The organism is Vicinamibacterales bacterium, assembly GCA_035699745.1.
GTDB lineage: Bacteria > Acidobacteriota > Vicinamibacteria > Vicinamibacterales > 2-12-FULL-66-21 > JAICSD01.
Map to the genome: position 1 here is coordinate 1 of DASSPH010000030.1, position 57671 is coordinate 57671.

Here is a 57671-nt window from a genome sequence, read left to right on the forward strand (position 1 = left end):
GGACGGTCGCTACAGAACGTTCCAGGCCACCACAGCGGCGATGGCGCTGAGCGCAGTAATCACCGTCCAGAAGAGTCGCCGGTCGGATGCGTGCGTTTGCAGCATGCGTTCCCCTCCGCTGGGCTTGGACACCGGTCGCCGGCCACCGGACGAGGCTCGTCGCGCGAACGTCTTGTCCGACCCAGCCGCAGAACTTCGCGTCCATCTGACCGGACTGTGGGGCAAATGGCCGAGCCGACTGGAACGGCCGGTGCTTACGAAACTGTTGTGCCGACGACGCCCGTGCGTTTCAGAATCCCGGCGCGGTGCAAGCTCTGCGATGCGCTCGGATCCATCAGCGCCGAGACCACCATCACGCGTGGTTCGGTCCGTCTGATGTGGTGCTGCCGCACCTGCGGACAGGAGTGGCCGATCACGCGCGGGGAGCAGCAGTTGCCCGAACGGCACACCCCAACGGCGCGAGACAGGCGACACCCGACACACAGCAACCGCCGTCGTGCGCCGCGGAATTGAGCGCACTCGTCCAGGCGGCTTGAAGTGCGGCGCTACGCCGGGCGAGCCAGCCCGATACATGAAGGTCATCGGCCGCGGGCCGGCCATGTAGCCCGTGTGCAGCCGCTCGATCCGAAATCCTGCCCGCTCGACGAGCTGATCGCGATTCAAATGGCAGCCGCCAGCCAGCCGCTTCCATACCGGTGTGAGCCGGTCCTGCCGCGCGGCGACACGCAGTTCCGGCGCGCGACCGTGCTCGACGAACAGCAACTGGCCGTCCGCAGCCAGGACCCGTCGAATCTCTCGGAGCGCTCGCGTGACGTCGGGAATCGAACAGAGCGTCGGGCAAGGACAGCATTCTCGCCGAAGTGGGTCGCGTTCATCCTGTTCTCCTCGATCGGTCTTCAGCGGGCGGATCCGCCGATCGTCTGGCCGTTCGAGGCGGGCGGTTGACTGGCACACGCCCGCAGTCGCGGGCGACAGCATTTACGTCGGCTCCTGCAACGGCACGTTCCGTCGACTGGACGCGTCGGGATCACCCATCGCCAGCGGCGGGGAACTGCTCGTCCTGCTCGCGGATCACAAGGCGGACTACCGGGCGCGGGTCGCAGTGGATCGAGCGTTGGCGCGTGTCGTCTGGCGGCAGGCCGCGGCCGTGCGGTCCATCGGAGGATCGGCCGATCTGTTGTACGTCGGAACGCCGCAGGGAACGCTCTCCGCAGTTCGAGCGGAAGTGCCGTGTCCATAGCGGATTGAACTCAACGTTCCCTGCGCAATAAAGGAAGGCGGCCGCATCTCTGCGGAATTTTCCGCCTTCCTGCGAACTATCCCGCACCGGATCCCCGCGCCCGCCGGACGATTTGGCAGGGAATTGCCGGCCTGCACCAGAAAAGTTACCCAGCCTGGCCCGGTATCCGTATTGCTGTTCCCGAAGCACTCTCGCTTTCAGTCAGGAGCAGCTCATGAAACGCACCGTGGTCATCGTCTGCGCTCTCGCGGTTCTGGTGTTTCCGCTTCGCGTGTTCGCGCAAGACGCGCATACCGACAGCCCGAAGCGAACGCTGACGGTCACCAACACCCTGATGGTCGGCACGACGATTCTGCAGCCCGGAGACTACAAGTTCCAGTGCCGCACGTTCGGAGGACGGACGTTCCTGATCGTCACCCTGGTCAGTTCCGGCAAGGAGATCGCGCGCGTGCCGTGCGTACGCGAGACGCTGGATGCCCCGGTGACCGACTCCGCTTACCGGAGCGTCGTTCTGGAGAACGGGACGCGGAGGCTGACGCTCGTCCGGATCAAGGGTGAGTCGGTTGCTCACCGCGTCGACTAGCGTGGACCTGCCTGTGGCGGGGCGCGATCGGGAGAGGTGTATGTCGAATCGTCGTACGACGACCGTGGACGGCAACGAAGCGGCCGCATCTGTCGCGCACCGCCTGAGCGACGTGATCGCGATCTATCCCATCACCCCGTCGTCGGCGATGGGCGAGCTCGCGGACGAATGGTCGAACGCGGGGCGGCGGAATGTCTGGGGCAACATCCCGGACGTCGTCGAGATGCAGTCCGAGGCCGGCGCCGCCGGTGCGGCGCACGGCGCGCTGCAGGCGGGCGCGCTGGCGACGACGTTCACGGCGTCGCAGGGGCTGCTGCTCATGATCCCCAACATGTTCAAGATCGCGGGGGAGCTGACGCCATTCACGATGCACGTCGCCGCCCGCACCATCGCCACCCACGCGCTGTCCATCTTCGGGGATCACTCCGATGTCATGGCCTGCCGGACCACCGGATTCGCGATGCTGAGCAGCGCCTCGGTGCAGGAGGCGCACGACTTCGCCGCCATCGCGCACGCGGCGACCCTCGAGGCGCGGGTGCCCTTCCTGCACTTCTTCGACGGCTTTCGAACGTCGCACGAAGTATCCAAGATCGAGGAGCTGACCGACGACGACCTGCGGGCGCTGATGTCGGCGGAGCACGTCGCGGCGCATCGCCGGCGGGCGCTGACGCCGGATCGCCCCGTGCTCCGCGGGACGGCGCAGAACCCGGACACGTTCTTCCAGGCCCGCGAAGCGGCCAACGTGTTCTACCGCGCCTGTCCCGGAATCGTCGAGCAATTGATGGCCCGGTTCGGCGCGCTGACGGGCCGCCGTTACGGCCTGTTCGAGTACGCCGGCCATCCAGAGGCCGAGCGGGTCGTCGTGATCATGGGCTCGGGCGCCGAGACCGCATACGAAACTGTCGCGCATCTGGTGGCGCGCGGCGACCGGGTCGGCGTGGTGACGGTGCATCTGTTCCGGCCGTTCTCGAACACGGCATTCCTGCGGGCGCTGCCGCGATCGGTCAGGGCGATCGCCGTGCTGGATCGCACCAAGGAGCCAGGCGCGATCGGCGAGCCGCTGTACCAGGACGTCGTCACCGCGCTGGCGGAGGGGCGCGCCGATGGAACGGCCGCATTCGACACCGAACCGCTCGTCGTCGGCGGGCGTTACGGCCTGTCGTCGAAGGAGTTCACGCCCGGGATGGTGAAGGCGGTTTTCGACGCGCTCAGGGAGCCGCGGCCGAAGAATCATTTCACCGTCGGCATCCGCGACGATGTCACGCATACCTCGCTCGCCTGCGACAACACCTTCGACATCGAGCCGTCCGATGTCACCACTGCCGTGTTCTACGGCCTCGGCGCCGACGGCACGGTCGGCGCCAACAAGAACTCGATCAAGATCATCGGCGAAGAAACCGCCCTCCACGTGCAGGGCTATTTCGTCTACGACTCGAAGAAGTCCGGAGCGACGACGGTTTCACACCTCAGGATGAGCCCTCGTCCGATCCGTTCTCCCTACCTGATCTCCAAGGCGCGGTTCGTCGCCTGTCATCAATTCGAGTTCCTGGAGCGGGTCGACGTCCTGGAGCACGCCGGCGACGGAGCGGTGTTCCTGCTGAATGCGCCCTTCGCGGCGGACGAGGTCTGGGATCGCCTGCCGGTCGAAGTGCAGGAGCAGTTGATCGGCAAGCGCATCCGCCTGTACACCATCGATGCCTCGCAGGTGGCGCGGCAGACCGGGATGGGCGGCAGGATCAACACGGTGATGCAGACCTGCTTCTTCGCGATCTCCGGCTTCATGCCGCGCGAGCAGGCCATCGCCCACATCAAGCACGCGATCGAGAAGACCTACAGCAAGCGCGGCGCGGACGTCGTCAGGCGCAACTTCGCGGCCGTCGACGCGACGCTCGCGCACCTGCACGAGGTGCCGATCCCATCTGCCGTCACCGCCGCGCACGCCCGTCCGCGGCTGGTGCCGGAGGTCGCGCCGGACTTCGTGCAGCGCATGACGTCGATGCTCATGGCGGGGAAGGGGGACCTGCTGCCGGTGAGCGCATTTCCGGTGGACGGCACGTGGCCGGTCGGCACCGCGAAATGGGAGAAGCGGAATCTCGCAGGGGAGATTCCGGTGTGGGACCAGGCGATCTGCATTCAGTGCAATCACTGCGTGCTGGTCTGTCCGCACGCCGCCATCCGGGCCAAAGTGTACGACGACGGGGCACGGGCGGGCGCGCCGCCGACGTTCAAGTCGGTCCCGTACAAGGGCCTCGAGTTCAAGGGGCGCGCCTACACGATTCAAGTCGCGCCCGAGGACTGCACCGGCTGCCAGTTGTGCGTCAACGTCTGCCCGGCCAAGGACCGCGGCAACCCGCAGCACAAAGCGATCGACATGCGCGCGCAGGCGCCGCTTCGTGACGCGGAGCGCGACAACTATGCGTTCTTCCTCGACCTGCCCGACACCGAGCGCGCCGACCTGCCGAAAGTGGATCACAAACTGTCGCAGTTCCTGGAGCCGCTGTTCGAGTACTCAGGCGCGTGCGCCGGCTGCGGGGAAACGCCGTACATCAAGCTGCTCACACAGTTGTTCGGCGACAGGGTCCTGCTGGCGAACGCGACCGGCTGCTCCTCAATCTACGGCGGAAACCTGCCGACCACCCCCTTCACCACCAACCGTGAGGGGCGCGGACCGGCATGGGCCAACTCGCTGTTCGAGGACAATGCGGAGTTCGGACTGGGCCTGCGGCTCGGCGTGGACAGTCACGCCCGCGCCGCGAGGGCGCTGGTCGAGCAGATGGCGGGAGCGATCGGCGAGCGCCTGGCGCACGAACTGCTTGGCGCCGACCAGTCCACGGAAGCCGGTATCCGGTCGCAGCGGGATCGGGTGCGCGCGCTGCGACAGGTGCTCGCGCCGCTCGCCACGGCGGAGGCGCGGCGGCTCGAGGCAATGGCCGATTACCTGGTGAAGAAGAGCATCTGGCTGGTGGGCGGCGACGGGTGGGCGTACGACATCGGATACGGCGGCCTCGACCACATCCTGGCCAGCCAGCGCGACATGAACGTGCTCGTGCTCGACACGGAGGTGTACTCGAACACCGGCGGCCAGCAGTCGAAGTCGACGCCGCTCGGCGCCGTCGCCAAGTTCGCGGCCGGCGGGAAATCGATGCAAAAGAAGGACCTCGGCCTGCTCGCCAACATGTACGGCCACGTCTACGTGGCGCGGGTGGCGCTGGGCGCGAAAATGAGCCAGACCGTGCAGGCGTTCCTCGAAGCGGAAGCGTACCCCGGCCCGTCGCTCATCATCGCCTACAGCCACTGCATCGCCCACGGCTACGACATGGCCAACGGCGCGATCCAGCAGAAGCTCGCGGTCGACTCGGGAGTGTGGCCGCTGTACCGCTTCGACCCGCGGCGCGCCGCCAAGGGGGAGCCGCCGATGCACCTCGATTACGGACCGCCGAAACCGCTCGTCGCCGAGTACATGCGCAACGAATCGCGGTTCCGCGTGGTGGAGCGCACCGATCCCGGACGCTTCAACGCGTTCCTCGACGACGCGCAGGAGGCCGCGCGCCGGCGCTACGCGCTGTATCAGCAACTGGCGGCCATCACCGTGCCGATTCCCGCCGCGCCGATGTCGCAGCGTCCGGTGTCGGAGCGCGCTGAATGACGCCATCGACCGCGGCGCACCGCAGTTCTCCAACTGCGCCAATCCGCAGGCGCACGAGACGAGCACGGGCCGGGAAATCGTCGAACAGCTTGCGTTGTCGGGCCGGGCCGCCGGCGCCTTCGTCGCGGGCGTCGGAACCGGCGGCACCGTCATGGGCATCGGGCGGTGCCTGCGCGCGCAGAACGCCGCCGTGCGCAGTCAACTGCCACGCGGCGACGCCGGGTTCCGGCGCGCGGCCATGCTCGACGAACAGCAACGGCCGCCAGCAGCCAGGACACGCCGAATCTCTCGCAGGGCTCGAGCGACGTCGGGGATCGAACAGAGCGTCCATCTCGTCACGACCGTCTGCACGCTTCCGGCGTCCAGCGGGATCGTCTCCGCGGAGCCTGCCGCCGTGGCAAGGACAGCATTCTCGCCGAAGTGGGTCGCGTTCCTCCTGTTCTCCTCGATCGGTCTTCAGCGGGCGGATCCGCCGATCGTCTGGCAGTTCGAAGCGGGTGGTTGACTGCTCAGCCAAGCTGTCGACGACGGCGGTGCGTTCTCTCGGCGGGTCCGCTGATCTGCTGTACGTCGGAACGCCACAGGGAACGCTCTCCGGAGTGCGAGCGGAGGTGTCCTCTCCTCAGTGGTTGGTCACACTCGGCAGTGACGGGGGCAGCGGTGGCCGCCGTGGGCCGTGTTGGCCGCGTCCCCCGTCATCGGCCTCACGCCAGGAAGCCGAGCAGCTTGTCCGACACGCCCTCGGACGGCGGCCTCATTCATGCCGTCCGCTCCCGCACGGCGTCCGATACACCGCCCCGCTGCCGATCGTGATGTCGCACGCCGGCGGGCAATCGCTGTCGCACGGCGGCAATCTCGGCAGGCAGCGTTCCGCCGGCCCCGCCTCGTACGAGCAGATCAGGTAGGCGCGATGCACCACGCCGACGCAGTCCGGGAACAGGAAGTCCCCGATGGTGGTCTGGCGCTCGTCGTACAGATACGGGAACGGGTACTCGATGACGCCGTGGAAGAGACACGGCCAGTCTTCGCTGGCGACGCACGTCAGGAAGTAGCGCTCGCAGCACGCTTCGGTTCCGTCCTCGCACGCGCAGTCGCGATCGGGGACGAACTCGATCTCGTGGTTGCGCACGCCCGGGCAGCTCTGGACCTCGAACCACAGCTCGACACGGCGCATCCGCACCGGCCGCTGTCCCGGCAGGTACGGGAACCTGCCCCGGTTCATGCGCAGCGTGAGCGCCCGCGTGCAGTCGCGCCGCTCCGCCGACCGGGACCGCCGCCCTGAAGCGCTGCCACGCGTCGGAGAAGTCCTGCCGCCAGTCGAAGAACCGCAGTCCCGCGCCGGGAAGCAGGCACGACGCGACGTTCCAGCTCGCCTGGCGCAGCATGGCGCCGCCGTTCGGCGCCGAGGACCTGCCGCTCGATCTGCTCGATCTCGATGTCGAGGACCGTCACCTGGAAGATCCAGTCCGCCTCGCGGCGATCCCAGCCGCCCTCGGTGAGCGACAGCCCGGCCTGCGTGCCGTTGATGTCGGCGACGGTGTAGAGGATCCGTGCCGCCGCGGCAAAGGCGTGCGCCAGCTTGGTGCCGATCGGCATCTGGGAGACCGACACGGGTGTCGACGCGATGCCGGCGACGCCGGTCGTGTTGTCGGGGATCAGGTTCATCACCTGGCCGACCGCTTCGACCACGTTGCCGGCGGCGCGGGTGGTCATCGAGACGCCGGTCAGGTTCTGGTACGCCTGCTCCTTGGCGATCAGGCCGTTGGCGATGAGATCCGCGTAGTACTGGCGGCGGGCACCGGATCGCTCTCGTTCCGCTGCCGCTCAGCAGGAGCCGCAACGAGTTCAAGCCCGCGCTCACGCTCGACTACCGCGAGCAGCGGGAAGACTGAACCCAACCGTGGGCGCAGGCCCTCCGCACGTCCCGCGCCGGTGACGCCGCGCCCGGAGCGAAAGGCTGGGACGATGAAGCTGACCGAGATCAAGCCGGGTCTCTTCCTCAACGAAGACCAGATTGTCAGCGTTCGCGTGCTGCCGCAGGAGGATGGCGATGCCTACGCGGTACTGCAGATGCCGAGCGGCGACAAGCTGAACCTTTCCCGCGACGAGTTCAAGTCGATCACGGGCGAGGCGCCGCGGCCCACGGCGCGGCAGCCCCACGTGCCTGAAGTGCGGTAGGCGGCGCGGGATGTGCCGGGCCGGCTGGCGAAGCCTCAGTAGATCTGCTGGGTCCTGGCGACAATCACCTTCGGCGGCGTCACGCCGGCCGCGATCATCACCTCGCGAATCGCCGCTTCGGTCTCCGGCGACGGCTTGAAGTTGCCGAACCGGTAGCCCACCGCAATCGCGAGCGGCGTCCAGCCGAACTTGTCATCCTTGTTCCAGACGGCAATCCTGGCCCCCTTCGCGGCCAGGAGCTTGACGACCTTCGGCAGGTTCTTGTAGGCCGCGGCGTGCATCGCGGTCTCGCCGTTCTTGTCCACGGCGTTGATGTCGGCGCCGAGATCGAGGAGCAGCTGCACGGCCTGGAGCACCTCCGGCTCGGTGCCGGCGTCCTCGCCGGGAGACCGCGTGCCGAGCCCGGCACAGGCCATCAGCGCCGTGCTGTTCTCCACGTTGGTCAGCGTCGTGTCGGCGCCGAGCGCGGCGAGCGTCTGCATCAACTCGACATCGGCGGTGAGCGACGCGAGCCAGAACGGCGTCGCGCCGATCTCGTTGGACCGCGTGTTGTTCAGATTCGCCTTCTTCGTCATTCGCGCGTTCACGTTGGCGCCGCGCGCGATCAGCGTCTTCACGAATTCGATGCTGCTCATCGCGCCCGAGCCGTCCGGCGGCGGATCGTTGTCGCCGACGCCGGGCTTGCGCACGGCGGTGATCGCGTGCAGGACGGTGTACCCGGGCAGATCCGCATTGGGATTGGCGCCCGAGTCGAGCAGGAACGACGCGAGCTCGTAGTGCGCGTTGGTCACGGCAATCAGCAGCGGCGTCGCTCCCGCCGGCGGCAGGCGGCCGCCGTACCCGCGCCGGCGCCCTGCGGGGATCGCGTCGTTCACGTCGGCGCCGGCGGCGAGGAGCGCGCGCGCGGCCTCGAGGCGCCCTTCGCGGGCGGCGAAGAACAGCGGCGTGAACCCGGACGGGACGCGCCGCTTCACGTCGGCGCCCGCTTCAATCAAGTCCTCGACGATCGCGGCATGCCCTTCGGCGGCCGCCCACATCAGTGCCGTCTGGCCGCGGCGTTCGTCTGCCGCGTCGACGCGCGCGCCGTTGGCGAGCAGCGCCTTCACGGCGCCGGCGGACCCGGTCCTCGCCGCCGTCATCAGCGGCGTCTCGCCGCCAGGCAGCGCGGCATTCGGGTCGGCGCCGGCCTTGATCAGCGCGTCCACGATCGCGCCGCTGCCGTTCGTGCAGGCGAGCGAGAGCGGCGTCACGCCGTACCGGCTCGCCGCGTTCACCCTGGCGCCGGCGCGAAGCAGCCGGTCCACCGTGCGGCGATCGTCGTGATAGACGGCCCAGTGCAGCGCCGTCATGCCGTCGGGCTGGGGTGCCGCGACGCTGACGCGCTGTTCGAGCAGCGCCGCAACCCGCGCCCAGTCCTTTGCCTCGGCGGCATCGGCCAGGGCCGTTTCCGCGCTGCGCGTGTCGGCGGCCGGGACGCGCGCCCCCACCGCAGCCGGGCTCGCACACGCCAACAGGACGGCGGCGGCGACTCGACTACAACGCCAGCAGTTCATCGAGCTTTCCCTTGCTGTCGGCAAAGGCGTCCATCCGCACGCCGACGCGGTCGAGGAGCGTCAGGTGCAGGTTGGCGAGGGGCGTCGGCTCCGCATACTTGATGTGGCGCCCGCCCTTGAACCGGCCGCCCGCGCCGCCGGCGACGATCGTCGGCAGGTTGATGTGGTCGTGGATGTTGGGATCGCCCATCCCGCTGCCGTAGAGAATCAGCGAATGATCGAGCAGCGTGCCGTCGCCGTCGCGCGTCGATTTCAGCTTGTCGAGATAGTAGGCGAACAGCGAGACGTGGAAGGCGTTGATCTTCGCCATCCGCGCGACCTTGTCCGGATCGTTGCCGTGGTGGGTCAGCGGATGGTGCGGATCGGGCACGCCGATCTCCGGATAGGTGCGGTTGCTCGTTTCCCGCGCGAGCTGGAACGTGATCACGCGCGTCACGTCGGCCTGCATCGCCAGCACCTGCAGGTCGAACATCAGCCTGGCGTGATCCGCATATGACGCCGGGACGCCGACGGGACGATCGAGATCCGGCAGCTGGTCGTCGGGCGTGGCTGCCTCCGCCTTCTGGATGCGGCGCTCCACTTCGCGAACGGTCTGCAGGTACTCGCCGACGCGCGCGCGATCCTCCGCGCCGAGCGTGGTCTGCAGCCGCGAGATGTCGTCGCGGACCCAGTCGAGCAGGCTGGCGCGCCGGCGCAGCGCGGCGCGCCGATCGGCGGGCGATCCGCCGTCGCCGAACAGCCGTTCGAAGACCACGCGCGGATGCGCCTCCGCCGGCAGCGGCGTCGTCGGCGACGACCAGGACAGATTGTTCTGATACACGCAGGCGTAGCCGTTGTCGCACTGGCCGACCATCTGGATCAGATCCATCGACAGCTCCAGCGACGGCAGCAGCGTCTGCTCGCCGAGCTGTTTCGCCGCGATCTGGTCGACGGTCGTCCCCAGGTAGTAGTCGGTGCTCTCGGTCCACTTCGCCTTCGCGGCGCTGAGGAACGCCGCGTTCGAGGTGGCGTGCGTGCCGGGGTAGGCGTTCTTCAGCTCCATGTTCGACAGGACGGTGAGCTGATCGACGAACGGCCGCAGCGACTGCAGCGTGGGCGACAGGTCGGCGAGCGTCGCGCCCGGCGGCGTCCAGCGCGGCAGATCGCAGCCCATCGGCATGTAGACGAAGCCGAGGCGGCGGACCGGACCGGCGGCGCTCTTCGCCAGCGCCGTCGTCGTCCACCGGGACGGCACCATAGCGTCGAGCAGCGGCAGGGCAAGGGCGGCCCCCATGCCGCGAAGGAACGTGCGGCGGGGCAGCGCTGGCTTCGGGATGATCATCTGGACTTCCTCATCTGGAAAGACGGGCTCTTCACGACGCCGAGGACGATCGACGACATCCGGTAATTCTGCGCGCGCGCGGCGCGGACGATCGACCGAATCGCCGGGGCGTCGTAGTATTCGACGCCCCGCCCGAGCGCGTAAGTGTGGAGCTTCTCGGCGAGCGTGCCGACGAAGAGCTCCGGCCGGCGGACGAGCGCCGCCTCGAGGCCGTCCACGTCAGTGAACCTGGTGCCGTCGGGAAGGCTGCCGGCGACGTCGATCGGCGATCCTGCTTCCGCGGCGCGGCGCCGTCCGACCGCATCGAAGCGCTCGAGCGCGAGGCCGATCGGATCCATCAGGTTGTGGCAGGGGGCGCACTGCGCGTTGCGCCGGTGTTCGGCGATCCGCTCGCGGACCGACAGGCGCCCGTCGACGGTGTTGTCCTTCAGCGCCGGCACGTCGGGCAGCGGCGGTGGAGGCGGCACGCCGAGCAGCGTGTCGAGCACGAACTTGCCGCGCAGCACCGGCGACGTGCGCGTCGCGTAGGAGGTCACCGTCAGCAGGCTGCCGTGGCGCAGCAGGCCGCCGCGCCAGGTGTCGGCCGGCAGCGCGACCCGGCGGAAGCGGCTGCCATACACGTGCGGGATGCCATAGTGCCTGGCCAGCCGCTGGTTCAGGAACGTGTACCTGGCAGTCAGGAGATCCAGAGCGCTGCGATCTTCGCGCAGGACGCTCTCGAAGAACAGCTCCGTCTCGCGCCGGAACGCCTGCTTCAGGTTGTTGTCGAAATCCGGGAAGAGCCGCATGTCCGGCGTGACCGACTCGAGGTTCACCAGGTGCAGCCACTGCGCCGCGAAGTTGGTCACCAGGGCGCGCGATCGCGGGTCCGCGAGCATACGCCGGACCTGCGTCTCCAGCACCGCGGGCTGGTGCAGCGTGCCGCGGGCGGCCGCACGCAGCAGCGCCTCGTCGGGAATGCTGCTCCACAAGAAGAACGACAGCCGCGATGCCAGCTCGAGATCCGGAATCCGGTACGGCGTATTGGCCGGGATGCCGGCGGGATCGCGCTCGACGCGGAACAGGAACTCCGGGCTGACCAGGATGGCGGCGAGACCCGCTTCGATGCCCGCCTCGAAGTCGCCGTCGCCGTCGCCGTCGCCGCGCGCGCTCCGATACAGCGTCATCGGGCCGCGCAGGTCCGCGCTGGTCACCGGCCGGCGATACGCTCGGCGCATCAGCGCGCCGAAGATCTGCTCCGGCGACCGGGAAACGAAGATGCGGCGGCGGCTGGGGGTCTCACCCGGGCCCTTCGCGGTGAACGGCCCGAGAATCGAGACCGAGTAGATCGCCGGCTGCACGCGCGGATGCCGATAGAAATTGAAATGCGTCTGGTACGGCTGCCGCGGTGTTTCCAGCAGGACCGACGGCTTCTTCGGGAACGCGACGCCAACCGCATGCGGACCGGCGGTCACCGCAAGGCGAACCGTGAGGTGGCGGTCGACGCTCTCATGCGACGGCTGCTCGGTCTCGGGCAGGCCGGGCTGCCGCTGCGGCGGGCTGACCGTGAAGAGCTGCACGCGCTGGCGATCGACCAGCACTTCGAGGTCGTGTGCTTCGCTGAGCCCCTCGACGTGTTCGTCGCGATCCCGCATCAACCGGACCTGGATCTCGTACTCACCGTCGAGCGGAAAGGTGTAGTTGATCAGCGCGCCGCCGCGGGTGCCGATCGGCAGCCCCTCGATGTGTTCTTCCTGCGTCAGCTCCGCCGGGATCCGTATCGTCTCGCCGCCAGGGGAGCGTCCGGCGCGCCCCACGGCGAGCCGGCCGATCTTCTCCGCCGCCGACAGGTAGCGATCGAGCAGGGTCGGCGTGAGCGTGCCGACGGTGACGTTGTCGAATCCATAGCTGGATTCGTCGGCCGGCAGCAACGCCGCCGCGTCGATGTCGACGGCGAGCAGGTCGCGGATCGCGTTCTGGTACTCCGTCCGCGTCAGCCGGCGGATCGTCGCCGGCCGGCCGGGATCCGGCCGCGCCTTCGCGGCGGCGTCGAGGGCGGTCTCGAGCGACGCGACGACCGCGTCATACGCCGCTTCGGTCGGGCGATCCTTCCCGATCGGCGGCATCTGCCTCGCGCGCAGCTTGCGCACGACCTTCTCCCACACCTCCGGATGGTCGGCAATCGTGCCGGTCATCACCGCGTCGAGGGCGAGATCTCCCTTTTTCTTGTCGGTGTCGTGGCAGGAAAGACAGTAGGTTTCGACGAGGTCGACGTGGGGCGGACGTCTCGCATGCAGCCCGGGGCGCAGGTTCACCGCGGCCGTGAGAACGACGACGCCGGCAAGGACGGCGAGGCGCGCGCGGCCCCGTGGAGCCATGCGGCCCATGATACGCCCATCAGCCGTCCTCGATCGCGCCGACCTCGATCATCACCCCCCGCGCGAGCGCCCGCTCGACCGCCAGTTCCGTCTGATCGCATTCGAAGACAATGAGCGGAAACGTCTGCAGCACGCGGACCCGCGCGCCGGGGGTCACGCCCAGCGCCGCCAGCCGGTCCGCCCGGGCGGTGAGATCGCGCCTCAGGCGGGCGACCCGGCCGTGCGCCCCCGGCCGCAGCGAGGCAAGCGGAACGTGCGTCATGGTGCTTCCCGGCTCATCGTCAGAAGCGGATGCGCAACGCCGAGAGCGCCGCGTTCATGGCAGCGCCGGTGGACAGGGCGATGACGGTGACGGTGACGAGAATCGCCAGTCCGACGCGTATCCCGCGCTCTCGAATGATCATCAGCAGGTTGGCCAGGCAGGGCACGAACAGCGTCATCACCGTCAGCGCGACGAGCGACTGGCTGCCGGTGAGCGTCCCCTCCCGCGCCATGTGGAAGAGTCCAGCCGCGCCGTAATCGCGGCGCAGGAATCCCATCACGAACACCGGAGCGGCGTCGCTCGGCAGCCCGAGCGCACCGCTGACGAGCGGCCGGGCCGCGGCGGAAATCGCGGCGAGCGCACCCACGCGGTCCATCACGAACAGGATCGCGGTTCCGGCGAGGAACAGCGGTACCGCTTCTCCCAGATACCAGCGGACACGCAGCAGCGTCTTGGTGATGAGGTTCCTGATACGCGGGATGCGCAGCGGGGGCAGCTCGAGGATGAACTCCGACCGATCTCCCGGCAGGGCCCGCGCCGCGAGCAGACCAACCAGCAGCATCTGCAGGAGCACGACCCCGAACAGCGTCAGCAGGGCCGCCACCGAGATGCCGCCGAGAATCCCCATGATCGTCGCGAGCTGCGCTGAACACGGCACGCCGAGCGCGAGCAGCGTGATCGCAATCAGCCGTTCTTTCGGCGTGCCCAGGATGCGCGTCGTCATCGTCGCCATGGTGTCGCATCCGAGCCCCAGCACCATCGGGAGAACCGCCTTGCCGTTGAGCCCCATCGCGCGAAACAGGTGGTCGCTGAAGATCGCCAGCCGGGGCACGTAGCCGCTGTCTTCCAGCGCCCCGAAGATCAGAAAGAATGTGGCGACGACGGGAAGGACGATGGCGATGGCGTAGGTGAGCCCCATCGAGACGAGACCGAAGTCGCCCACCAGAAAGTCCCTGACGAGCGCGACGGGGACGTGCGCCACCGCGCCGCGCACCGCCGGCGTGACGTGCGCCTCGAACAGATCCTCTTCGAGGATGCCGACGATGGTCTGCGCTCCAAACACGCCGACGAACTGATACGTCAGGTACAGGACGAGCGCGAGGATGGGCAGGCCGGTGAGCGGCTGGCGTACCGCGCGGCCAAGCCACTCCTGAAACCTGCCGAGCGACACCGGCGTGATCCGCCGGTACGCCGAGGCCGTGCGGTCGGCCCAGCGCGCATGGTCGGGTCCGCCCTGATGCGCGGCGCGGACGATCGCCGCCGCGGGCAGCGCTTCCCGCAATTCGCGCATGCCGCGCCCTTCCGGGGCGACGGCCTCGACGACCGGCACGCCCAGGCAGCTCGAGAGACCTCCGGCGTCGATCGACACGCCGCGTGCCCGGGCCTCGTCCAGCATGTTGAGCACGAGGACCATCGGCAGGCCGAGCTCCGCGAGATGCGACGTGAGCATCAGCGCGCGGCGGAGATTCCGCGCGTCGGCGACCTGCACGATGAGTTCGGCGCCGCCTTCGGCGAGAACGCGCCGGGTGATCCGCTCGTCTTCGGAGAGCGCGCCGGCGAGCATGTTGACACCCGGCGTGTCGATGACGTCGCAGACCTCGGCGCCGATCAGGGCGCGGCCCTTGGTGATCGCGACGGTCGTGCCGGGATAATTCGAGACCGTCGCGTAGCGGCCCGTCAGCCGGCCGAAGATGACGCTCTTGCCGACGTTCGGGTTGCCGACGAGCGCGATCCGCAGCGGGTGAGCACGCAGGCGCAGCGGCGGCGGATCGCTGCTGACGGGATCACTCGCCAGGGGACAGGGCATCGAGACGTCTGCCGCCGGCCGTCATGGGACGGTAATTCCGCGGGCCAGGGCGGCGCTCAGCACCTTGAGCATCCGGGCATAGCGCTGATCGTCACGCTTGAGCCTCGCGGTGTACTCCTCCTGGGTGAGCTGCTGCAGCTCCCATTTGCCGTTGAACACCGTGGACTTCCCGCCGTTCGCCGTCGTCGTGTCGCCGACCTGCTCCGAGTCGGATTCGGGCCGGATGCCGTCCGCCGCCATGTCTTCGACGAAGAAATGCCCGGTGCGGTCGCCGACCGCCTGCATGTCGACGTAGACGTCCATGTACTGGCGAGCGGCAATCTTCTTGTCGATCAGGGCGGGTGCGGGATACGGGGCGCTGATGACGAGGAACTGGATTCCAGGGACGTAGAGGACGGCCACGTACCGGCCTGGTTCGTCCGGATCGCGCGCGGCGAACGCCTCCATCTTCTGTTGTTCCATCTGTGCCTTCAACGCGGCCGCGGGTTCCGCGGACAGCGATCCGTCCCGCGCCGCGCGGAGCCCGGACACAGACACCATGAGAAGGACGAGCACGGCGAATATCGTGAGGCGTTTCATGAGCGTTCCTCCGGCAGCGCGCCGTGCCGTTTGCATGCCAGGCACGGGGTGCTGGTTTTCGCGCCGAAGTCGCGACTGAGGGGAGCGCCCGCCGCGGATAATTCCGCAGCGCCGGGAATTTTCCAGTGGGGGACGGCCGGCTGGGTCTAGGCGGGCTTCGGGCGCGTGCCGCCGCCCCTGGGGCGCGCCGGCGCCGGATGGTCCCGCCGCGCGCGCGCGTCCGCCATGATCTCGCGGAGCGTGGCGCATTGCGCCCGCAGCTTGCGGCTCTTGGTCACCGCGTCGGCGGCTTGGGCGCGAAGGTCGGCGCTGCGATCGTTCAGGGCGCGCTGCTGCTCGCCGCTGATCGAGAGCATGGCGGATTCATACACGGCGTCGTACGGACGATCCTCGGCCATCGGCCATGCCTCATGACAAGGTGCGCTGTTGGTACGGCAACCTGGGTGAGGTGGCTCGCCCGTTACGGGCAACGACACTCGAAGCTGGAGGCGAACGCGGCGCGCTCGCATCGTCAGTGTACGCGCGTTCGGGCGGGAACCGCCAGGAATTCTCGAGCTGACCAGGTAGCGGAGCGCTGGAAACACTGCCATGACGGGCGTCATACGCACCGCGCACCGGCCCGTTCATACTCGCTGCATGGATCCCCTGAAAGGATCGAACTGGAGCAGTCCCGGAACGGTCGCGGGATTCGCGGATTCCCCGCCGAATCAGACGCTGATGAGCTATGCCGCCGCGGAACGCCGCCGCGGCGCCTCCACTGCCGTCGACCTGGGATGCGGCGCCGGCCGCAATCTCGTTCCGCTCGCCCAACAAGGCTGGAGCATCGTCGGCATCGATCTATCGCGTCCGATGATCGACGCCGCGGGCGAGCGCGTCGCGGCCGACGGGTTATCGGCCCGCGTGCAGCTGGCGGTCGCGCCGATGGACGCGCTGCCGGTCGCGAGCGGCTGCGCCGATCTGGTGATCGCACACGGCATCTGGAACCTGGCGCGATCCGCCGCCGAGTTTCGCCGCGGGCTGCGCGAGGCGGCCCGCGTCGTCCGGCCCGGCGCGGCGCTGTTCGTGTTCACGTTCTCGCGCCGGACGCTGCCCGAGCCGGCGCGGCCGGTGACCGGCGAAGCGTTCGTCTTCACCGGCTTCTCGGGGGAGCCGCAGTGCTTCCTCACGGCGGAGGAGCTCGTCTCAGAACTGGCGGCCGCGGGTTTCGTGCCCGATGCCGCCGTGCCGCTCACGGAGCACAATGCGCCGCGTCCGGGATCGCTCCGCACCGGGAACGTTCCCGTGATCTTCGAGGCGGCCTTCCGGTTCGCCGGAGGCACGCGATGAAGCCGCCGAAAATCCCGCTCAAGCCGGCGCACCCGGAGCGCACGTGCTGGGGCTGCGACCGCTACTGCGCCGCGGACGACCTCGCCTGCGGCAACGGAACGATCCGAACGCTGCACCCGATCGAGCTGTTCGGCGACGACTGGCTCGACTTCGCCGATCGCGACAAAGGATCGCGGTCCTCCTCCGAGCGCTCCGCGTGACCCCACGGCCTCCGCTCCTGCTGTGCCTGCTGTATCTCGCGCCGGCCCACGTCGCGCTGGCGCTCGCGTTCGGCGGCGTCGCGCTCGATCCGGCTGCCGCGACGGGATTCTTCTATCACTCGCGCATGCTGGCGATCGTCCATCTCGTCACGCTGGGATGGATCACCGCGTCGATTCTCGGCGCGCTCTACATCGTCGGACCGGCGGCCCTGCGCACGTGGTTCCGCGCCGGATGGCTCGACTACACCGCGGCCGCCTTCGTGTGGATCGGCGTGACGGGCATGGTGGCGCACTTCTGGATCGTCGAGTACCGCGGCATGGCCTGGTCGGCCGCGATGGTGACGATCGGAATCGCCGCGGTGGGGATCCGCGTGGCTCCGCCGCTCTGGCGCGCGCCGATACCGGCCGCGGTGCGCACCCACATCCTCCTGGCGTTCGTGAACATCGCCGGCGCGGCGGTCATGGGCGTTCTGCTCGGCATCAACAAGGTGCACCCGTTCCTTCCCGGCTTCGTGCTGAACAACGTGTTCGCGCACGCCCACCTCGCGGCAGTCGGGTGGGCGGCGATGATGGTCGTCGGCGTGGCGTACCGTCTGCTGCCGATGGTGCTGCCGTCGCAGATGCCGGCGGGGCGGTCGCTGTGGGCGACCGCGGTGCTGCTCCAGGCGGGCGCGCTCGGACTCTTCGTCGCGCTGCTGCTGCGGGCGCCGGTGTCGTGGATCTTCGCCGTGATGATCGTCGCCGGGTTCGCGACGTTCCTCGGCCATGGAATCTGGATGGTGCGGCATCCTCGGCCGCGCCCCCCGGCGATCCCGGTGCCTGAGACCACCGTTCTTCACGCCGTCGCCGCCGGCGCCTCGCTCGCCATCGCCTGCGGGCTCGGGTTGTGGCTGTCGGTCGCCGAACTGTCGCCGCAGACGCTGCGGGTGGCGATTGCCTACGGCGTGTTCGGACTCGTCGGCTTCCTGTCGCAGATGGTCGTGGCGATGAAAGGCCGGCTGCTGCCGCTCTTTGCGTGGTACTGGGCATCGGCGAGATCCGGGGGCGTGTCCCCGGTGCCGTCGCCGCACGAGATGCCCTGGCGCGGCGGGCAGGAGCTCGTGTTCGTGCTCTGGCTGTTCGGGGTGCCGGCGCTCGCCGGCGGGCTGGCGTTCGACGCCGTTCCGTTCGTGCGCGCGGCCGCGTGGTCGCTGCTGGCCGCCACGCTGCTCGATTCGGCGCAAGCGGCCATCATCCTGCGCCACGCCTTCCGCGCGGCGGCCCCGCTCGGCCGACGGACAAAGGCTCCGGCGGGGGATATGATGGGCGTCATACCGCCGCGTGCGAGCGCGCCGGATACTGACGGTCATGCCGCTGAACGCCTGCGAGCTCGAGATCGATCTGTTCTGCCGCGGCATCCGGCTGTCCCCGAGCACCGAGGGTGACGCGCAGCGCATCAAGCGCACCCGCGCCGGCCTGGGCTCCGGTCTCGAGCTGGTGCTGCCGACCGGCTCGCGCCTGAAGCCGGCGATCTGGATGAACGCGCCGGTGGTCGAGTCCTTCGCCCGGTCGTCGCCGTACGTGCTGCACAGCGGCGACGCGGGGCACACCATCGTCGACGAACGCAGCGGCGAGCGCTACCCGGTGCGGCTGCCCGAGGCGCCGGAATGGTACGCGTGGGAAACCTCCCGCGGCACGCCGATGGGCCGGATCGGCGTCCTGCAGGGCACGTACCTCGGGATCTACGTCAACCCCGTCTGCGACTTCTGGCGATCGAACCTCGAGTGCCGGTTCTGCACGACCGGCCGGAACGTCGGCGACGCGGAAGCCGCGGCGAAGACGGTCGAGGAAGTCGTGGAAACCTGCCGGGCCGCGAAACGCGAGTCCGGCGTGACGTTCGTACATCTCAACGGCGGGTTTCAGGGCGGCCATGCGCTCGAGTTCATCGAGCCGTTCGTCCGGGCGATCAAGCAGCAGGTCGGGCTGCTCGTCGGCGTGCAGCTCGCGCCGGAGCGCGAGCTGTGGCGGTACGACCGCCTGATCGCGCTCGGCGTCGATCATTTCTCGTTCTGCATCGAGTTCATCGATCCGTCGTGGTTCGCGGAGATCTGTCCCGGCAAGGCCCGAACGCTTGGCCAGGACCTCTTCTTTCAGGCCATGGATCACTGCGCGGCGCGGCTGCCGCGCGGCGCCGTTTCCGGCGAGCTCATCGCCGGCATCGAGCCGATCGCACAGACCCTCGCCGGCATCGAACGGATCGCCGAGCGCGGAGCGTTTCCCACCGTCTGCATCTTCCGGCCGACCGCCGGGTCGCAGTTGTCCGGCTGGCAGTCGCCCGCCTACGAAGACATGCGCGCCGTGATGGCGGCGATGTACGAAGCCTGCCGCCGCCATCGGATCCCGATCGGCGTGGCGCCGAACATCGAGGTCAGCCTGGTGGTGACGCCGGACGATGCGGCGCTGCTCGCGCCGCGGACACCGGGCTTCTACGCCTACGAGGCGTGGCGGCGGACGCTGCGCGTCGCGGCGCGGCCGCTCTTCCGCCACCGCATCCGGCGCGCGGCCGCCGCGTCCTGACGCCGCCGGCGCAGCGGCTCTCCCGGCTACTGACCCGCTTGACAGTTGGTCGGATCCTCGCCACAAACTAGACTCGCAGAATGCGTGTCCTCTCTCGCTGACGCCACATGCCGCCCGTGTCGCCTCAGCCGCTTCGAACGCCGTCGCCCACGCGGGCGCTCACTCTCGCCAGTGTTTCCTTTGCGCTCTGTTTCGCCGCCTGGGGTCTGATTGGCGGTCTGGCGCCGGCCTTCGCGTCGCTCTACCACCTGAGCGGGTCGCAGACCGCGCTGCTCGTGGCCGTCCCCGTTCTCCTCGGCTCGCTGGCGCGGCTGCCGATGGGCATGCTCACGGATCGGTTTGGCGGTCGCGCGGTGTTCAGCGCGCTGCTCGCGTTCTCCGCGCTGGCCGCCTTCATCGTGCCGCTGACCGGCAGCTATCGCGCGCTGCTGGTCGCCGCCTTCCTGGTCGGCGTGGCCGGATCGTCGTTCGCCGTCGGCGCGGCGTTCGTCTCGCGCTGGTCGCCGCGCGCGCAGCAGGGGACGGCGCTCGGCATCTACGGCCTCGGCACGCTCGGCCAGTCCCTCGCGGTGTTCATCGGTCCGCTGGTCGCGGCGCGCTGGGGCTGGGAAGCCGTCTTCCGCGGCACCAGCGCGCTGCTGCTGATCTGGGCGCTGGTGTTCGTGACGCTGGCGCGAAATCCGGTCCATGCGTCGCGTCCGGCAGGTGTCGGCGCCATGCTCGCCGTGCTGCGCACCGCGCCGCGGGCGTGGGTGCTCGGCGCGTTCTATTTCCTCACCTTCGGCGGCTTCGTCGCGTTCTCCATCTACCTGCCGACGCTGCTGCGCGTGCAGTTCGGCCTCGCGCCCGCGGACGCCGGCTTCCGCGCCGCCGGCTTCGTCGTGCTGGCGACGCTGGTGCGCCCGGCGGGCGGGTGGCTCGCCGACCGGATCGGCGGCGCGCAGGTGCTGTCGTGGGTGTTCGGTGGCGTCGGCATCTTCGCGCTGCTGCTCACGTGGCCGTCGATGGTGCCGTTCACCGTCGGCGCCCTGGCGTGCGCGTTGCTGATGGGCGTCGGCAACGGGGCGGTGTTCAAGCTCGTTCCCGAGCAGTTCCCGAAGGAGACCGGCACGGTCACCGGTCTGGTCGGCGCCCTCGGCGGCATCGGCGGCTTCTTTCCGCCGCTGCTGCTCGGCCTGTTCAGCGATCGCTTCGGCGTGATCTGGCCGGGCTTCCTGCTGCTGTCGGCGACGGCGATCGGACTGCGGGCGGTCAACGAGCGCGTGTTCCGTCCAGGCGACGTCGAATGGACGCGGGCGCTGCCGGTCGCCGCCCGTCAGGGACTGGAGCGGGTGCGCGCGGGCGCGTGGGCGACGCTGGTCACCGCCGGCCTCGCCGCGACGATCGTCGTCGGCTCGCGCAACCTGCAGCACTTCGACGCGGCGCTCGTCGGCTACACCTTCGCCACGCTGTTTGCCGCCTTCGGCATCAGCTACCGCTACGCGATGTGGCTGCATCGTCCGCCGACGCGCATGTACTGGCGCCGCGGATGGCAGGCGTTCTTCTCACGCCCGCGCGTGGCGCGGAACGCCGTGAGTCTCGGCCGCCGCGCGATCGTCGAGTTCGCCGCCAATGCCTACATCTTCCGGCGCGGCCGCCTGCGCGGTCTCGCGCACTGGCTGATCATGTGGGGCTGCGTGCTCGCCGCGGCGATCACGTTCCCGCTGGTGTGGGGCTGGATTCACTTCGAAACCGTGCCGGGCGCGCTCCACACCTACCGCACGTTCATGTTCGGGTTTCCCGTCCAGGATTTCCCCGTCGAATCGGTGATCGCCTTCGTCGTGTTTCACGGGCTGGTCTGGTCGGCGTTCCTGGTGATCGCGGGAGTGATGCTCGCCTTCAGACGACGGATGATCGACCACGGCGCGGTCGCCGTACAGCAGTTCGGCCAGGACATGCTGCCGTTGCTGCTCCTGTTTGCCATCAGCGTCACCGGGCTGCTGCTCACCGCCAGCTACACGTGGATGCGCGGTTACGCCTACGACTTCCTCGCCATCCTGCATGCGGCGACGGTGATCGTGACGCTGCTCTGGCTGCCGTTCGGCAAGCTGTTTCACGTCTTCCAGCGGCCGGCGCAGCTCGGCGTCGGCTTCTACAAGGACGCCGGACGGGAACAGGCCCAGGCGCGATGCCGGCGCTGCGCGCAGCCGTTTGCCTCGGTGCCGATGATCCGCGATCTCACCGAAGTCGAACGCGAGCTGGGGTTCCGGTACGAGCTGTCGGGCGGCGGCCATTACCAGGACGTGTGTCCTCGCTGCCGCCGTGCGCTCTTCGGGCTCGCGCAAGGCGCACTGTGGCGTCGATACCTCGACCCGGGAGAGGCAGGTTAGGGCAGTGGCGCAGGTTCCGGTTACCCCTCTACGCATCATCGAACGGTTCGGCCCGCACCTCTCGTCGATGACGGGCGATCGCCTGTCGACGAGCATCGAGCCCGAGCGCCTGGTGAAGACCCACTGCTGTTTCTGCGGACAGCAGTGCGGCATCCAGCTGAAGGTCCGCAACGAGCAGGTGATCGGGTTCGAGCCGTGGGAGGAATTCCCGTTCAACCGCGGGATGCTCTGCCCGAAAGGCGTGAAGCGCTACCTGCAAGGCTCCCATCCCGACCGCTTGACGACGGCGTTGCGCCGCGACACGTCGGCGCCCGGCGGGTTCGCCGCGCTGCCGTACAGCGAGGCGATCGCCCGCACCGCCTCCGAGATCGCGCGGATCCAGCAGGCCTACGGGGCGGGGTCGGTCGCCGTGCTGGGCGGCGCCAGCCTGACCACGGAAAAGACGTACCTGCTCGGCAAGTTCGCGCGCGTCTGCCTCAAGACCCCGTTCATCGATTACAACGGCCGGCTCTGCATGGTCAGCGCCGGCGCGGCGAACAAGAAGGCGTTCGGCATCGACCGGACGACGAACCCGTGGTCCGACATGGTCGGCACCGAGGTCATCTGGGTCGCCGGGTCGAACGTCGCGGAGTGTTCGCCGATCACCACCAACTACATCTGGCAGGCGCGCGAGCAGGGAGCGAAGATCATCGTCCAGGACCCGCGCATCACCCCGGTGGCGCGCACCTGCGACCTGTACCTGCCGGTGAAGCCCGGCCGGGACGCGGCGCTCTTTGCCGGCGTGCTGCAGATCATGATCGAGCGCGACTGGCTCGATCACGGGTTCATCCGGGACTGCACGTCCGGCTTCGAGGCGGTCGCCGAATACTGCCGCGAGTGGACGCTGGCGCGCACCGCGGAGGTGACCGGCGTGCCGCAGCGGGCGCTGCTGCAGGCAGCCGAATGGTGGGGCACGGCCCGGACGAGCTTCCTCTTCCACGCCCGCGGCATCGAGCACCACTCGAACGGAGTGCAGAACGCGCTGGGCACGATCAACCTCGTGCTCGCGTCCGGCCGCATCGGCAAACCCAAGAGCGGCTACGGCACCATCGTCGGACAGGCCAACGGACAGGGCGGGCGCGAGCACGGTCAGAAGTGCGACCAGCTTCCCGGATGGCGGGACATCACCAACCCGGCGCACCGCGAGTACATCGCCGGCGTGTGGGGGATCGACGAAAAGGAGATGCCCGGTCCGGGCGTCGACGCCTACGAGCTGTTCCGCAAGATCGATCGCGGCGAGATCAAGGCGCTGCTGTCGATCTGCTTCAATCCCAAGGTCTCGCTGCCGGACAACAGCTTCGTGACCCGCTGCCTCGAGAAGCTCGAGTTCTTTGCCGCGATCGACTTCTTCCTGAACGACACCGCGTGGCACGCCGACATCGTGCTGCCGGGAAGCCTGCAGGAAGAAGACGAGGGGACCGTCACCCAGGTCGAGGGGCGCATCATCAAAATCAACCAGGCGGTCGCGTGCCCGGGGGAGGCGCGCCAGGACTGGCGCATCATCCAGGATCTCGCCGCCGCGCTGGGCCGGCCGAAGGGTTTCACGTTCGGCGAGCCGCGCGAGATCTTCGAAGAGCTGCGCCTCGCCAGCAAGGGGGGCGTCGCCGACTACTCGGGCGTCACCTACGAAAAGATCACGGAACGGCTCGGTGTGTTCTGGCCCTGCTACAGCGAAGACCCGCGCACCGGCGAGCCGATCGACCACGCCGGCACGCCCCGGCTGTTCGAGCGGGGGAGCTACAACCCGGTCGCCAGGGGGAACGGACCGTTCTACTTTCCCGACGGCCGCGCGCGCTTCAACGTCGCGGAATACCGGACGCCCGTCGACGACGCAGACGACGAGTTTCCGATCTACCTGACGACGGGTCGTGTGGTCAGCCAGTTCCTGTCGGGAACGCAGACGCGGCGCATCGGTCCGCTGGTGCGGCAGTACGCGGAGCCGCGCATCGAGATGCACCCGCGGCTCGCCGCCAAGGCGGGGATCGCCGACGGCGACTGGGTCACCGCGGAAACGCGGCGCGGCGCGATGACGCTGCGGGCGCAGGTGGTCACGACCATCCGCCCCGACACCATCTTCATTCCGTATCACTGGGCCGGGCCGAAGAGCGCGAATCAACTCACCGTGGCGGCGCAGGATCCGATCAGCAGGATTCCCCAGTACAAGGTCTGCGGCTGCCGCGTGCGGAAGGCGTCAGCGCCGCCGGAGTACGCCGGCGTCCTCGAACCGCAGCAGTAGCCGGCATCCTTCATGGCCAAACCGGACTATCTCCACTTCTTCATCGATCCGAACCGCTGCATCGGGTGCCAGGCGTGCGTGCAGGCGTGCACCGAGTGCGATACCCACCGCGGCGAGTCGATGATTCACCTCGAGTACGTCAGCCGGCCGGAGAGCGTGCAGACGGTGCCGGTGGTGTGCATGCATTGCGAGCAGCCCACGTGCGCGGAGGTCTGCCCGGCGGACGCGATCAAGCGGACCGGCGACGGCGTGGTGCAGTCGGCCCGCAAGCCGCGCTGCATCGCCTGCGGCAACTGCGTCATGGCGTGTCCGTTCGGCGTGCCCGAGCTGTACGAGGATCGCAAGATCATGATGAAGTGCGACATGTGCTACGACCGGTCGAGCATCGGCAAGAAGCCGATGTGCGCCACGGTCTGCCCGAGCCAGGCGCTGTTCTTCGGCACGCGGGAGCAGATCGCGCAGCTCCGGCCGCTGTCGGCGCCGGTGAACACCTTCCAGTTCGGCGCCCAGACGATCACCACGCAGGTGCACGTCATGGTGCCGCGCGCGCTCGCCCAGCCCCGCGCCTACGTCGACGTGGCGGCGGCGATGGACGAGCAGCCGCGCAGCCGCGCCGTGTCGCTGAAGGTGCTCGGCAGCGACCCCTACGCCGAGGTCGAGGTATAGCGTCATGCCCTATCCGAGTTCCGACCCGCGCGCGCCGATCGATCCCGCCATCAGTTCGCCGGGGCGTGAGGGGCTGACCGGGACCGCGCCGGCGAACCTCTACGGCCCGGCGTCGCCGAGCGAGCAGATCACGGTCGCCCCCGATTTCGCGCCCGCCGAGGCGCAGCCGGCCTGGCGCCAGGACTTTCCGATCGACTGGCCGCAGGACCTCTACGTCGAGCGCCGGGAGTTCATGAAGTTCATGGTGCTCACCAGCGGCGCCCTCGCGATCGGACAGCTGTGGATCGCGCTCCAGAACTGGTACCGCGATTACCGCGGACTGGCGCCGGTTCAGCGCATCGCCTCGGTCGACGAGATCGCGGTGGGCGCCGCCCTGAGCTTCCGGTATCCCGACGAGCACGAGCCCTGCCTGCTGCTGCGCCTGTCGGAGAGCGAGTTCGTCGCCTTCAACCAGAAGTGCACGCACCTGTCGTGCGCGGTGATTCCGCGGCCCGCCGAAGGCAGCTGGTATTGCCCCTGCCACGAGGGACGATTCGATCTCCGGACGGGGGCGCCCACGGCGGGACCGCCGAGACGGCCGTTGACCCGCATCCTGCTCGATCGGAAAGGGCGGGACATCTACGCGGTCGGCGAGGAGGCGCGGACGCTATGAAGCCCGTCGCCAGGCGGCCGTTCACCCGCGACCAGCGGACCACGATCATCAGCGGCATGCTCGTGTTCGTCATCATGCTGGTCGTGCTGCAGCTCTGGCTGCTGACCGCGACGATGAACGCCTGGCTGGGCGGGGATGCATCGCTGGTCTGGCCCGGCGCCCTGGCGAGCGCCGCGGCGCTGGGGCTGAACGTCGGGCTCTACGGCTACCTGCGCCGCATGGAGCGCGCGCGCCGCGGCTAGCCGGACAAACATTTGATCGATTCCAAACTTTGATCTAGCCTAGCTGCGGCAGATGACGGACGACTCCGCGGCGCTGCTGCGCGAACACGGCGTGCAGGTGACCGCCCAGCGCCTGGCGGTGCTGCGGGCGGTCGCGGGGCAGCCGCACATCACCGCGGACGCCGTGGCCGGCGCCGTGCGACGCGAGATCGGCGCGATCTCGCTGCAGTCGGTCTACGACGCGCTGGGGCTGCTCGTCGCCAAGGGGCTCCTCCGGCGCATTCAGCCGCCCGGATCGCCCGCGCGCTTCGAGGATCGCGTCGGCGACAATCACCATCACCTCATCTGCCGCACCTGCGGCCGCGTCGTCGACGTCGACTGCGCGGTGGGATCCGCACCCTGTCTCAGCCCGAGCGGCGACAACGGCTACGAGATCGACGAAGCCGAAGTCGCGTACTGGGGCCGATGCCCGGACTGTCTGGAGCGGGCGCGCCCGAAGCCGCCGCGGCGCGGCGGGCGAGCGACGCCGCGCGTCCGGCGTTCGATCGACCAACACACCCGCCGGCGTCATCGCCGGTGACCTTACAGGCGACGTGATATGGACAACGTTCAGAAGTGCCCGTTCTCGACGAAAGCGCGTACCGGCCGCACCAATCAGGAGTGGTGGCCGAACCGGCTGGACCTGAGCGTCCTGCACACCAACCACCCGGCCGGTAATCCCATGGAGGCGGGGTTCGACTACGCGACGGAGTTCCTGTCGCTGAACCTCGCCGAGGTCAAGAAAGACATCGCCAGGGTGATGACGGACTCGCAGGAGTGGTGGCCGGCGGACTTCGGCCATTACGGCGGGCTGTTCATCCGCATGGCGTGGCACAGCGCGGGAACCTATCGCATCCACGACGGCCGCGGCGGCGCCGGATCCGGCCAGATCCGCTTCGCCCCGCTCGGCAGCTGGCCCGACAACGCCAACATCGACAAGGCGCGCCGGCTGCTCTGGCCGGTGAAGCAGAAATACGGCCGCAAGCTCTCGTGGGCCGACCTGATCGTGCTGACCGGCAACGTCGCGCTGGAGTCGATGGGATTCAAGACGTTCGGCTTCGCCGGCGGCCGCCAGGACGTGTGGGAGCCCGAGCACGTCAACTGGGGCTCCGAGAGCACGTGGCTCGGCGACGAGCGCTACAGCGGCGAGCGCCAGCTCGCCAATCCGTTCGGCGCGGTGCAAATGGGGCTCATCTACGTCAATCCGGAAGGGCCCAACGGCCATCCGGATCCGGTGGCGGCGGCGCGCGATATTCGCGAGACCTTCCGCCGCATGGCGATGAACGACGTCGAGACGGTCGCGCTGATTGCGGGCGGCCACACGTTCGGCAAGACGCACGGCGCGGCGCCGGCGGCCCACGTCGGTCCCGAGCCGGAAGGGGGCAACCTCGAGGAGCAGGGGTTCGGCTGGAAGGGCGCGTACGAAACCGGCAGAGGGGCGCACGCGATCACCAGCGGCCTCGAAGTCACCTGGACCACGACGCCGGTCAAGTGGAACCACGACTTCTTCAAGCACCTGTTCGAGTACGACTGGGAGCTGACCGAGAGCCCCGCCGGCGCGAAGCAGTGGAGGCCGAAGAACGGCGCCGGGGCGGGAACGGTGCCTCACGCGCACGACCCGTCGAAGAAGATCGCGCCCGGCATGCTCACGACCGATCTCGCGCTGCGGTTCGATCCTGCCTACGAGAAGATCGCGCGGCGGTTCTACGAACACCCGCAGGAGTTCGCCGACGCCTTCGCCAAGGCGTGGTTCAAGCTGACCCATCGCGACATGGGGCCCCTCTCGCGCTACCTCGGCCCGGAAGTGCCGAAAGAGCCGCAGCTCTGGCAGGACCCGGTGCCAGCTGTCGACCACGAGCTGATCGACGCCAGGGACATCGCCGGACTGAAAGAGAAGATCCGCTCGTCGGGGCTGTCGATCTCCCAACTGGTTTCCACCGCCTGGGCCTCGGCGTCGTCATTCCGCGGGACCGACAAGCGCGGCGGCGCCAACGGCGCCCGGATCCGCCTCGCGCCGCAGAAGGACTGGCAGGTCAACAATCCGCCGGAGCTGGCGAAGGTGCTGAAGGTGCTCGAGGGGATTCAGCAGGCGTTCAACGACGCTCAGTCCGGCACCGGAAAGCGGGTGTCGCTCGCCGACGTGATCGTGCTCGGGGGATGCGCCGCCGTCGAGAAGGCGGCGGCAGACGGGGGGCATCCGGTGGCGGTGCCGTTCGCGCCCGGCCGGACCGACGCGACGCAGGAGCAGACGGACGTCGAGTCGTTCGCCGTGCTCGAACCGGACGCGGACGGGTTCCGCAACTACATCGGCGAAGGGCACGAGGTGCCGGCGGAGCATCTGCTGATCGAGCGCGCCTTCCGGCTGACGCTGAGCGCGCCCGAGATGACGGCGCTCGTCGGCGGCCTGCGCGTGCTGAAGGTGAATGCCGGGCAGGGGAATCATGGCGTCTTCACCAAACGCCCCGAGGCGCTGACCAACGACTTCTTCGTCAATCTGCTCGACATGGGGACACAGTGGAAGCCCATTTCGGACGCCGCCGAGGCGTTCGAGGGCTGCTGCCGCAGGAGCGGCGACGTCAGGTGGACCGCCAGCCGCGTGGACCTCGTGTTCGGCTCGAATTCCGAGCTGCGCGCGCTCGCGGAGGTCTACGCCTGCGCCGACTCGCAGGAGAAGTTCACCCGCGACTTCGTCGCGGCGTGGGACAAGGTCATGAACCTGGATCGGTTCGATCAGTCGAAGCCGGCGACCAGCAGGGTCTGATCGTCCTCCGGCTCGTGCCCGCCGGCAAAGCGGTCGACTTCGGCCACGATGTCGCGAACGACGTCGGCGGCCGGCGCCTGCCGCTCGGTGATGCCGTCGGTGTAGAACACGAGGCGATCGCCGGGGCGGAGCGCATGCTCGGCGCACGGGATCCGACCCAGCTCGTCCCAGATCAGGCACATCGTCGGATCGACCGGCAGGGGAGTGGCCTCTTCGCCGGGGCGCAGCAGGAACGGCGGCGGATGTCCGGCGGCAGACAGCCGCAGCGTTTCCCGCGCCGCGTCGAGCACGCCGTACGCCGCCGTCGCGTACATCCCGGCTCGCATTGCTACTGTACCCGAGCCGTCACGTCAAGCAGGGTGAAAACGAAACCGGCGTCCGTCTAATCTGTGTGCCCATGACGAGAACCCTCTCCACGCTTGCCATCCTTCTCACCATCAGCGTGTCCGCGTATGCCCGCGGTCCGCAGAGCCCGCGCGCGTCGAGCGAGGACGTCAACAGCGTCGCCCTGCTCCGCGACGTGTGCGGCAAGAACAGCGCCGAGCCGGTGTGCGCGGCGCTCGACGATCTGTCGGCCGACGAGGCATGGCTCATCCTGAACTACGTCTGCGATCGCGCGACGTGGGGCACGACGGACCCGTGTGTCAGGTTCAAGCAGAGCCGCGGCGGCGCATTGATACTGAATCTGAAGTCGAACGCGTGGACTGCGGAGTGGGAGCAGGCCTCTCACCCGTTGACGTTCGACGTGACCGGCGCGCCGACGCTGCGGCTGCGCCCCGGCGACGCCAGGCCGCTCAAGATTCTGGTCGAAGAGATTTCGCCGATCGTCTATTCGGCCGCGCCGGGCGTACCGAAAGAGGACGACCTCTCGGTGATCGCCGGTCTCAAGAGCTTTCTCGCGCTTGCCGGCACCGGCATTCAGGGGCTGGTGCAGACACTCACGTTCTCGGCGGCGGAGGGGTTGGCGCCCTCCCCGCCCAAGCCGGCCACGCCGCCCACCGAGGGCATTGCGCCGCTCGGGAAGAAGGTTCCGCCGCCGCCGCCGCAGGCGCCGCGCGAGTGCACCGTCGCGCCGCCGGACGTGCGCGAAGCCGCCGAACAGGTGACGCGGCGTCTCGAGCAGCTCGTCGAGGTCGGGTCCGCCATGCGGACGCTCGAGAAGGCGCTCGACGCGCTCGCCGGCGCCCGGACGGCGTTCATTCACGCCGCCCAGCAGGCCGAGGACGGCAAACGCGTCACGGCGGCCCAGCTCGTCGCCCCGAACCTCTCCGACCTCACGCGCGCGTACGACAGCTTCGACGCCGCCACGCGCGCGCTGACGGAGAGCACCGACCGGCTGGCCGCGTGCCAGCCGCTGTTGAACGCCTACGCAACCATGCTGGGTGCGCCGGCCGACGGCAGGATCGTGCGCGACCTGGCGGGGCGCGTCGCCGGCGTCGGCGGGTGCACGGACGCCGGTGTGTCCGGACTGCGCACCGCCTTGCGCGCCAGCGCCGCCCTGCTGGCCGATCCGGTGATCGCGGATCCGGGCGTCTGCACGGCGGCCCGGCTGAAGCCGATCCTCGAAACGCATCGCGATGCCATGAAGCCGCTCGTCGAGCGCCTGTTCAATGCGCGCCAGGTCGAGGAGAAGGTGTGGGCGGCGATCGACAAGGCCGCCGGAGCGCGCCGCGAGGTGCTGGCCGGCGCCGACGTTCTGACGCGGCAGGTCCAGCGCGCGCGGCGGCACACCTGGGACAACACGCTGATTCGATCGCTCGTGGTGACGCGCCCGAATCCCGCGCTCGCCTGGAACAAGGTGCAGTCTCACGAGATCGTGCTCACCGCCGACTCGCCGTATGTGAAGGAGATCTCCCTGGCCCGGGCCGCAGTGGAGAAGCGGGCCTACAAGCTCGAGTCCGCCGTGGGTCAGATCCTCGGCTATGGCATCGGCCTCATCTACACGCCGCTGCACGAGTCCACGTATACCGCGGTCGCCCGGCCGGGCACCTCGACGAAAGTGATCGCCGAGACCAAACGTGAAACGCGCGCCGGTGACCTCGCCGCCTTCGTGACCTATCGGTTCATGGAGCATCGGCCCGCCAGGCGCACCGTGCAGCCCACGGCGGACTTCGGCGTCGGCATCACCAGCGATCGCCCCGCGTTCTTCCTCGGTCTCGGCCTCGAGGTCTTCCGGGCCGCCCGCCTCGGGTTCGGCTGGTCGCCGCAGCGGGTCACGCGGCTCGCCGACGGGCAGACGCCGAACGTCACCGAGGTCTCGTCGACCGACGACATCAGGACCGTGAAGCGGTTCGCGACGCGCAATTACTACGTGAGCGTCACCTTCGCGCTCGACTCGCTGTCGCTCTTCAACAGCAAGTAAGCGGCCGGCGCCGGAATGCGCTAACATCCGCCCGACCAGGTGGGCACGCTCATTCAGGACCTTCGCTACGGCGTCCGGCAGCTGGTTCGGCAGCGCGGGTCGTCCCTCGTCGCGATCCTCACGCTGGCGCTGGGGATCGGCGTCTCGACCGCCATCGTCTCGCTGATCGACGCCACGATGCTGCGCCCGCTGCCGTATCCGGATCCGGAGCAGCTCGTCACCGTCGCGGTCGAAGAGCAGCGGGGCGGCGGACGCTGGGCGCAACCTACGCCGTCGATGGCGGACATGCGCGCGTGGCAGCAGGCGACCGACGTGCTGTCGCACGTCGCCGGCGCAGGCAGCTCGTTCTACGGCCGCATCGCGGACGGCCCCGAGCCCGAGCGCCTGCGCGTGGCGCACTTCACCGAAGAGTACCTGCCGATGCACGGCGTGACGCCGCTGATCGGCCGCAATTTCAGCCGTGCCGATTCCGAGTACGGCGCGACGCCGGTCGCGCTGCTCGGGTACGGGTACTGGCAGCGGCGGTTCGGCGGCCGCGCCGACGTCGTCGGACAGACGATCCGTCTCGACGACAGCGTCGTCACCATCGTCGGCGTGCTGCCGCAGCGGTTCAACGCGGCCACGCCGGTGTCCACGCCGCTGCAGATCGATCCGACGATGTTCGCGCGGCGGGGAACCGGCCGCGTCTCCGTGTACGCGCGGCTGCGTCCCGGCGTCACCCTGGAGCGGGCGAGAGCCGTCCTCTCCTCGCGCACGCTCCCCGGCGCCCCGGGCAGGGACGGCGCCGCGCCGGCCGCGCGCGCCAGCGTGAGCTCGCGGCTGGACGACGCGATCGCGCAATATCGCACCACCGTCAACGTGCTGGCGGGCGCTGTCGGGCTGATCCTGCTCATCGCCTGCGTCAATGTCGCGGGGCTGCTGCTCGCGCGCGGTGCCGCACGGCGTTCCGAGCTCGCCCTCCGCATGTCGCTGGGCGCCGGGCGGGGGCGGCTGATGCGCCAGCTCCTGACCGAAGCCGTCGTGCTGGCGATCCCCGCCGGCGCGCTCGGCGTGCTGCTCGCCTGGGTTTCGCTCGACGCGCTCGTGGCCAACATCCCGCTGACGCTGCCGGCGAACTCTCCCGTCAGGCTGAATCTCGAGGTTCTCGCGCTGACCGCCGCGCTCCTCGTGCCGACGACGCTGGTGTTCGGACTGGCGCCGGCGCTGACGCTGTCACGGCTGCGAGGCGGCGCGACGCTGGGCCGGGGCACCCGCCAGGTCGGCGCGTCGTTGTCCAATCGCGGAGGACAGTTGCTGATCGGCGCCGAGGTGGCGCTGGCAGTGGTCCTGGTCGCGGGCGCCGGACTCATGATTCGCAGCTTCACGCGCATCCTCGCCGTCGATCTCGGCTTCAAGGTAGACGGCCTGGTCACGATGGACGTGCTGCCGCTCGAGCGAACGCCGGCCGCCCATACGGAGTACTACCTGCAGCTGCTGCCGCGGCTGCGCACCTTGCCCGGTGTCGAATCCGTGGGACTCGTCGACAACTTCCCGCTCGGTGGAAGGACGTCGTTCAGCGACCTGACGGTGGAAGGACAGTCCCGGTTCCTGTCCATGTTCGAGATGCTGCCGGGATATCTCGACACGCTGGGCGCGACGCTGCGGCACGGGCGGCTCCTCACCGACGCCGATTACGCCTCGCGGTTCCGCGGCGTCGTCCTCAACGAGTCCGCGGCGCGCGCCCTCTTTCCCGATGGGGGAGCGGTCGGCCGAACCGTGCTCAGGCTCGGGTCGGCCGAACCGTGGACGGTGATTGGTGTCGTCGCCGACCTGCGGCATGGGGGTCCGCTGGCGCGCCGCGAGCGGGAACAGGAACGGCTGCAGGCGTTCTTTCCGTACGTGCCGACGGAATCGGATCTCACGGCCGCCACCACCATCGTCGTGCGGACCTCGAGCAGCGTTCCTGCGCTGGCGGATCAACTGCGCCGCACCGCGGCGGCCATCGGGCCGCGCGTGCTGGTGGAACGGATCCGCGCCGCCGACGATCTGCTCGCCGACCGCGTGATCACGCCGCGGCGGCGAATGGTGCTCCTCGGGCTGCTCGGCGCGCTCGGACTGACCCTGGCGCTGGTGGGCGTGTTCGGGATGACCGGGTACGCGGTGACGCGGCGCACCGCCGAGATCGGCGTCCGCATGGCATTCGGGGCGCGGCCGGAACAGGTCGTCGCGACGATTCTGCGCGATGCCGCGCTGCCGATCGCCGGCGGCATCGCCGCCGGCCTCGCCGCGACGCTGCTGGCCACGCGCACGATCGAGAGCTTCCTGTTCCAGACGACGCGCAACGACCCGGCGACGCTGGCGCTGGTCGCGGTGGCGCTCGGCGCCGCCGGCTGCCTCGCCGCGCTGGTTCCGGCGATGCGGGCGGCGCACGTGGATCCGGCGATCGCGCTGCGGACCGAATAGGCCCGTCGCCTAGCCGATCGGATAGTCCACGTCCTCGGACTGGTTCGGTTTGCCCATCGTGCGGCACATCGCCAGCACCTGTCCCTGGTGGTTGAAGATGTGGGTCACGATGCGGAGGATGACATCCGCCGGTCGAAGAACCCGTGTCCGCCCGGGATCGCTGATCATCTCGCGCGCCGAGTTCAGTTCCGCCTCGTCCGCTGCCTGCAGATACGCCCGCGTGGCGGCGGCGGTCTGCGCCCGGAACGCTTCCATCGCCCCGAGATCCGGCAGCGGCGGCAGCGTGGCCTCCTCGGTGTAGCCCCTCGTAACCACCGTCTGCCAGTACACCTCGGCGCCGATCGTGTGCTCCAATTGCTCGAGCACGGTCGGCATGCCGAACCCTGGAACCGTCCGGTGCAGTTCCCCTTCGGTGAGGCAGCCGCAGAATCCGATGAGGCGGCGGAAGCTTTCCTGCGCGCGCGCATGAATGTCGAGGAGTGCCGCGGCGGTGTACATGCGCCGATCTTACGCGACGGGAAATACCCGTGGCGCGCTTGCCGCCGGTCGTGACCGGCTGATACCGTACACGCGTGGCGCCGAATCCCTTCTCAGCCCTCTTCGGCACGGGCGGACGCCGCGCGGTCGAGTCGATCGTGCCGCGGCGGACGTTCGACGACGTGATCCTGCCGCCGGCAACGCGGCGGGCGCTGGACACGGCGCTCGCGCAAGTGACGCAGCACGATCTCATCTTCAACCGCTGGGGGCTCGGCGAGCGCCATCCCGCCGGCCTGGCGCTGGCGTTCAACTTCGCCGGACCGCCGGGCACCGGCAAGACCATCTGCGCGGAGGCGATTGCGCACGCGCTGGGCCGCCGGCTGCTGCTCGTGCGCTACGCCGAGCTCGAATCGCTGTGGGCGGGGGAGACGCCGAAGAACGTCGCCGCGGTGTTCCGCCGCGCCCGCGAGGAGCACGCCGTGCTCCTCTTCGACGAGGCAGACGCGCTGGCCACGCGCCGCTCGACGTCCGTCCACCACGGCTTCGAGCGCGAGTCCAACACGACCATCAGCGTGCTGCTCCAGGAGCTCGAGCGCTACGACGGCGTGGTGATCTTCGCCACCAATCTCGCCGCCAACTTCGATCCGGCATTCGAGCGGCGGATCCGGACGCACGTGCTGTTCGAGATGCCCGGGGTCGCCGAGCGCGAGCAGATCTGGCGCGTGCAGCTCCACCCCCTGCGCACGCCGCTTGCGGCCGACGTCGACTTCGCGGCGCTGGCGCAGCGCTACGAGGTGAGCGGCGGCGACATTCGCAACGCGGTCCTCAAGGCCGCGCTTGCCGCCGCCGCCGAGCCCGGCCCTGACGCCGCCAAGCGGATCCATCAGCGCCACTTCGAAGCCGGCATCGAGGACGTGGTCGCGTCGCGGCGCGTGATGCGGCAATCGTTGTTCGCGCCGGAGACGGCGGCGAGCGACGCGGAGGCGCTCGCCCGCGAGGCCGGGGCGCACCTCGCGCGTCTCGTCACCTACGCGTTCGCTGCCGGGGCCGCGGCGCTGATCCTCGCGCTCGCCGCCCTGATCGTCGCGCTGTTCAGGTAGACTTGCTGGCTGAGTCTATGATTGCGATCATGTGGCAGTTCGATGTGAAGGCCGGACACGAGGATGAATTCGAGAAGCTCTACGGCGTCGACGGCCCCTGGACCACGATGAACCGCCATACGCGGTCGTACATCGGCACGTCGTTCCTGCACGACCAGAACCGCGCCGCCCGCTACATCGTCATCGAGTACTGGAGCGAGATGCTCGTCACCGAGCAGAGCAAAGGAACGCGCAAGGCGGCCGAGGCTGCCATCGAAGCGAGACGCGACGAACTGGTGGCGTCGGTCGAGCCGCTCGGTATCTTCACGGTGCTCGACGTGCCCGACCGGTTCGGTCCCGCATGGTCGCAGCGGTAGCCGCCTGGCGGCCCAGGCGGTGGCGCGCCATCGCCTCGAGCGCCATCGCGGTCGTCAGCGACGCGGACGTGAATTCGAACACCTGTCCGCCGTCGGTTCTGCCGACGAAGAAGGTCGCCTCGTCGAACCCGCCCACGGCGTTCTGCTCCGACTCCAGATAGCGGATCGCGCCGTCGAGCAGCGCGCCGCGCCGGCCCGCATTCATCAACGTCAGCGCCGCGAACGCGGTGTTGAGGTGCGGATCCCCCTTGTCCCAGTGGATCGTGCCGTCCGCGCGGAGCAGTGCCGTCCGCTCCAGATCCGAGGCGAAGATCTGCACGGCGGTGGCGAGCGCTGACACGCCGCCCTCGCGGAACGCGCGGGACACGACGTACTGAAACGCGAAGTTGTCGGGATAGTACTCGGTCAAATCCTCGAGCCGGGAACGGTGAATGCCCAGGATCGCGGCGAGATTGATCAGGCGCACGGCCTCGGTCACGCCGGGGGCATCGAGCCGGTGTTTGCGGCCCAGGGCATACAGCACGTTCCCGTTCACCACCAGGTCGACGTCGTTCGGCAGGAGACGCGGCGGATCGCGATAGGTGAGCCAGGTCAGATAGGCGCCGCTTGCGGGCGGCAGCCACCACGGGTTGACGCGCCGCGGCACGGCGCCGACGTCCCGCCAGTCCGCGAAGAAGCGCTCGAACGCCACCGGGCTGGCCGGCGCGCCGTCGAGCGCCGCCGCATCCATCATCGCCGCGTACGTCGTCGCAGTGACGTCGGCATCGGAGGGAATCGCGAGCGTGGACGGGTAGATCGGCAGATTGATCGGGACGCGCTGGCCGCCGAGAATCGGGCCCTTCAGCCAGGCCGTCATCAGCAGCGTCGTCAAGAGGTCCGGCGTGCGCGGGTCGGCGTCATACGGCCAGAAGCCGAACGTGCCGGCATCGGGCGCGGCGGGTGCCGACTCGAACAGGCGCATGAATCCCATCGCGCGCTGCCGCATGGCGCGCGCCATGAGAAAGTCGAGATCGGTGAGGTTCAGCTGCCGGCCGTTCTGCTCGACCACGGTGGCGAGCGCATGATGGATGAACGCGACCGTGAACGGACTCACGTCGCGCACGCGCCCGGCGCCGCCTCCCTGCAGCGTGAAATGCTGCGGCCAGTCGCCGGGGAAGTCGCGAATGCGGATGCCGTCGACGGTGACGTCGAGCGGCTGCTGCACCTGGTTGAAGTACAGGAACCAGAGGCTCCGCTGAATCGGCGACGGCGTGCCGGCGGCATCGTCGCGCGCGGGGAGCGCGACGAAGCACAACGCCGCGATGGCGGCGTGCCAGCGGACCCGCCGCATCATCGACCTCCGGGACTGGAGGCGCGCCGCGGCATCTGGTCGGGATTATCGGTGATGACGCCGTCGACGCGCAGGACGTCGAGATAGTGCGCCATCTCCGCGCGCACGTCCGGGAACCCGGCGACCGCCGACGCGCGGAACGTGTACGGCGTGATGAGCATACCGAGCTGCCGGGCCGCGGCAATCCCCTCGGGATGATCGCGGACGATGGTCTTTTCCGGGCTCAATCCCGTGGCGAAGGCCTTCACGCTGGCGAGCCCCTCCGGTGTGAGCCACCGCGCCGCGTCGCGCGCCGCGATCAGGAAGTGCACCGGCAGCTTGGTGCCGAGACTCGCGAGCACCTGCAGACTCGACGCGGTGAACGACTGCAGCAGCACCGGCGTCTTCGGATCGGCGCCGGGACGATCGAGCCCCTTCGCCTTCAGCTCGTCGAGAATCCCCTTCTCGATCCCTGCGTACTTCTCGGGGAGCTTGAGCTCGATGAACAGGCCGGATCGGCCGCGCAGCGCGTCGATGGTCTCGGCGAAGGTCGGAATCCGCGTCCCCTTGAACTTCGGATCGAACCACGAGCCCGCATCCAGCTTCCGGATCTCGGCGAGCGTGAAATCGGCGAGCATCCAGCGCTTCGCCGTCTGGCCGTTCGCCAGGCTGACGGTGCGGAACCGATCGGGAAAGACCTCTTCCACATCCGTCGTCCGCTCGAGCGACTCGTCGTGCAGGCAGACGATCTGCCGGTCTTTGGTCAGCTGCAGGTCGAACTCGACGAACGTCGCCCCCTGGTCCGCGGCGAGACGGAAGGCGGGAACGGTGTTCTCGGGCGCGTACGCGGAGGCACCCCGATGCGCGACGAGCCATCGCGGATTGGACTGGACGGCTCCGCCGGCGAGACCGGCGAGCAGCGCGAGGACTAACCAGGACAGTCGCATGGCGCGCATCTTACCAGCCCGGCCGCATCAGAGCCTGTCACATTTCCTCCCCTTCCTTCGTCTCATCAACATATGACGACGACAAGCGGGAGAACGGTATTCGTAGCGGGCGGCTCCGGAACCATCGGCGTGCCGCTCGTTCGTGCCCTGGTGGGCGCAGGGCACAAAGTCTTCGCGACCACGCGGTCCGCGTCGAAGCAAGCACTGCTGTGGGACCTCGGGGCGACGCCGGTGGTGGTCGACGCCTTGAATGCCGCGGCGCTGGAGCGCGCGGTCCGCGCCGCACGGCCGACGCACGTCATCCACCAGCTCACGGCGCTGCCGAAGACCGCGCCGAAGAGCGCCGCCGACCTGGAGCCGACCAACCGGCTCCGGGACGAAGGCACGCGGAACCTGCTGCGGGCGGCCGTCGCGGCGGGAGCCCGCCGGTTCATCGGCGGGTCGTTCGCGCTGATCGGGGCCGGGGTCATGCCCGAGGCGCCGCAGGCCGGACTGGACCGCGCGCGCGAGGCGATCCAGTCGATGGAATCGCAGATCCTCGGCGCGGCCCGCGACGGGACGATCGAGGGAATCGTCCTGCGCTACGGGCTGTTCTATGGGCCGGGGAACCCGGCGACGGATGACATGCTCGACCGCGTCCGGCGGCGCCGGCTTCCGCGCGTCCGCGGCGATGCCGGCAAGCTTCCGTACATTCATCTCGATGACGCGGTGAGCGCCACCGTCGCGGCGATCGATCACGGAGCCTCGGGCAGTGTGTACGACATCGTCGACGACAGGCCGGCGAGTTTCAGCGAAATGGTGGACGTCATGGCTGAACTGGCGCACGCACCGCGCCCGTTCACGGTGCCGGCGTGGCTGCCGCGCCTCGTCGCTCCGTACATGGCGCGGCTGCTCGCGCTCCAGGCGCCGCTGTCGAACGCCGCCGCGAAGCAGGACCTCCAGTGGACGCCGCGCTTTCCGAGCTATCGCGAGGGGTTGCGGCAGACGATCCGGCTGGCCGCCGCATGAGCCCCATGGATCATCTCCAGGAGTTTCAACGCTGCCGCCCGCTGCTGTTCTCGATCGCCTACCGGATGCTCGGCAGCGCGAGCGACGCGGAAGACATCCTGCAGGACGCCTGGCTGCGGTTCGCCCGCGCCGGCGATGCCGAGGTGCGTTCGGCGAAGGGGTATCTCACCACGATCGTCACGCGGCTTTGCCTCGACCACCTCAAATCGGCCCGCGTCTCGCGCGAGCAGTACGTCGGCCCGTGGCTGCCGGAGCCGATCCTGACCGAAGGGGACGCGCAGCCGGAACAGTCCGCCGTGCTCGCCGAATCGCTGACGCTCGCGTTCATGGTCCTCCTCGACACGCTCTCACCCGACGAGCGCGCGGTCTTCCTGTTGCGCGAGATCTTCGAGTACTCCTACGCCGAGATCGCGGAGATGCTGGGATCGAGCGAGGCGAACTGCCGGCAGCTGTTCCACCGCGCCAGGCAGCGCGTCGCCGCGCGGGAGCCGCGATCGAGCCGTCCCTACGAAGAGAAGCAGCAGCTCGCGGAGCGCTTCGCCCGCGCGCTCCGCGATGGCGACGGCGACGCGCTGGCCAGCGTGCTCGCGGCCGATGTCGGCTTCTGGGGCGACGGCGGCGGGAAGGTTCCGGCAACCGGACGCCCGGTGTACGGCCGGCCATCGGTGCTCAATCTGCTCCTCGGCATCCGGCGCGTCGCCGCCGCGATGGGCGTCACGATGGACGACGTCGGGCTGCAGGTGCGGGAGGTCAACCGCGAGCCGGCGATCCTGGTTCGTGTTCGCGGACAGCTCAACTCCGTCTACACGTTCACCATGAGGGACGATGCGATCTCGGTGATCCGCGTGATCCGCAATCCGGACAAGCTCGGGTTCATCGACGCACAGTTGTCGGGCGGTGTGAGCAGCGCTCCACTGCTGGCGCCGGGTCCCTGAACGCATTCGTCAGCGCTGTGCCGATCCGGCACAGCGCCGGCCCGCACACGGTCCCTTTGGCGGGAGCTTACGACGGCATGTCGCTTGCTCCGCCCGGCGTATCCATCCATGGCAGCTCGCTCCGGCGCCGCGGCCTCCGGCCTGACGCTTGTACGAACCGAACCGCGCACGGACGACCCCGCGCCATCCGACCGCCGCGTCCATCCGCGCCTGACGCTCTCGGATCTCGACTGGCTGAATACCATCCGTCTGAAGTACGGCCCGGTGGTGTCGCTGATCGATCTGTCATCGGGTGGTGCGCAGATCGAAACCACCAGCCGGCTGAATCCGGGCGCACCCGTGGTCGTGCAGATCTCGGGCAGCGGCGGCGAGATCGCGGTGCCCTCGACGGTGGTGCGCAGCCAGGTTTCGCGGGTGGCGCCGTACATGATGTATCGCAGCGCGCTGTCCTTCAGGCGGGCGATCGAGACGGCGCAGCCCGCCGTCGACAAAACGTCTGACGCGTTCACCAGTCTTCTCAGCGAGCACGCGCGCATGACGGGGGCGATCCGCCGGCTCTCGCACGCCTGCACCGGCGGCGACCCCGCGGCGATCGTCGGCGACGACATCCTCACCTCCACACTCGGGCTGATTCAGTCGCCGGCCGGACGGCGCGCGGGAGACAGCTTCCGGCGGCACCTCACGGTCTTGTTCCGCGACCTGACGCGCGGCATCGAAGCCGCGGCGCCGGCCGACACGCTGCTGTCCGCGCTCGCGGACCGTTTGCGGCGCTCGGTCCCCACGCGTGTGATCCACATTGCGGACGGCGGAACGGGGATCGGGCCACACCGCGAGGACACGGTCTACTTCGACGCGGCGCGCGAGGGGAGCGTGGTGGCGCGCCTGGTGGTGGAATTTCCGCGCGACTGCCAGCTCGAAGCCTGGCACCTGCACTTCCTCAGAGTGGCGGCGCAGCTCGTCGCGCTCGTCAACGACGTGTCGGCGCTGCGCGAACGCGCCGGGCACGATCCGGCCGTTTCACCGAAGAGCCCTCCGCGCGCGTCCGAGCCGGCGCCGCTGCCGTTCGCCGCGCTGCCGCCCGCGCCAGTGCCCGCGGGGGTCGTCGAGGCGGCGGTTCCGGCCACGATGGTCTGGGTACCGGTCGTGGCGCGGTACGCGGACGGACGCGTGCTGAAAGGATATTGCCGCGGTTTCGTGCCGGCCCGCGGCTACGTCTCGGTCGCGCCGGCGCCGGACGCGCCGCAATCGGCGGTATCGACGCTGCTGCTGCGTCATCTGAAGGCGGTGTTCTTCGTCCACGACCTGGCCGGCGCGCCGCCGGACGTCGAGCCCACCCCGGCGGCACGCGGCCGTGACATCATCGTCACCTTCATGGACGGCGAGGTCCTGAGCGGGACGACGCTGAATTACGCGGTGGACGGCGCGGGCTTCTACCTCTCACCCCACGATCAGCGCGGCAACAACCTGCGCATCTTCGTGATCAACGAAGCCGTCCGGCACGTCCAGTTCCCCTAGGGGGTCTGCGGAAACACGTAGGTGATCGTCGCGCCGCTGGCGGCGTGGCGCTTGACGTCGGCGCGGCCGCCGTGCGCCCGCACGATGTGCGCCGCGGCCGCGAGCAGCACGCCGGCGGCCGGCGCGCCGCGGTAGTCGTCGCCGCCGTTCTCGAAGAACCGGCTCGCCTGACCGCCGCCGACGATCAGCGTCGGGCAGAACACGTCGATGATGATCGCCGGCCGGACGCGCACCGTCTGCAGGCTGATCGAGATCCGGGCTGGCGGCTGCCGGCCGTCCCTGCCCGGCTGCCGCCGCGGATCCGAGAGCAGCATGTCGACGACCGCATCGACGGTTCCGACGAGCCCCAGGACCACCTGCGACGGTTCGGCGAGGATCTCGAACGCGGCGTCGTCGACGGAGATGTCGAACTCGATGCCTGCCAGCCGCGCCACCGGCGCGGCCGCTCGCACGGACGCGTCGACGATCTCGCGCGCCGACACTTCGACGCGCGTCGGCGGCTCGTGCTGCTGCAGCGTCGCCGCGGCGCGCGCCAGGCGCGTCACGCGCAGGAACTCGACCTGCACCGACTGCGCGATCAGCGACGGACTGGCGAACTGCGGACGCGCCGCGCTCTGGTGAGTGACGAGCGACTCCAGCCGATCGGCGATGAGGCCGAGGGCCGGACCCGTCAGCGTGGGAGACACCGGAGCGTCGCCAGCGGCGCGGCTGTCGGTTCGCTCGGGCACGGGGGCCGGTGTGTCGTGGGCCGTGCGGGACATCAGTTCGTCGACATAGTGCGCATCGTGGCGCATGCGAAAGGTGGCCGGAAGGCCTTCCCGGATCCGTCCGGCCGGGGGTTCTTCGTCCGCATCATCGGTGCCGTCCAGGTTGTCCGCGTCAGTGAGGTGCAGGGAGTCATTCAGCTCTTCGGTGATCTGATCACCGGCCGCCGGTTCGTTCACGCGCGAGTCCTCCGAACATACAGACCGGTACCGTCTCCGGGCAGCCGGCCTGCGCAGCTGTTTTTGGGAACGCGGGGAGAATATCGCAGCGCGCGCTCCAAGCCAAGAGCAAAGCAGCGCTCGCAGCACGCCGCGTCTCTCCGCGGGCGTATTCTACTGTCATGACCAGGTTTTTGACGAGCTCGATCGCCGTCGCGTCCGCCGGCATCCTCCTCGCGGCGGCGCCGCAGCAGCCGGTCTTCCGCACCGCGAGCGACGCGGTCCGCGTCTTCGTCACCGTGCTCGATCGCGACGGCCGTCTCGTCACCGGCCTGACGCAGGACAAGTTCGAGGTCCGCGACGAGGGGAAGCCGCAGCCGATCACGCAGTTCGACAACAAGCCGCAGCCGATCCGGCTGATCGTGCTGCTCGACGTGTCGGGCAGCATGGCGGGGAACCTGCCGCTGCTGCGCGGCGCGGCGGAGCAGTTGTTCACCCGGCTGCTGCCCGGCGACCAGGCGCGGGTCGGATCCTTCGGCCACGAGGTCGTCCTCGCGCCGGCGTTCACGAGCGACCGCCGCGAGCTCACCGCGTCCTTGCCGACGGCAATCGCCCCGGATGCGCCGACGCCGCTCTGGCGCGCCGTCGTCCAGGCGATCCGCGCATTCGACGGCGCCGACGATCGGCGGAAGGTGATCCTGGTCCTCAGCGATGGCAAGGACAGCGGGCCGATCAGCTTCCGCGATCGCCCGTCCAGCCAGGCGGACGCGATCGATCGCGCGCGCGACGAAGACGTGATGATTTACGGCATCGGGATGCGAAGCCGCGGCGCGCGCCCGCCGCAGACCGGCGCCGGCCCGGGCGGACTGCAGGCGATGCTGCTCGCCGACATGCCGGATCCGGGGCTGGCTCGAGTCGCCGAAGAAACCGGCGGCGGCTACACCGAGATCCGCTTCGGCCAGGATCTCGGCGCGGCCTTCGCCGCGGTCGCCGACGAACTGCACACGCAGTATCTGCTGGCGTTCGCGCCGCCCCAGCGAGACGGCAAGGTGCACGACGTCAGCGTCCGCGTCAGCGAGAAGGGTCTGAAGCCTCGCGCCCGCAGGAGCTACGTCGCGCCGAAAGCGGAGCGCCCCGCCTCCGACGTTCGCTGAACCGCGCTAGCTGCCCGCCAGGTCCGCGTACCCGTCGCTGATCGTGTCGTCCGGCCTCGTCGCGAACAGCGCCAGCAGGTCGGTGATGACCGCCGCCTTGTCGCGCGCGTCGCGGCGGGACCACGTCCGCGACTTCACTTCCACGAAGAAGCCGTCCTGCGCCGGCACCAGCAGGCGATCGAGGTGGACGTAGAACTCCACGCCGCGAAAGGCCACCAGCCAGCGGCGCCGATCCTTCTCGACCACACGCTCGGCGGCCGGACGGAAGTACTCGCGATAGAACCGCGCCGAGTGCGTCGCCGGGGCGTAGTAGCGCGAGCGGGACAGCAGGACCGCGCCGAAGTGATCCTCGCGCGTCCGGCCCGTCAGGGTGAGACGGGCGCGGGCGCCGGTCACGGCACCGTGGGCGTCGAGGAACTCGTCCTCGCGATAGCGCAGCCATCCCTGGTCGGGATCGTCGAACGACCAGTAGGTATCGTACTGATGGTAGTGGCTCGATTTGATGACGGTGACGCGATCGCTGCCCAGCACCGCGAGCACCTGGTCTTCCGCCGGCACGCGCGCCTTGACCTGCACCTCGAAGCTCTCCTGTTCGACGGCGCCGCCGACCGCGACGAGCTTCTGCAGCACGCTGACCTCGCGGCTGGTGAGGAACGCGTCGACGCGCGACGCCGCGTCCTGCGCCGCCGCACGCAGCTCGCGCTCGTCGAGCGTGAGCAGCCGGCGATCGCGCATCAGCCACCGGCCGTTGCACATCACGTCGACGACGTCGGTGGACTTCGAGGCATAGACGATCTGGCCGTAGACGCCGCCGGCGCCGTGCCCGAAGGCGGGCACGTTGTGGAGGCGATCGAGCTCGAGGACGACCAGATCGGCGCGCTTGCCCGGTTCGAGCGATCCGATCAGATCGCCCATGTGCAGCGCCCGGGCGCCGAGCCGCGTCGCCATCGCCAGCGCCGTCCGCGCCGGGATCGCCGTCGGATCCCCGGTGGTGCCTTTCGCCAGCAGCGCGGCCAGCCGCAGCTCCTCGAACATGTCGAGGTCGTTGTTGGAAGCCGGCCCGTCCGTGCCGATCCCGACGTCGACCCCCAGCTCCAGCATCCGCGCCACCGGGGCGACTCCCGCGGCGAGCTTCAGATTGCTCGACGGGTTGTGCGCGACGCCGGCGTTCGCGTTCTTCAGCGCCCGCATCTCGCCGTCGTCCACGTGGACGCAGTGCGCGGCGAGGACCTTGGCGTCGAACAGCCCGTGCTTCTTCACCCACGGCACGACCGGCATGCCATTGACGCGGCGCGACTCGTCGACTTCGAGCGCCGTCTCCGAGAGGTGAATGTGCAGCGGCACGTCGAACTCCACGGCAAGCTCGGCGCAGGCGCGCAGGATGTCGGGGGTGCACGTGTACGGGGCGTGCGGCGCCGGCGCCGGGACGATCAGCGGATGGCCGCGCCACCGGCCGATGAAGTCCCGGGCGAGCGCGAGCGATTCCTCGAAGCTGGTGGCGTCAGGGGTGGGGAAGCGCAGCACCGTCTGGGCGCAGAGCGCCCGCAACCCCGCCGCCGCCGTCGCCTCGGCGATCGCGTCTTCGAAGTAGTACATGTCCGCGAAGCAGGTGACGCCCGATCGAATCATCTCCGCGCAGCCGAGCCTGGTGCCCAGGCGCACGAAGTCGGGGTTGACGAACGCGCGCTCGACCGGCATCACGTAACCCATCAGCCAGACGTCGAGGCGCAAGTCGTCGGCGAGGCCGCGCAGCAGCGTCATCGGCACGTGGGTGTGCGCGTTCACCAGGCCGGGCATGACGACGCGGCCGCGGCAGTCGATCGTTTCGGCGGCCTGGAAGGCCGCCGCATCGGCGCCGACCGCCGCAATCGAGTCCCCGCGCACGGCGACGGCGCCGCCGCGATGGACGGTGAAGCCGGCATCCATGGTGACAACGAGGGCATTGGTGAGGAGGAGATCGCACGTCGGCCTGGCCACGATCGAATTGTAGCGGCGTTGAGCGCGCTGATTGGCGGGGTCTGCGGGTGGGCGGGGCGGAAGGATGCCGTGCCGGCGGCGTTTTGTTGTACCGTGGCGCCCTATGCGCAGATACAGCAGCGCGGCCGCGGCCGCACTCGTCCTCGCCGCCGCGACCACGCTCGCCGGCCAGGGACCGCGGGAGTGGCGGGACTACGCCGGCGGGCCGGACAGCTCGAAGTTCGTCGCCGCCAGGCAGATCACGAAGGAGAACGTCGGCCGTCTCGAGGTCGCCTGGAGCTATCCGGGCGGCGTGAGCGACTTCAATCCGCTCGTGGTCCGCGGCGTCATCTACGGCCGCGCCGCCGGCGACAAGTTCGTCGCGCTCGACGCCGCCACCGGCAAACAGTTATGGCTCTCGGAGCCGGTGCCCGGCTTCAACGTCCGCGGCATCAACTACTGGGAGAACAAGGACGGCTCGGACCGCCGCCTGATCTACAGCGCCGCCAATTTCCTGCAGGAGCTCGACGCGATGACCGGCGAGCCGATCCGGACGTTCGGCAGCAACGGCCGCGTGGACCTGCGCGCCGGACTCGATCGCGATCCGGAGAAGGTCAACCAGCAGTCGCGCACGCCCGGCCGGGTGTTCGAGAACCTGATCATCATGGGCTCGGCGACCAACCAGGAGTACGACTCGGCGCCGGGAGACATCCGCGCCTTCGACGTCCGCACCGGCGCGCTGGTGTGGACCTTTCACACCGTGCCGCGGCCGGGCGAGGTCGGCTACGACACCTGGCCGCCGGAGGCCTGGAAGACCATCGGGGGGGCGAACAACTGGGGAGAGCAGACGATCGACGAGAAGCGCGGCATCGTTTACGTGCCGACCGCGAGCCCGAAGTTCAATTTCTACGGCGGCAACCGCAAGGGAGCGAACCTGTTCAGCGACTGCATCCTGGCGCTGGACGCGCGCACGGGGAAGCGGCGGTGGCACTTCCAGACCGTGCACCACGACATCTGGGATCTGGACAACAACGCCGCGCCGCAGCTGACGACCATCCGCCGCAACGGCCGATCAATCGACGTCGTCGCGGTGGCCAGCAAGACCGGATACCTCTACGTGTTCGATCGCGTCAACGGCACACCGATCTGGCCGATCGAAGAGCGTCCCGTGCCGCAGCGCACCGACGTGCCGGGTGAAGCGCTGTGGCCGACGCAGCCGATCCCGACGAGCCCGCCGCCGTTCTCGCGCCAGCGATTCACCGCCGACGACGTCAACCCGTACATCCTGACGCCCGAGGAGCGCGAGCGCTTCCGGCAGCGCATCCTGGCGGCGAGAAACGACGGCCCGTTCACGCCGATCGGCTTCGACGAAGTGCTGCACATGCCGGGCAATCACGGCGGGTCGAACTGGGGCAGCACCGCGGCGCACCCGTCCGACGGCACGGTGTACGTGATCGGCTTCAACGTGCCCGCGCTCATCCGCCTGCTTCGTCCCGGCGAAGTCCGCATGGGTCCGGGCGGCGCCAGGGAAGTGGTTCAGGAGGGGCGCTACGTCACTCAGGGCTTCGGGCTGTATCCCGCGATCGTGAATCCGCCCTACACGACGCTGACGTCCTACGACTTGAACAAGGGGACGATCCGCTGGCAGATCGGGCTCGGCGACGATCTCCGCCTCGTCTCGCAGGGGATCACCGGCACCGGCACGGCGGCGACGATCAAAGGGGGACTGATTCCGACCGCGACCGGCCTGGTGTTCGCCACCGCGGGAGACCGCAAGGTCCACGTGTACGACAGCGCGACCGGCAAGCAGCTCGCGGAACTGCCGCTCGGCGGCGCGACCAGCGGATCGCCGTCGATGTACGAACTGAACGGGCGCCAGTATCTGCTCGTCGCCGCGACGCCGTCCTCGACGACCGGCGGACCGGCCGGCATCGTCGCCTACGCGCTGCCGCAGCGACAGGGGTCGAGCCAGCGGAAGTAGCCCCGCGTCGGCGCGCGGCGGCACGATATGCTGATATCGATGGCGTCCCGCGGACTCGAGAGCGAGATCGATCGCCTGTATCAGCTGCCGCCGTCGGAGTTCACCGCCGCCCGCAACGCGCTGGCCAAACGGGCCGGCGGCAGCGACGCCGCACGCATCCGCGCGCTGGCCAGGCCGCCGATCACCGCGTGGGCGGTGAACCAGTTGTACTGGCAGCACGGCGACGTCTGGAACGATCTGATCGCCGCCGCCGAAAATGCGCGCAAGGCGCACCGCGCGGTGCTGGCCGGCCGCAGCGGCGACGTCCGCGCCGCGGGCAAGGTCCACGAAGAGGCTGTCGAGCGCGCGCTCAAGACGACGTTGACGCTGCTGGCCGCGGCCGATCATCCGGCGACCGATGCCACCAGGCACGCGGTTGCGACCACGCTGCGGGCGCTGCCCGGCGACGAGCCGCCGGGGCGGCTGACGCACGCCCTGCAGCCCGCGGGGTTCGAGCTGTTGTCCGGGCTGCCGATCGCCCCCGGGCCGCCGCGGCCGCAGCGGCCGGCGCCCGAGAAGCCGGCGGCGCGAGAGGCGGGCGCCGCGCCGGCGCCGAAGGTCGACGCCAAAGCGCTCACCAAGGCGAAGCACGACGCGGCGTCGGCGGCCCGCGCGCTGCGCGAGGCGGAAACCGCCGCGCGCCGCGAAGAGTTCGAGACGGCGCGCACGGAACGCGAAGAGAAGCGCGCCGCGGACGTGGTGGAGAGGGCGCGCGAGGCGCTGGCCCGCGCCGAACAGGAACTGGACTCGGCCGAAACCGCGGCACGCCAGGCCGTGCAGGCGCGGAAGGCAGCGGCGAAGCGCGCCGCCGAGGCGCAGGACGCGCTCGCGGAGGCGCGCCGCCGCGCCGGGACCGCCGCCGCGGAGCTCGCCGCGATGGAAAGCGGCCGCAAGCCGCGTTAATCGAGGCTGAAGGACACCTTCACCGCCATCACGACCTCAATCGGCCTGCCGTTCAGCAGCGTCGGGCTGAAGCGCCATTGCCGCACGGCGTCGGCCGCCGCGACCGCGAGATCGGGGTGGACGTCGCCGCCCACCACGCGCACCGAGGTGACCGAGCCGTCCTCGCCGATGATCGCGTCGAGCGTCACGACCCCTTCACGGCCGGCGGCGCGCATCGAGTCGGGATACACGGGACGCACGTCGACGAGCTTCCTGGGCACGCGGATGTTGCCGCCGACGCGCACCGGCGCCGGTCCCTGCGGCCGCGCCGACGCCGGCGCGGTAATCCGGGTGCTGCGCACCGAAATGGTCTCCTGCAACGTGCCGACCGGCAGTGTGATCGCGCGGTCCCAGTCGCGCGGGCTGGTCAGCTCGAATTCCTGCCGCAGGGCACGGAAGCCGGGAATCGAGGCGGACAACACATATTTGCCGGGAGGGATGGCGGCGATCTGGAAACGGCCGTCCGCGCCGGTCTGCGCCGTCCATTTCTGCGACGCATCTTCCAGCGTGAGGGCGACGCCCGGCATCACGGCGCCGGTCGTATCGTAGATCGCGCCCGAGAAGAACGACGGCGGCGCCTGCTGGCCGCGGAGGGCCGCGACCGGCAGCGCCGCGGCGAGGAGCAGGGCGGCGGCGAGCACGGCGGCGCGCCGCGAAAGAGCCTGACGATCGAGTCGCGGATTCAGCATGGCGACGATTCTCCTTTCGAGCGTGGACGGGTGAGCCATCGGCATCGCCGAGACCCAGCGGGTTCCGGTTCGGCGGCAGCGCCGCGCCAGCGCGAGCAGGTGGCCGGCGTAGTCGCGCGCCGCCACACCGCGCCCCAGCACCGCGTCGTCGCACGCCTGCTCGCTGGCGCGGCGCAGGCGCGTGCAGGTGATCCAGATCAGCGGGTTGAACCAGAGCACCGTGCGCAGCGTTTCCGCCGCCATCTGCACGATCCAGTCGTGCCGGCGGATGTGGGCGAGCTCGTGGCACAGCACCGCGTGCATGCGCTCGCGGGGCCATTCGCGGGCGTGGGACGGCAGCAGCACGGACGGGCGCAGCACGCCGGACGTGGCGAGCAGATCGGACGCGCCGGTCTCGATCAGACGGATCTCGCGTCGGATGCCGTAGCTGGCCGCGATCGCGCGCGTCATGGCGTGCCACTCGGGATTGCCGCTCACCCGTCCGGCGCGGACGATCGCACGAAGCCGGACGACCGCGGCCAGCAGCGACGCCAGCGCGACACCGAATCCCACGAGCCAGACGACCGCCAGCACCGAGGACGGATCGCGCGGCGGCGCGCTGTCGCCCGGCGCCGGCGCCGCGGCCGTGCCGGACGCGGGGCGATCGTCGCGGACCGGCGACGGCGTCGCGATCAGCGCGGGGCTGCGCTCCCAGCGGGGCTCGATCGGGACGTTCAGCGCCGGCACCACGAACGAGAGCGGCGCGACCGCGACGGCGGCGGCGATCGCGGCCGCCAGGACGAAGTGCCGCAGCGCCGCGGCGCGCGAGCGGAAGAGGACGTCGAACAGCACGCCGGCGGCCAGCATCGCGGTGGTGCGGAGCGCGACGTCGAGCCAGGGGGTCATCGGCTCTCTCCGCGTGCGTTCTTCAGCAGCGCGGCGATGCGATCGAGGTCGTCGTCGGACATCCGCGACGCCTCGCCGCCGAGCAGCGCGGCGACCGCCTTGGCGCTGGAGCCGTCAAAGAACGTCTCGACCAGGTGCTTGAGCGCCGACCTGCGGGCGGCGCTGCGCGGCACGGTCGGCATGTAGACGTAGCGCAGCCCGTGCTCTTCGTGGCGGACGTGCCCCTTGGCCTCGAGCACGCGGAGCTGGGTGCGGATGGTGGAGTAGGTCGGCGCGCCGGGGACGGCGGCCATGATCTCGGCGGCGGTGCCGCGGCCGAGGCGGTAGAGGGCGTCCACGATCTGCCGTTCCCGCTTGGTGAGGAGCGCCGGCGCGCGTTTCGCAGACATGTGATTTTTATAACACCTCTGCGACTTTAATAACACGACCGCGGCCGGCTGTCAACGGCGGTAGGCGGCGGCCTGGATGCCGTACAGCTCGGCGTACTGGCCGCCCCGGGCGAGCAGCGCCTCATGCGTGCCCGCCTCGGCCACGCGGGCGCCGTCGAGCACGACGATCAGGTCGGCCATGCGGACCGTCGAAAAGCGATGCGACACCAGCACGGTGATGCGGCCGCCGTCGCCGGCGGCGCGCCGCCGCGCGGCCGCCGCCGCGTAGCGCTCGAAGAGTGCGTGCTCCGTCTCTGCGTCCAGCGCGGCCGTGGGCTCGTCGAGAATCATCAGCAGCGGCTCGCGCCGCATGAAGCCGCGCGCCAGCGCCAGCTTCTGCCACTGCCCGAACGACAGATCGACGCCGCCGGGCCAGGAAGCGCCGAGCTGCGTCTCGAGCCCCGCCGGCAGCCCCGCGATGACATCGGCCGCGCCGGCGCGCTCCGCCGCCTCCGCGATCGCGGCGGCATCGTCGATGCGGGCGAGGTCGCCCAGCCCGATCGCCTGCCGCGCGGCGAACTCGAACTTGAAGAAGTCCTGAAAGGCGCCGGCGAGACGGGCGCGCCACGCCGCAGCCGGAATCCGCGACAGGGGAGTGCCGTCCACCCGGATCGTTCCCGACGTCGGCGCATACATCCGCGTGAGCAGCTTGACGAGCGTCGTCTTGCCGGCGCCATTCTCGCCGACGATCGCCACGACCGCGCCCGCGGGCAGCGTCAGCGTTACCTCGTCCAGCACCAGGCGCGACGTCCCCGGGTACGCGAACGACACCCGGTCGAGCGTGATGCCGTCACGGATGGCGTCCGGCGCCGCCGCATCGCCGGACGCGTCCATCGTCGCGGCGTAATCCTCGAGCCAGGCGAGGCGCCGCGAGCCGTCCATCCAGAATCCGCGCAGGAATCCGATCTCGCCCACGGTTGCGCCGACGTAGGCGGACAACCGGGCGCCGGCGGCGAGCACCAGAATCACGTCCGCCGCCGCAACGGCCGGCCGCGACGCGACGAAGATTACCGCGGCGACGTAGCCGGCACCGAAGACCGCCCATGCCAGCGCGTGCCAGGCGGCGGACGCGGCGCGCGCACCCGCCACCGGACCGTACCAGCGCTCCCAGGCGGCGCGGCGATCCCGCGTCAGCCGATCCGCGATGCCGGTGACGCGCACCTCCTTGCCCGGAGACGCGGTCGAGGCCAGCACGAACAGATGCCGCGCCAGCCGCGCGGCCTGGGCCACGCGCTCCTGGACCGCGCGTTCCACCGCCGGCCTCCACGTCGAGGTCACCACGGTCGGGACCGCGAACACGCCGAGCAGCAGCAGCGCCGGATGAATCGACGCCAGCAGCGTCATCGTCACGCCGAGCCGCAGGATCCAGCCGAGCGTGGAGAACAGCGACATGTACATGTGGTCGAGCACGAAGACCTGGTCGCGCAGCATCGCGAGGCGATCGAGATAGTTGGGGCGCTCCTGATGCGCCAGCGTGGGGATCGTGGCCTGAAGCCGCGCCACGTGCGCCTCGAGCGCGATGGTCACGCGATCGCGGAAGCGCCGCTGGACGCGCGTGCTGACGGTTCGCAGAAACCAGGTGCCCGCGGTCGAAATGCCGAGCCCGATCGCCGCAACCTGCACGACCCCGGAACGCGCGCCGATCAGGCCGTCGGCGAGCACCGCCAGCCACAGCGCGAGGAGCGCGTCGGGCAGCGCCGCGAGCTGCGACAGGACGAACGACACGGCCATCAGACGCGGCTCGTGCCGGTAGCCGAGCCTGCAGAGACGCCACATCGACGCCAGCGCCGGGGGAAGCGGGTCCATCGCCGCCTGCACCGGCGGCGGCTCCGGCGGCGCAGGCCGATCGTCAGGTGAGGCTGTCAAGGCCGGACGCCTCCTCTCCGTCGACGAAACGCTGCGCCTGCAGGTCGAACATGGTGCGGTAGCGTCCGCCGAGGGCCATCAGCTCGTCGTGCGTGCCGAGCTCCGCCACGCGGCCGTGCTCGAGCACGCAGATGCGATCTGCATGACGCACGGTCGAGAACCGGTGCGAGATCAGAATCGTGGTGCAGTGCCGCGTCGCGGTCAGCAGCCGATCGAAGATCTCCGCCTCGCCGCGGACGTCGAGCTGCGCGGTCGGCTCGTCGAGCAGGACGACCCCGGCGCCCATCGAGACGGCGGCGAGCGCGCGCGCCAGCGCCACCCGCTGCCACTGTCCGCCCGACAGGTCGGTGCCGCCGTCGTACCCGCGCGCCAGCACCGTGTCCAGGGATGCGAGCCCGGAGGCGCCGGCGGATTCGAGCGCGGCGCGGACGACGGCGTCGGGGCCGCCGGCCGGCGCGACATTGTCGCGCAGCGGCAGCTCGAACCTGATGAAGTCCTGAAACACCGCCGTCACGCGCGACCGCCACCACGCGAGATCGAACTCGCGCAAATCGACGCCGTCGATCTCGATCGCCCCGGACACCGGGTCGTACAGCCGGCAGAGCAGCTTGGCGAGCGTCGTCTTTCCGGCGCCGTTCTGGCCGACGATCGCCAGCGAGGTTCCGGCCGGGATCGTGAGGTCCAGCCCGTCGAGCACGAGCGATCCCGGCGAATAGCCGAACGCCACCTGCCGCACGCGGATCTCGCGCACCGGCGCCGACGCCGCGCGGCGGCTGCCGAGCGGCAGCGATCCGCCCGCCTGCATGGCCGGCCCGAGCCGCATCACCGCGCCGACCGGCGCGGCAGCACCATCGAGCGCCCAGCTGAATCCGCCGAACGCGATCATCGACACGCCGATCGCCGCCTGGACGTAGACGACGGTCTCGCCAAGGCCGATCCTCGCCGCCGCGGCGTCGGAGGCCAGCGCCCCGAAGACGAGGACGTTCGCCGACACGACGATCAGGGCGCTCCACAGCACCGGCCGCTCGCGCAGCCGCGTGGCGTCGTACTGCAACTGGTGCAGCCGCCGGCGGCGGACGACGAACCGGTCCACGATCCAGTCCGCGAGCCCGAACAGCCGCAGCTCCTTGCTCGCCGGCGGATCCACGGCGAGGCGATAGGCGTAGTCGGCACCGCGCTGCGCGGCGCGCACCTCGCCGGTGTTGCGGTCGTGCCACACCGCGCTCTCGCGCAGCAGCCAGTGCGTCGCGAGCCAGGCGCCGGCGAGCACGATCGGCGCCCACCACGCGTAGCCGACGAGAATCACGGCGCACGCCACGCCGCCGATCATCTCGACCATCCCGCTGGCGATGAAGTCCATCGAGAACGCGAGCGGCGGACCGGTCATGCCGAGATCGAAATCACGCGCCGCGGTGAGGTCGCTGGTGAGCGCCGGATCCTCGAGGTGGCGGATGCCGGGGGGACCGACGCAGGCGCGAGTGACGGTGTCGTACAGCCACGCCGCCGTGCGATCCCCCACGTTGGCGCTGAGCGCCTGGTGAATCGGGCCGAGCATCTGCAGCGTGACGAACACCGCGCCGACCAGCGCGAGCGCCGGACCGGGCGGGGCCCCCTGCTGCACGGCGGAGACGAGCGCTCCCATCGCCACCGCGAACACCGCGGGCAGCGTGCCGCGCAGCAGCAGCGCGAGCCACCACGCCGCCGCCACCATGCCGCCGGCGCGCGACACCGCGGCGAACAGCGCGACTTCCTTGCGCCCGCGCCATCTCTCGGCCACGGTCTGATTCTGGATCAGACACCGGTGCAGCGGGGACTTGGAGTGGTGAAGCTGCCGGGTTTCGCGGTACGCTGCCGCCATGATCCACGCGCAGCCGGTCGTGCTCGAACGGGGCGGCATCCGCCTCGAGCCTCTCACCCCGGATCACCGCGACGCGCTCGCCGCGGCAGCCGCGGACGGGCGTCTCTGGGAGCTGTGGTACACGGCCGTGCCGCTGCCGCAGGACATGGGGCCGTACATCGATGCCGCGCTGCAGGCGCAGGCCGAGGGGCGCATGATCGCGTGGGTCGTACGCGACGCGATCACGGGCACGGTGATCGGCGCCACCCGCTACCACGACATCGTCCCGGCGCTGGATCGGGTGGAGATCGGCTACACGTGGTACGCGCAGAGCCGGCAGCGAAGCGGTGTCAACACCACCTGCAAGCTGCTGCTGCTGACCCATGCCTTCGAGACGCTCGGGTGCAAGGTGGTCGGGCTGCGAACCGACGGATTCAACTTTCGATCGCAGCGCGCGATCGAAGCGCTCGGGGCGAAGAAGGACGGCGTGATCCGCCACTTCGGCATCCGCAAGGACGGCTCGGCGCGGGATTCGGTGATGTACAGCATCCTCGCCACGGAATGGCCGGACGTGCGCCGTCACCTGGAGCTGCGGCTGGCACGGCACAGCGGGTAGCACCGGTAACCGGTTACCGGTTACCGGTTACCGGTTACCGGTTCTCAGCGCGCGTGCAGGACGCTCAAGATATTCGAGAAGTCGTCGGTCCAGAGCGGCGTGCCCGGCCTGGGGGTGAGCGGCGACCAGCGCGGGTCGGCGGCGAGCGGCGCCAGGTCCGCGGGGTTGCGGGCCATCACGATCCAGTGCGAGTCGCTCTTGCCCTCGGGCTTGCGGGCGCCGCCGCGATCGATCTGCTGCAGCGCCGTGAGTCCGTGGCTCTCGGCGAGCCGGGCGACGATCGGGCCGAGCGTCAGATGACGGTTGGAGATGTGCATCACCAGCAGCCCGTCGGGGACGAGCCGCGAGAGATACAGCGCCACCGCCTCGCGCGTCATCAGATGGATCGGGATCGAATCGGAGCTGAACGCGTCGAGCACCAGCACGTCGTAGCTGCGCTCCGGCACCCGGTTCAGCGAGATGCGGGCATCCCCGATCACGACGGGGCAGCGCGCGCCGCAGGCCTCCAGGAACGTGAACTGCTCGCGGGTCCGGGCGATGCGCTCGATCGCCGGGTCGATCTCGAAGAACGTCCAGCGCTGCGCCGGTGTCGCGTAGCTGGCGAGCGTGCCGACGCCCAGGCCGACGACGGCGACGTCGCGCGCGCGCGCGGCGCGCGGCAGCGCCGCCCAGGCCTGGCCGAACGGGCCGGTGCGATGGAAGTAGGTCAGCGCCTCGTTGCGCCGCTCCGGCGCCAGCGCCTGCAGCCCGTGCAGCGTCGTTCCGTGGGCGAGCGCATGATAGCGCCCCTGCAGATCCTCGCTGACGCGATACACGCCGAAGAACGTCCGGGTCGCATAGAGCACGCGCTCGCCGGCGTTGTCGAAGGCGAGGCTCGCGGCCATCAGCGCCGCGACGCACCAGCCGAAGCGGTGCGCCTCGCGCCGCTGCGCAAACGTCAGGATGGCGGGGAGTGACAGCGCCGCGAGCTGCACCGCGAGCGGCGCCCCCTTCGACGCGCCGACGATCAGAATCCCCGCCGTCAGGCCTCCCACGGCCAGCGGCAGCACGACGTCGGCGGCGCTGCCTTTCCACGCGGCGGCCTCTCGAGTCCTGAACAGCAGGCACGCCGCGGCGACGACGAGCGGGTACTCGACGATGCTGTTGAAGAGCACCGGGGCGGCGAGGGTGTTGAACAGCCCGCCGAGCATGCCGCCGAACGAGATCCAGAAATAGAACTCGGTCAGCCGCGACGCCTCCGGACGATCCTTGGCGAGGCTCGCATGGCAGCTCAGCGCGATGGCGGCGAACGCGCCCAGGTGGATCAGCAGGATCGCCGTCAGCGGCGCGCGCAGCTTGGCGATCATGACGAGCGCGAGCGGCACGACGAGCAGCGGCACGGCCCGGGCGGCAATCGCGTCCGCCGCGGCGCCGCGCTTGCCGAACGCGAGCGAGAACGTCAGCAGGTAGAGCGACAGCGGCACGATCCACAGCAGCGGCACCGCCGCGATGTCGGTCGAGACGTAGCTCGTCACCGCGAGCATCAGGCTCGACGGCACGAACGCGAGCGCCATCCAGCGCGCTCGCCGCGGCCACGACAAGGGCGGTGCAGCCCGGACGGGTTCCTCCACGCGCTGCGCGATCGCGTGCGGCGCCATCCGCCACCAGGCGACGGCGCCGCAGCCGGCGGCGAGGGCGACGAACCCGGCGTAGCCGAACGCCCACAACCGTGCCTGCGCGTGCAGCGTCAGCACCGGCTCGACCACGGTCGGATACGACGCCAGCGCGAGCAGGCAGCCGAGATTGCTCGCCGAGTACAGGAAATAGGGATCGCGCGCCGACGGGTGATCGGTGCGCGAGAGCCAGTGCTGGAAGACGGACGCGCTCGTCGACAGCACGAAGAACGGCAATCCGATCGTCGCCGAGAGGAGAAGCAGCAGCCAGGCGAGCGGATTGCCGTCCGGCGGCGCCGACGTGCCGCTCCCGATGGCGAAGGGCAGCACCGCGGCCGGCACGAGCAGCAGCACGCCGTGCACCAGCACGTGGCGCCTGAGCGGCACCCAGCGCGACGTGCCGAACGCGTAGCCGTAGCCGGCCAGCATCACGATCTGAAAGAAGACGACGCAGCCGTTCCACACCATCGGCACGCCGCCGAGGATCGGCAGGACCATGCGCGCCGCCATCGGCTCGACCATGAACAGGAGAAAGCCGCTCAGGAACATCGCGGCGGCGAAGATGGGAACGACGAGCGTACCGGCGGCCGCGACGTGGCGCGCCTGCGGCGCGGCGGCGGCGTGCGCGCGCCCGGGAAGAGCCTGCTCCATCATGAAGTCAGGCCTCCCGGGCTGCAAAGGGAATGCCCCGGGAATGGGCGGAAAAGGCCCGTATTTGCCGGCGAATCGCTTACAAATCCGTCAGCCGATCACCAAATCACCGGATCGCCCCGCTCAGCGACCCAGCTTCTTCCAGTTCGCGAGGCAGCGCTGCACCATCGGCAGTTCGCCGTCCTGCTGCGCACCGGTTTCCTGTTCGATCAGGTAGTACTCGACGCCGCCCGTCTTCTCGAGCGCGTCGAGCAGCGGTTTCCACGGGGCGGTCCCTTCGCCGAAGGCGACGTTGTAACCGCGATCGGGCGCCCAGTCCTTGCAGTGCGCGCTCTTGATCCGTCCGGGGTGCGCGTTGATCCAGGCGATCGGGTCGGCGCCCGCTTCGAGGCACGTCCCGACGTCGAACTGCAGCACGACGTCGCCGGGTGTGTTCGCCGCGAGGATGTCCATCGGCCGCTGTCCGTCCACCGGCTTCCACTCGATCGCATGGTTGTGGAACCCGGTCGCCATCCCGGCCGCCTTGAGCTGCGCCGAGGCCTGCGAGAGCTGCCCGGCGAATGCCTTCCACTCGTCCGCGGTCTTGGCCGGCGAGCTGGCGATGATGATGTACTTGCTGCCGATGATCTGGTTCAGCTCGATCGCTTTCTGCAGGCCGTCGGCGGTCAGCGACTGGACGCCGTTGTGCGTCGACGGGCATTTCAGACCGTTGTCGTCGAGGACCTTGCGGACCTCTTTCGCCCGATCCGGCGTCCACTGCATGTAGGGCGCGTAGAACTCGACGACCTGATAGCCCATCTTGCCGACGGCCGCCACCGTGCCGAGCAGATCTTTCGCCAGCTCGCCGCGAACCGAATACAGCTCGAGGCCGACGGGGATCTTCTTCTGGCCGTGCAGCGCCGCCGAGAACGCGAACGGGGCGGCAGCCGACATGGAGAGGAAAGCGCGGCGGGAGAGGTCGCGGGTGCTCATGTGCGCACGGTACCGCATAATGCCGGTGAGGTTCCAGA

The 57671-nt window shown here is 69.9% G+C and carries 49 protein-coding genes (1 of these 49 running past the window's edge); 27 read left to right on the top strand and 22 right to left on the bottom strand.

Annotated elements, in window-relative coordinates:
• Nucleotides 1-609 precede the first annotated feature (609 nt).
• The 3 genes from VFK57_05735 (at nt 610) to nifJ (ending at nt 5469) form a co-directional block, all read left to right on the top strand.
• On the top strand, nt 610-945 hold the full coding sequence (locus tag VFK57_05735) for a hypothetical protein (protein ID HET7695191.1): 336 nt from the start codon (nt 610-612) through the stop codon (nt 943-945).
• A 509-nt stretch (nt 946-1454) separates the two neighbouring features.
• The gene (locus VFK57_05740; protein HET7695192.1) at nt 1455-1823 is read left to right on the top strand and encodes a hypothetical protein; all 369 of its coding nucleotides are present in this window, start codon (nt 1455-1457) and stop codon (nt 1821-1823) included.
• 40 nt (nt 1824-1863) lie between these two features.
• Nucleotides 1864-5469: a pyruvate:ferredoxin (flavodoxin) oxidoreductase gene (gene nifJ, locus VFK57_05745; protein HET7695193.1), complete on the top strand. Its 3606-nt coding sequence runs from the start codon at nt 1864-1866 to the stop codon at nt 5467-5469.
• Here nifJ and VFK57_05750 read toward each other — a convergent pair.
• The 3 genes from VFK57_05750 to VFK57_05760 form a co-directional block, all read right to left on the bottom strand.
• Nucleotides 5408-5725 (bottom strand): hypothetical protein, encoded by a 318-nt coding sequence (locus VFK57_05750; protein HET7695194.1) that lies wholly within the window; start codon nt 5723-5725, stop codon nt 5408-5410. The genes nifJ and VFK57_05750 overlap by 62 nt on opposite strands.
• 498 nt (nt 5726-6223) lie before the next feature.
• Entirely contained in the window at nt 6224-6691 is a 468-nt protein-coding gene (locus VFK57_05755) for a hypothetical protein (GenBank protein ID HET7695195.1), read from the bottom strand.
• Nucleotides 6688-7182, bottom strand: a complete 495-nt coding sequence (locus VFK57_05760) for a hypothetical protein (GenBank protein ID HET7695196.1) — start codon at nt 7180-7182, stop codon at nt 6688-6690. Before VFK57_05760 ends, VFK57_05755 begins: the two co-directional genes overlap by 4 nt.
• Before the next feature lie 252 nt (nt 7183-7434).
• Between VFK57_05760 and VFK57_05765 the strand changes: the two genes are divergently transcribed.
• Nucleotides 7435-7647, top strand: coding sequence for a hypothetical protein (locus tag VFK57_05765; GenBank protein ID HET7695197.1), 213 nt, complete (start codon nt 7435-7437; stop codon nt 7645-7647).
• A 35-nt stretch (nt 7648-7682) separates the two neighbouring features.
• Here VFK57_05765 and VFK57_05770 read toward each other — a convergent pair whose 3' ends face one another.
• From VFK57_05770 to VFK57_05800, 7 genes are all read right to left on the bottom strand, one after another.
• The gene (locus tag VFK57_05770) at nt 7683-9200 is read right to left on the bottom strand and encodes an ankyrin repeat domain-containing protein (GenBank protein HET7695198.1); all 1518 of its coding nucleotides are present in this window, start codon (nt 9198-9200) and stop codon (nt 7683-7685) included.
• Nucleotides 9181-10521, bottom strand: coding sequence for a DUF1552 domain-containing protein (locus VFK57_05775; GenBank protein ID HET7695199.1), 1341 nt, complete (start codon nt 10519-10521; stop codon nt 9181-9183). Before VFK57_05775 ends, VFK57_05770 begins: the two co-directional genes overlap by 20 nt.
• Complete coding sequence (locus VFK57_05780; protein ID HET7695200.1) at nt 10518-12878, bottom strand: DUF1592 domain-containing protein; 2361 nt, start codon at nt 12876-12878, stop codon at nt 10518-10520. Before VFK57_05780 ends, VFK57_05775 begins: the two co-directional genes overlap by 4 nt.
• A gap of 19 nt (nt 12879-12897) precedes the next feature.
• Nucleotides 12898-13140 (bottom strand): FeoA family protein, encoded by a 243-nt coding sequence (locus tag VFK57_05785; GenBank protein HET7695201.1) that lies wholly within the window; start codon nt 13138-13140, stop codon nt 12898-12900.
• A 19-nt stretch (nt 13141-13159) separates the two neighbouring features.
• Nucleotides 13160-14947, bottom strand: a complete 1788-nt coding sequence (locus VFK57_05790) for a ferrous iron transporter B (GenBank protein ID HET7695202.1) — start codon at nt 14945-14947, stop codon at nt 13160-13162.
• Between the two features lie 21 nt (nt 14948-14968).
• Nucleotides 14969-15526, bottom strand: a complete 558-nt coding sequence (locus tag VFK57_05795) for a hypothetical protein (GenBank protein ID HET7695203.1) — start codon at nt 15524-15526, stop codon at nt 14969-14971.
• 146 nt (nt 15527-15672) lie between these two features.
• Entirely contained in the window at nt 15673-15924 is a 252-nt protein-coding gene (locus VFK57_05800; protein HET7695204.1) for a hypothetical protein, read from the bottom strand.
• Between the two features lie 238 nt (nt 15925-16162).
• Here VFK57_05800 and VFK57_05805 point away from each other — a divergent pair, with 238 nt between their 5' ends.
• The 11 genes from VFK57_05805 to katG all read left to right on the top strand — a co-directional run bounded on the left by VFK57_05805 (nt 16163) and on the right by katG (nt 28591).
• Nucleotides 16163-16852 carry a class I SAM-dependent methyltransferase gene (locus VFK57_05805; GenBank protein ID HET7695205.1) on the top strand — a complete coding sequence of 230 codons (690 nt, stop codon included), beginning with the start codon at nt 16163-16165 and terminating at the stop codon, nt 16850-16852.
• Nucleotides 16849-17052, top strand: a complete 204-nt coding sequence (locus tag VFK57_05810; GenBank protein HET7695206.1) for a DUF3079 domain-containing protein — start codon at nt 16849-16851, stop codon at nt 17050-17052. The genes VFK57_05805 and VFK57_05810 overlap by 4 nt, the downstream gene beginning before the upstream one ends.
• Nucleotides 17049-18476 carry a hypothetical protein gene (locus VFK57_05815; protein ID HET7695207.1) on the top strand — a complete coding sequence of 476 codons (1428 nt, stop codon included), beginning with the start codon at nt 17049-17051 and terminating at the stop codon, nt 18474-18476. The genes VFK57_05810 and VFK57_05815 overlap by 4 nt, the downstream gene beginning before the upstream one ends.
• Nucleotides 18400-19608, top strand: a complete 1209-nt coding sequence (locus tag VFK57_05820; protein HET7695208.1) for a radical SAM protein — start codon at nt 18400-18402, stop codon at nt 19606-19608. The genes VFK57_05815 and VFK57_05820 overlap by 77 nt, the downstream gene beginning before the upstream one ends.
• Before the next feature lie 116 nt (nt 19609-19724).
• Nucleotides 19725-21977 carry an MFS transporter gene (locus VFK57_05825; protein ID HET7695209.1) on the top strand — a complete coding sequence of 751 codons (2253 nt, stop codon included), beginning with the start codon at nt 19725-19727 and terminating at the stop codon, nt 21975-21977.
• Between the two features lie 4 nt (nt 21978-21981).
• A complete protein-coding gene (locus VFK57_05830; GenBank protein ID HET7695210.1) occupies nt 21982-24252 on the top strand; it encodes a molybdopterin oxidoreductase family protein in 2271 nt (756 codons plus the stop codon).
• A 12-nt stretch (nt 24253-24264) separates the two neighbouring features.
• Nucleotides 24265-24918, top strand: coding sequence for a 4Fe-4S dicluster domain-containing protein (locus VFK57_05835; protein ID HET7695211.1), 654 nt, complete (start codon nt 24265-24267; stop codon nt 24916-24918).
• Between the two features lie 4 nt (nt 24919-24922).
• On the top strand, nt 24923-25570 hold the full coding sequence (locus tag VFK57_05840; protein ID HET7695212.1) for a Rieske 2Fe-2S domain-containing protein: 648 nt from the start codon (nt 24923-24925) through the stop codon (nt 25568-25570).
• The gene (locus tag VFK57_05845) at nt 25567-25812 is read left to right on the top strand and encodes a DUF6755 family protein (GenBank protein HET7695213.1); all 246 of its coding nucleotides are present in this window, start codon (nt 25567-25569) and stop codon (nt 25810-25812) included. Before VFK57_05840 ends, VFK57_05845 begins: the two co-directional genes overlap by 4 nt.
• A gap of 52 nt (nt 25813-25864) precedes the next feature.
• A complete protein-coding gene (locus VFK57_05850; GenBank protein ID HET7695214.1) occupies nt 25865-26371 on the top strand; it encodes a Fur family transcriptional regulator in 507 nt (168 codons plus the stop codon).
• Between the two features lie 18 nt (nt 26372-26389).
• The gene (katG, locus tag VFK57_05855) at nt 26390-28591 is read left to right on the top strand and encodes a catalase/peroxidase HPI (protein ID HET7695215.1); all 2202 of its coding nucleotides are present in this window, start codon (nt 26390-26392) and stop codon (nt 28589-28591) included.
• Here the strand turns inward: katG and VFK57_05860 are convergent.
• Nucleotides 28561-28917, bottom strand: a complete 357-nt coding sequence (locus VFK57_05860) for a PP2C family protein-serine/threonine phosphatase (GenBank protein HET7695216.1) — start codon at nt 28915-28917, stop codon at nt 28561-28563. The genes katG and VFK57_05860 overlap by 31 nt on opposite strands.
• Nucleotides 28918-28988: 71 nt before the next feature.
• Here VFK57_05860 and VFK57_05865 point away from each other — a divergent pair, with 71 nt between their 5' ends.
• Entirely contained in the window at nt 28989-30953 is a 1965-nt protein-coding gene (locus VFK57_05865) for a hypothetical protein (protein HET7695217.1), read from the top strand.
• A 39-nt stretch (nt 30954-30992) separates the two neighbouring features.
• On the top strand, nt 30993-33395 hold the full coding sequence (locus tag VFK57_05870) for an ABC transporter permease (GenBank protein ID HET7695218.1): 2403 nt from the start codon (nt 30993-30995) through the stop codon (nt 33393-33395).
• 9 nt (nt 33396-33404) lie between these two features.
• On the opposite strand, the gene VFK57_05875 is transcribed toward VFK57_05870, so the two are convergent.
• Nucleotides 33405-33893: a DinB family protein gene (locus tag VFK57_05875; protein HET7695219.1), complete on the bottom strand. Its 489-nt coding sequence runs from the start codon at nt 33891-33893 to the stop codon at nt 33405-33407.
• Nucleotides 33894-33967: 74 nt separating this feature from the next.
• Between VFK57_05875 and VFK57_05880 the strand changes: the two genes are divergently transcribed.
• A complete protein-coding gene (locus tag VFK57_05880) occupies nt 33968-34972 on the top strand; it encodes an ATP-binding protein (protein ID HET7695220.1) in 1005 nt (334 codons plus the stop codon).
• 29 nt (nt 34973-35001) lie between these two features.
• Nucleotides 35002-35328 carry a hypothetical protein gene (locus tag VFK57_05885; GenBank protein ID HET7695221.1) on the top strand — a complete coding sequence of 109 codons (327 nt, stop codon included), beginning with the start codon at nt 35002-35004 and terminating at the stop codon, nt 35326-35328.
• Here the strand turns inward: VFK57_05885 and VFK57_05890 are convergent.
• Both VFK57_05890 and VFK57_05895 read right to left on the bottom strand, forming a co-directional pair.
• Nucleotides 35276-36658 (bottom strand): hypothetical protein, encoded by a 1383-nt coding sequence (locus VFK57_05890; GenBank protein ID HET7695222.1) that lies wholly within the window; start codon nt 36656-36658, stop codon nt 35276-35278. The genes VFK57_05885 and VFK57_05890 overlap by 53 nt on opposite strands.
• The gene (locus VFK57_05895; protein ID HET7695223.1) at nt 36658-37584 is read right to left on the bottom strand and encodes a glycerophosphodiester phosphodiesterase family protein; all 927 of its coding nucleotides are present in this window, start codon (nt 37582-37584) and stop codon (nt 36658-36660) included. Before VFK57_05895 ends, VFK57_05890 begins: the two co-directional genes overlap by 1 nt.
• Nucleotides 37585-37656: 72 nt before the next feature.
• Here VFK57_05895 and VFK57_05900 point away from each other — a divergent pair, with 72 nt between their 5' ends.
• The 3 genes from VFK57_05900 (at nt 37657) to VFK57_05910 (ending at nt 41042) form a co-directional block, all read left to right on the top strand.
• Complete coding sequence (locus VFK57_05900) at nt 37657-38592, top strand: NAD-dependent epimerase/dehydratase family protein (GenBank protein ID HET7695224.1); 936 nt, start codon at nt 37657-37659, stop codon at nt 38590-38592.
• Nucleotides 38593-38597: 5 nt separating this feature from the next.
• Nucleotides 38598-39527, top strand: a complete 930-nt coding sequence (locus VFK57_05905) for an RNA polymerase sigma-70 factor (protein ID HET7695225.1) — start codon at nt 38598-38600, stop codon at nt 39525-39527.
• A 108-nt stretch (nt 39528-39635) separates the two neighbouring features.
• A complete protein-coding gene (locus VFK57_05910) occupies nt 39636-41042 on the top strand; it encodes a PilZ domain-containing protein (protein ID HET7695226.1) in 1407 nt (468 codons plus the stop codon).
• Here the strand turns inward: VFK57_05910 and VFK57_05915 are convergent.
• Nucleotides 41039-41986, bottom strand: coding sequence for a hypothetical protein (locus tag VFK57_05915; protein ID HET7695227.1), 948 nt, complete (start codon nt 41984-41986; stop codon nt 41039-41041). The two genes, VFK57_05910 and VFK57_05915, sit on opposite strands and share 4 nt — an antisense overlap.
• Before the next feature lie 161 nt (nt 41987-42147).
• On the opposite strand from VFK57_05915, the gene VFK57_05920 reads away from it, so the two are divergent.
• Nucleotides 42148-43119, top strand: coding sequence for a VWA domain-containing protein (locus VFK57_05920; protein HET7695228.1), 972 nt, complete (start codon nt 42148-42150; stop codon nt 43117-43119).
• A 6-nt stretch (nt 43120-43125) separates the two neighbouring features.
• Here VFK57_05920 and VFK57_05925 read toward each other — a convergent pair whose 3' ends face one another.
• Complete coding sequence (locus tag VFK57_05925; protein ID HET7695229.1) at nt 43126-45096, bottom strand: amidohydrolase family protein; 1971 nt, start codon at nt 45094-45096, stop codon at nt 43126-43128.
• A gap of 103 nt (nt 45097-45199) precedes the next feature.
• Here VFK57_05925 and VFK57_05930 point away from each other — a divergent pair, with 103 nt between their 5' ends.
• Both VFK57_05930 and VFK57_05935 read left to right on the top strand, forming a co-directional pair.
• Nucleotides 45200-47056, top strand: coding sequence for a PQQ-binding-like beta-propeller repeat protein (locus tag VFK57_05930; protein HET7695230.1), 1857 nt, complete (start codon nt 45200-45202; stop codon nt 47054-47056).
• Nucleotides 47057-47095: 39 nt separating this feature from the next.
• Complete coding sequence (locus VFK57_05935) at nt 47096-47998, top strand: hypothetical protein (protein HET7695231.1); 903 nt, start codon at nt 47096-47098, stop codon at nt 47996-47998.
• On the opposite strand, the gene VFK57_05940 is transcribed toward VFK57_05935, so the two are convergent.
• Genes VFK57_05940 through VFK57_05955 form a run of 4 tightly spaced genes read right to left on the bottom strand, consistent with a single transcriptional unit; the run spans nt 47995 to nt 53682 of the window.
• On the bottom strand, nt 47995-49611 hold the full coding sequence (locus VFK57_05940) for a M56 family metallopeptidase (GenBank protein HET7695232.1): 1617 nt from the start codon (nt 49609-49611) through the stop codon (nt 47995-47997). The two genes, VFK57_05935 and VFK57_05940, sit on opposite strands and share 4 nt — an antisense overlap.
• Nucleotides 49608-50000: a BlaI/MecI/CopY family transcriptional regulator gene (locus VFK57_05945; protein ID HET7695233.1), complete on the bottom strand. Its 393-nt coding sequence runs from the start codon at nt 49998-50000 to the stop codon at nt 49608-49610. Before VFK57_05945 ends, VFK57_05940 begins: the two co-directional genes overlap by 4 nt.
• Nucleotides 50001-50051: 51 nt before the next feature.
• Nucleotides 50052-51905, bottom strand: a complete 1854-nt coding sequence (locus VFK57_05950; protein ID HET7695234.1) for an ABC transporter ATP-binding protein — start codon at nt 51903-51905, stop codon at nt 50052-50054.
• Nucleotides 51889-53682, bottom strand: coding sequence for an ABC transporter ATP-binding protein (locus VFK57_05955; protein ID HET7695235.1), 1794 nt, complete (start codon nt 53680-53682; stop codon nt 51889-51891). The genes VFK57_05950 and VFK57_05955 overlap by 17 nt, the downstream gene beginning before the upstream one ends.
• A 79-nt stretch (nt 53683-53761) precedes the next feature.
• Between VFK57_05955 and VFK57_05960 the strand changes: the two genes are divergently transcribed.
• Nucleotides 53762-54358: a GNAT family protein gene (locus tag VFK57_05960; protein ID HET7695236.1), complete on the top strand. Its 597-nt coding sequence runs from the start codon at nt 53762-53764 to the stop codon at nt 54356-54358.
• 44 nt (nt 54359-54402) lie between these two features.
• On the opposite strand, the gene VFK57_05965 is transcribed toward VFK57_05960, so the two are convergent.
• Nucleotides 54403-56661: a fused MFS/spermidine synthase gene (locus tag VFK57_05965; GenBank protein ID HET7695237.1), complete on the bottom strand. Its 2259-nt coding sequence runs from the start codon at nt 56659-56661 to the stop codon at nt 54403-54405.
• Nucleotides 56662-56784: 123 nt separating this feature from the next.
• A complete protein-coding gene (locus VFK57_05970) occupies nt 56785-57633 on the bottom strand; it encodes a sugar phosphate isomerase/epimerase (GenBank protein HET7695238.1) in 849 nt (282 codons plus the stop codon).
• Nucleotides 57634-57658: 25 nt separating this feature from the next.
• On the opposite strand from VFK57_05970, the gene VFK57_05975 reads away from it, so the two are divergent.
• Nucleotides 57659-57671, top strand: the 5' portion of a protein-coding gene (locus tag VFK57_05975; GenBank protein ID HET7695239.1) for an MgtC/SapB family protein. It continues 491 nt past the right edge of the window; the window shows 13 of its 504 coding nt (coding positions 1-13); its start codon is at nt 57659-57661; its stop codon lies beyond the right edge, outside the window.

Coding starts and splice junctions, on each gene's coding strand:
- VFK57_05840 (HET7695212.1), top strand. CDS start 24,923: ATGCCCTATCCGAGTTCCGACCCGCGCGCGCCGATCGATCCCGCCATC.
- VFK57_05835 (HET7695211.1), top strand. CDS start 24,265: ATGGCCAAACCGGACTATCTCCACTTCTTCATCGATCCGAACCGCTGC.
- VFK57_05905 (HET7695225.1), top strand. CDS start 38,598: ATGGATCATCTCCAGGAGTTTCAACGCTGCCGCCCGCTGCTGTTCTCG.
- VFK57_05920 (HET7695228.1), top strand. CDS start 42,148: ATGACCAGGTTTTTGACGAGCTCGATCGCCGTCGCGTCCGCCGGCATC.
- VFK57_05935 (HET7695231.1), top strand. CDS start 47,096: ATGGCGTCCCGCGGACTCGAGAGCGAGATCGATCGCCTGTATCAGCTG.
- VFK57_05850 (HET7695214.1), top strand. CDS start 25,865: ATGACGGACGACTCCGCGGCGCTGCTGCGCGAACACGGCGTGCAGGTG.
- VFK57_05910 (HET7695226.1), top strand. CDS start 39,636: ATGGCAGCTCGCTCCGGCGCCGCGGCCTCCGGCCTGACGCTTGTACGA.
- VFK57_05775 (HET7695199.1), bottom strand. CDS start 10,521: ATGATCATCCCGAAGCCAGCGCTGCCCCGCCGCACGTTCCTTCGCGGC.
- VFK57_05740 (HET7695192.1), top strand. CDS start 1,455: ATGAAACGCACCGTGGTCATCGTCTGCGCTCTCGCGGTTCTGGTGTTT.
- VFK57_05765 (HET7695197.1), top strand. CDS start 7,435: ATGAAGCTGACCGAGATCAAGCCGGGTCTCTTCCTCAACGAAGACCAG.
- VFK57_05805 (HET7695205.1), top strand. CDS start 16,163: ATGGATCCCCTGAAAGGATCGAACTGGAGCAGTCCCGGAACGGTCGCG.
- VFK57_05770 (HET7695198.1), bottom strand. CDS start 9,200: ATGAACTGCTGGCGTTGTAGTCGAGTCGCCGCCGCCGTCCTGTTGGCG.
- VFK57_05785 (HET7695201.1), bottom strand. CDS start 13,140: ATGACGCACGTTCCGCTTGCCTCGCTGCGGCCGGGGGCGCACGGCCGG.
- VFK57_05780 (HET7695200.1), bottom strand. CDS start 12,878: ATGGCTCCACGGGGCCGCGCGCGCCTCGCCGTCCTTGCCGGCGTCGTC.
- VFK57_05820 (HET7695208.1), top strand. CDS start 18,400: ATGCCGCTGAACGCCTGCGAGCTCGAGATCGATCTGTTCTGCCGCGGC.
- VFK57_05945 (HET7695233.1), bottom strand. CDS start 50,000: ATGTCTGCGAAACGCGCGCCGGCGCTCCTCACCAAGCGGGAACGGCAG.
- VFK57_05865 (HET7695217.1), top strand. CDS start 28,989: ATGACGAGAACCCTCTCCACGCTTGCCATCCTTCTCACCATCAGCGTG.
- VFK57_05810 (HET7695206.1), top strand. CDS start 16,849: ATGAAGCCGCCGAAAATCCCGCTCAAGCCGGCGCACCCGGAGCGCACG.
- VFK57_05800 (HET7695204.1), bottom strand. CDS start 15,924: ATGGCCGAGGATCGTCCGTACGACGCCGTGTATGAATCCGCCATGCTC.
- VFK57_05900 (HET7695224.1), top strand. CDS start 37,657: ATGACGACGACAAGCGGGAGAACGGTATTCGTAGCGGGCGGCTCCGGA.
- katG (HET7695215.1), top strand. CDS start 26,390: ATGGACAACGTTCAGAAGTGCCCGTTCTCGACGAAAGCGCGTACCGGC.
- VFK57_05930 (HET7695230.1), top strand. CDS start 45,200: ATGCGCAGATACAGCAGCGCGGCCGCGGCCGCACTCGTCCTCGCCGCC.
- VFK57_05940 (HET7695232.1), bottom strand. CDS start 49,611: ATGACCCCCTGGCTCGACGTCGCGCTCCGCACCACCGCGATGCTGGCC.
- VFK57_05760 (HET7695196.1), bottom strand. CDS start 7,182: ATGACCACCCGCGCCGCCGGCAACGTGGTCGAAGCGGTCGGCCAGGTG.
- VFK57_05965 (HET7695237.1), bottom strand. CDS start 56,661: ATGGAGCAGGCTCTTCCCGGGCGCGCGCACGCCGCCGCCGCGCCGCAG.
- nifJ (HET7695193.1), top strand. CDS start 1,864: ATGTCGAATCGTCGTACGACGACCGTGGACGGCAACGAAGCGGCCGCA.
- VFK57_05845 (HET7695213.1), top strand. CDS start 25,567: ATGAAGCCCGTCGCCAGGCGGCCGTTCACCCGCGACCAGCGGACCACG.
- VFK57_05790 (HET7695202.1), bottom strand. CDS start 14,947: ATGCCCTGTCCCCTGGCGAGTGATCCCGTCAGCAGCGATCCGCCGCCG.
- VFK57_05795 (HET7695203.1), bottom strand. CDS start 15,526: ATGAAACGCCTCACGATATTCGCCGTGCTCGTCCTTCTCATGGTGTCT.
- VFK57_05885 (HET7695221.1), top strand. CDS start 35,002: ATGTGGCAGTTCGATGTGAAGGCCGGACACGAGGATGAATTCGAGAAG.
- VFK57_05875 (HET7695219.1), bottom strand. CDS start 33,893: ATGTACACCGCCGCGGCACTCCTCGACATTCATGCGCGCGCGCAGGAA.
- VFK57_05960 (HET7695236.1), top strand. CDS start 53,762: ATGATCCACGCGCAGCCGGTCGTGCTCGAACGGGGCGGCATCCGCCTC.
- VFK57_05970 (HET7695238.1), bottom strand. CDS start 57,633: ATGAGCACCCGCGACCTCTCCCGCCGCGCTTTCCTCTCCATGTCGGCT.
- VFK57_05895 (HET7695223.1), bottom strand. CDS start 37,584: ATGCGACTGTCCTGGTTAGTCCTCGCGCTGCTCGCCGGTCTCGCCGGC.
- VFK57_05890 (HET7695222.1), bottom strand. CDS start 36,658: ATGCGGCGGGTCCGCTGGCACGCCGCCATCGCGGCGTTGTGCTTCGTC.
- VFK57_05755 (HET7695195.1), bottom strand. CDS start 6,691: ATGAACCGGGGCAGGTTCCCGTACCTGCCGGGACAGCGGCCGGTGCGG.
- VFK57_05860 (HET7695216.1), bottom strand. CDS start 28,917: ATGCGAGCCGGGATGTACGCGACGGCGGCGTACGGCGTGCTCGACGCG.